Below are 49,476 nucleotides of genomic sequence, written 5' to 3'. Positions count from 1 at the left end.
CGACGAGCGGCTCTACGCGGCAGCCATCGCGGCGGCGGATGCGAACTTGCGCCTCCACGACACCCAGGCCGCGAAGCGCTGGCTCGCGGAGGCGCCGGCGGCGCTGCGCGGCTTCGAATGGCGTTACCTCGACGGTCGCGCCGACGAGAGCCTCGCCTCTACCGACACCGGAGAGCCGGTGAGCGATCTGGCGGTGAGCCCGGACGGCACACTCATCGCGACCACCGGGCGCAACGGTTCGGTGAAGTTGTGGGACGGCGAGACCCTGAAAGCCCTCCGCTCGACGGCCGGCCACGCCGCAGCGGCCTGGGGCGTCGCGTTTTCGCCCGACGGCGGGGTCGTGGCTTCCGGGTCGAGCGACGGCACGGTCCGGATCTGGGACGCCGGCACCGGCGCCGCAGTGCGCACCCTCGCGCCCACCGGCCGCGGCATCACCGCCGTCGCCTTTCATCCGGACGGCAGCCGGCTGGCGACGACCTCCTGGGACCGGACCTCCGAGCGCGGCGTGTGGGGCGTCGTCAAGATCTGGGATCCCCGGGACGGCCGCCTCGTCGCCTCGTGGGAGCACGGCGTCAAGCCGATCGTGACGGTGGCCTGGTCGCCCGACGGCGCGCTGCTCGCCACCGGAACGTGGGACGACGACGCCACACTCTGGTGGTCGAAGGACTGGACGATGGCGAAGCGCCTCCAACCGGCGGAGAAAGAGCCCTACAAGGCCGTACAGGGCGTCGCCTTCTCGACCGACGGCGGTCGGCTCGCCGTCATGGCGAAAGACGGGACGATCCGCGTCTGGGCTGTCGCCACGGGCGCCCTCGAGCGCACGCTCGTCGGCCAGGCAGAAGGTCAGTCGCAGTGGATCAACGATGCTGTCTTCCTCGACGAGGCCCGCCTGGCCTCGGTTTCGCAGGACGGGACGCTGCGCGTCTGGGACGCGCGCACCGGCGAGCAGCGGGCCCTCCGCCACGGCCACACCAGCGGCGTCACGGCCGTCGCCCGCCATCGCGACGGGCGCCTGATCACGGGCGGGCTCGAAGGCAGTCTCAGGACATGGGATCCGACCCTGTCGACGGCGACGTCGACGACCGAAGCCATGTACGGCCTGGCCTTCTCGCCGGATGGGTCCCGCCTGGCCATGACCGGGTGGACCGGACTCATCCGCACCATCGACACGCGCACGAACCGCGAGATCACCAGCTTCGTCGGGCACGGGCAATCGGGAGTGCGTGTGGGCTGGAGTCGCGACGGGAAGTACCTCGCGACGACCGGGAACGACGGCAGGACGGTGCTGTGGGACGCGCCAACCGGAGAGAGGCGGGCCGAGCTCCTCGCACTCGAGGAGGGCCGCGTCGAACCGATCGCCTTCCACCCCGACTCGAGCTTCGTGGCCGGCGCCGCACCCGGAGGAGTGGCCAGGGTCTGGCGGTTGCCGGACGGCGCCCCCGAGGCGGCGCTCGCCGACGGCGCCGATGCCGACGCCACCATCACCGACCTCGCCTGGAGCCCGGACGGGACGCTCCTCGCGGTAGGCACCGCCGATGGCGTCCTCCGACTCTGGGACTTCGAGGCGCGCACGATCCGCGGGCGGATGGCGCACGGCAAGGGAGCCCTGATGCTCGCCTTCGACCCCACGGGCCGGACGCTCGCCGCAGGCTCCTCGGACCGGTCGATCACGCTGTGGAACGTCGAGACCGGGCAACGCCTGCAGACCCTCGAGGGGCACGGCGAGATCGTGCACAACGTCGCCTTCTCGCCGGACGGCCGACGGCTGGCGAGCGTCTCGTCGGATCACACCGCGCGGATCTGGGAGCCGGCGACCGGTCGCCTGCTGCTCACGATCCCCTTCCCCGAGACACCGTACAACCTCGCCTGGAGTCCCGACGGCGAGCGCCTCGCCGTCGTCGTTCTCGACCGCACGCTGGTCTGGCTCGACGGCAGCGCGGCCCCCGGCTCGCCGGGATCCGCCGGGCCCAGCCCGGATTAGCCGGGATCAGCCGGGCTTCGCCAGGGCGAGAACGAGGGCGGCGAGGGCGGCGTCCGGATCGCCGGAGTCGCCTTTCAGACGGCGCTCGGTCTCGAGCACCCTCGCCGGCAGACTATCGAGCGTCGCGGCGGGAATCCGGCCGGCGGCGAGGTAGGCCTTGAAGATCGGAAAGGGTTTCATTCCGGCAAGCGGGTTCTTGGCGAGGCCGGGGATCTCACTCTGCAGCTTCGGTGCCCACTGGGTGCTGAAGCGACCGTAGTTGCGCTCGTTGGTCGGGATGCGCAGGGTCGTGGCGACACCGCGCACGGCGACGATGCGGCGGCAAAAGCCGGCCAGACTGCCGAAGAACATGAGGCGGGCGGCGAGCGGGTCCTCGGCGCTGCCCAGATAACGGTCGAGTTTGGCGAGTGCCTCCGCAGCGCGGCCTTCGCCGATCGCGTCGAGGATCTGGAAGGTGTCTTCCTGGCCGCGGTCCTCGACGTTCTTCTCGACCTGGGCGATCTGGATCTTCGCCCCGCCAGAGAGCGCGGCGAGCTTGCGATATTCGCCGGCGAAGCGCGCCATCGAGTCCGCGTCGACATCCCGACCCTCGCCGAAGCCCTCCTCGAAGCGCAAGGTCCGTTTCGCCAGCGCCGCGAGCGCCGCGCGATCGATCTCCACCCCGGTCTCGCGTTGGAGCTCGCTCGCCAGCGCCGGAAGGCCGTCGAAGCCCTGCTTGCCGGCGGTGATCTCGCCAGCGAAGGCGACCGCTTCACGGCGGGTGAGCGCTTCGACGACCGGGTGGCCGTCGGCGACGGCGCTCTCGATCAACACCAGGGCGTGGCGGTCCGGCAGGCCGTCGCGCACCAGATCGGCCACCAGCGACGCGGCGCTCTCACCGAGGCCGCGCAGGCCCGACCCGACCGCCGCCGCAAGCATCGGCAGGAGCGCGGCGCGGGTCTCCTCCACGCTGCCCTTCCCCTTGCCACTGCCGCGAGCCGCCTTGCCGGCAAGAAGTGCTTCCGGCAGCCCGGCGATCGCGCGCTCGAAGCCGAGCGCACCCGGGTCGAGATCGAACAGCCGCAAGACCTGGAGCAGCCGCGTTGCTGCGTCCCGCGCTTTGCCGGAGAGGTCGTCGGGGCCACCGCTCCAGGGCAGCTGCTGGCGGACTTCGTCGAACAGCGCCGCCGCGGTCGCGCGATCGGCGAACACACCGCTCTCGACCACCGCGACGACCTTGCCATCGGCGAAGAGCGAGAAGGTCCGGAGGTCGGCCGCGACGTCGGCGATCTCGTCCGGCCGGCGCACGACTTGCGGGGCGCAGCCGAGGGCCCCGCCGAGCGCCTCCGCCAGGCGGAGGCCGGAGGGTTCGGCGAGCGCGCGGCTGCCGTGGACGAGATAGACCGGTTGCAGGCGCCCCGCCGCGATGGCCTTGAGGATCGCTTGCAGGAGCTACTTCTCCGGCTCGAGGTCCGCGGGGACCGAGATGGCCGCGAGCGAGTACTCGCCGGAGTCCTCCGCTGGCCCCCAAACCGGGACCGCGAGGACTCCGAGCTCCTCCGCCGACAGCCGCTCCTCTTCGAAGTTGAGGTCGACCGAATTCCACGAGCCGCAGCGCGAGCAGGAGTCGCGCCAGTCGGCGTAGCGCTGGTGGCAGACGCGGCAGAGATACTCGGCGCTGCCGACGTCGAGCTGCCGCAGGCAGGCGCCGAACGACTCGACGGCCTTCTGCAGATCGCCGCGGCGATGGTGAATCCGGCCGAGCAGGAAGTGGTAGGTGGGAGACGACTTGATGCGCTCCTCGATCGCTCCGAGCTGCTTCGTCGCCTCTTCGAGCATTTCGAGCCGAAAGTAGAGACGGCCGAGGTAGAAGCGCGGCAGCAGATCGTTGCCGGCCGTCGCGATGAGCGCGCGCAGGGTCTCGATGGCGCGCATCGGCTCTTCCTGCTCGATGAAATAGTCCTCGATCCGCTGCAGGAAGACCGGGCTGCCGGTCTCCTGGTAGCCGGCCCGCCAGGCTGCGATCGCCTCCGCCTCGCGGTCCTCGAGGAGCTCCGCTTCGCCGAGCATGATGCGCGCCGGGATGAACCTCGGCTCGTGCGCCAGGAGTCCACGGAAGAGGGTCGCCGCTTCGGTCGCCCTGTCCTCCTCCAGCATGCGCACGCCCTGCTGGTAGGTGAGACCCTGGGCGAGGCTCGACTCTCGCGCCAGCGCCGCCGAATCGCCGCTCTCGTTCAGGAGCTCGGTGATGCGCTCGTGCAACTCCCGGGCGGTGCCGAACTCGCGGGCCGTGAGGGCCGTCGCACGCCGGTCGCGCAGCACCTCGAGGCCGAAGCCTGGGAAGTCGCGCACGATCCGCGACTCGGTCTCGCGGGCGATCTCGACGTCGCCGCGCTCGCGATAGTCGGCAGCGAGATAGTAGAGGAGGCTGACCGAGCGCGGGTAGGTCACCGCGGCGCGGCGATGCACCTCGATCGCCTCGGCGGAGCGCCCGAGCTGGCGCAGGACTTCGCCGTAGCGCAACTGCCCGGCGAAGTGGTCGGGCTTCGCGGCGAGGTAGGTCTCGAGCTCTGCCGCGGCCTTCCCCCACTGGCCGTCGGCCTGGAAGTCGACGGCGCGGCGCAGGGTGGCCTCGAGGCTGTCGTCTTCGCGTTGGCGCCGGCGGTCACGCCGCTGGCTGAGATCGAGGCGCAGGGTGTCGATGACGAGCGTCACCCCGGTCGGCAGGAAGCCCAGAAGGAAGATCGCCAGCAGCGCTCCCCAGAGCGGGATCGACGTTTCCGGCCCGAGGTGGAAGCGCTGCTGGAATAGCTCGCGGTTGTTGGTATGCAGTACGACCGCGTAGACGACGACCGCGACCGCAGCCAGGAGCCCGATGAAGGAGCGGACGCGCATGGGGGGCAACGGCCGCCCGTGGGCCGGGAGGGCCCCCGGTCAAGCCTCCGAAAGCAGGCCTTTCTCGAGCAGCTCCTGGGCCTCGACGCTGTACTTGGCCCATGGAATCGCCTCGAGGCGTGCCTGTCCGATCTGCTGGCCGGTGTGCAGGCAGAATCCGTAGGCGCCGCTGTTCAAACGCTCGATCGCCAGATCGATCTGGTGCATGAGCTCGCGCTCGCTGTCCGAGATCGAGAAGGCCAACTCGCGCGTGTAGGCGTTGTTGGCGCGATCGACCAGGTCCTCGGTCGGGCTGTCGTTGGACTCCTGCCCGCTCTTCAGATCCTTCTGGTACATCGCGAGGATCTCCTGCTTCTTGACCAGGAGACGTTCGCGCTGATGCTGGAGGAACTCCGCCGGGAAGACCGGCCGGGCGCCCGTGGGATGCGCAGCCTTCGACTCGCCGACCCGCACGGACTCGCGGGAGAACGGACGCTTGAGCGCCGGTACGGGCCGCATCGCAGAGACCGGACGGGCGACGGGAAGAACGGCCGGCGCGACCTCTGCGGCCGCGGGCTTCGCCCGGACGCCCCCCTCGGCAGCGGGCGCGGGCGGCGCCGGCGTGCGCTGCGGATGCCGGGGGCCGGGCGCCTTCGCTGGCGTCGTGCTCGCCGCGACCGCCTTCGGCTTCATCGCCGTAGCCTTCGCCGCTGTGGGCTTCCTGGCCGCGGGCTTCGCGGGGATCGCAGGCTTCGCGGCCTTCTTGCCGGCGGGCTTGACCGCGACCTTGGCGACGGGCTTCTTCGCGGCGGGCTTCGCCGCCCGCGGCGCGGCCTTGGCTGGCGCCGCGGCCACCTTCTTCGCCGGCGCCTTCGTGGCCGGCCGGGCAGCAGGTTTGGCGGCCTTCTTGCCGTGCGCCGGAGCCGTCGGCGTCTTCACCGCCTTGGCGGCAGACTTGCGCACCGGCTGAGCCCCCCCTCGGGTCTTCGTCCCCTGCTTGACGCTCTTACCGGAAGTTCTCACCGTTTTGGGTGCCACCTACTGCCTCCTCGCAACTGCCCTTCCACCGGGCTACTGGTCCTGCTTCAACGTCGCGCGATGATAGTTGATTCCAGCGACGATCGAAAGCGCCCTGTAGAGCTGTTCGAGAAGCACCAGCCGCGCCAGATGGTGGGGCAGCGTCATGCGCCCGAAAGCGAGGCGCAACCGGCACGATTCGAGGAGCGCCGGGTCGAGTCCGACATCGCTGCCGAGAAAGAAGACGACCGGGTGCGGCCACTCCGCGCGCCAGCGCTCGACCTGCTGCGCCAGCTCCTCCGAAGTCCACAGCGCACCGCGTTCGTCGAGCGCCACGAGATACGCCGGCTTCGCTGCCGCGGCCGAGAGAGCCTCCCCTTCGAGCCGTCGCCGCGCCCGGTCCTCGCCAGAGGCGGCGACCCGGATCGCCTGTTCGCGGATCGGAACGAAGCCCTCGATCCGGCGACGGTAGTCCGCCGACAGCGACTCCCATGGCTCCGGCGAGTGCCGGCCGGCCCAAAGCAGATGGAACCTGAGGCTCAACTTGTGGCTTGCGCGGCGCCCGTCGGCGTCCGGGAAACGGCGGGCTCGGCCTCCGGTCCGACCGCGCCCACGAACTCCTGCCACTCGTCGAGGAAAGCGAGCGAGGCGAGGTCGCGCATCCGGTCGAGGAAGAGGACGCCGTGCAGGTGGTCGAACTCGTGCTGCACGATGCGCGCTTCGAAACCTGCGACGACGCGATCCACGGGACTGCCTTCGCGGTCCAGGCCGCGCAGGCGCACCGCCGGGTGGCGCGGCACGAGCCCGCGCAGATCCGGTATCGAAAGGCAGCCCTCCCAGTCGACGACCCGTTCGCCCGGCAGAGCCTCGAGCTCCGGGTTGACCACGACGCAGAGCGGGATTCCGCCCTGCGGGTCGTCGTCGTCCTCCGCCTGGTAGACGAACAGCTGCCAATCGACGCCGACCTGCGGCGCGGCGAGTCCGACCCCGTCGGCCTCGAGCATCGTCTCGACCATGTCGTCGATCCACTGCTGTGTCGCAGGCTCAGCGAGCGCCTCCGGCGGCACCGGCGCCGCCGGTGTGCGCAGCACCGGATTCCCCATTCGAACGATCGGCAGAACAGCCATAGGACCCCCTGGCGACGCATCCTAACGCCTCGGGGAGGCGGCAGGCGCCATGGTATTCTGGCCCTGCGATGACGGCCTGGACCAGCGAAGAAGAACAGCGGCGAAAGCGGCGCCAGCGGATCCTCCGGGGCCTGCTCCTGGGTGGCGCGGCGATCGGCCTGCCGGCGGTCATCAACGCGTCCATCGCACGCCGCGCGCGGAAGCTCGAGCCGACCGTCTGGGGCCGCCGGCACCGCTACGCCTGGGACCTCGCGGACGTCGTGTTTCAGCGCCTCGGATCGGGAGAGCCGATCGTCCTGCTGCATTCGTTCGGTCCAGGGCACGATTCGCTCGAGTGGCGCCGGGCGGCGGAGAGGCTGTCCGAAGACTTCCAGGTCTTCGCCCCCGACTTTCCCGGCTGGGGCCGGTCGGAGCGCCCGCCGACGGCGCTCGACGGCGAGCTCTACATCGAGTTTCTGCTCGACTTCCTGGACGACGTCGTGCGGCGCCGGGCGGTGCTCGTCGCCTCCGGCCTCACCGCCGCCTACGCCGTGCAGGTGGCGGTCGACCACCCCGAGCTGGTGCGCGGCCTGGTGCTCTCCTGCCCGGTCGGGATCGACCTCGCGAGCGAGGAACCCGACCTCAAGGACGCCGTCATCCACCGCCTTCTGAAGCTGCCGATCTTCGGTACCTCGGCCCTGAACCTCTACACGACGAGGAAGGGCATCCAGCGCTACCTCTGCGAAGAGGTCTATTCCGATCCGGCGCTGGTAACCGACTCGCTCGTCGACCATCACTACCGGGGTGCCCACGAGCCCGCCAATCGGGCGGCGCTCGCCGCCTATCTTTCGGGCTATCTCAACCACCGCATCGGTCCGGCGCTCTCGCGCCTCGCCACCCCGACACTGCTCGTCTGGGGCCGGGAAGCGGCGAATCCGCCGGTCGAATCGGCCGACCTATGGCTCCAGGCGGTCGGCAACGCCGAGCTCGAGGTGCTGGAGGGCGCCGGCACCCTGCCGCACAACGAAGCGGCGGCGGCCTTCGCGGAACGTCTCGCGCTGTTCGCCGATCAGCTGCCGGCCGGATGACGACCCCCAGATTCCCGCGGGTGCCAGCGGGCTATCCGTTCCCGCAGCTCGAAGAGGCCGTGCTCGACCTCTGGCGCCGTGAGGCCGTCTTTTCGCGATCGGTCGGGAAGAACGCCGGCGGCCCCGAGTTCACCTTCTTCGAAGGCCCGCCGACCGCCAACAACACGCCGCACGTCGGGCACGTGCTGACCCGGGTGGTCAAGGACCTCTTCCCGCGCTTCCAGACCATGCGCGGCAAACGGGTCGCCAGGAAGGCCGGCTGGGACACCCACGGCCTGGCGGTCGAGATCGAGGTCGAGAAGCGGCTCGGTCTCGCCGGCAAGCGCGACATCGAGCAACTCGTCCCCGGCGACCCCCGCGCCTCGATCGAACAGTTCAACCGCGCCTGCTACGACTCAGTGATGACCTATGAGCGCCAGTGGCGAGCGATGACCGAGCGCGTCGGCTACTGGGTGGATCTCGACGACGCCTACTTCACCTACTCGAACCGCTACGTCGAGTCGGTCTGGTGGGCGTTGGGCGAGCTCTACGACAAGAAGCTCCTCTTCGAGGGGCACAAAGTTCAGCCCTATTGCGCCCGCTGCGGCACGACGCTCTCCTCTCACGAGGTCGCACAGAACTACAAGGAGATCGAGGACCCGTCGATTTGGGTGCTCTTCCCGGCCCGACCCGGACGGCGTCTTTCGACCGTCGAGGGCAGGGAGTTCGTCGTTCCCACCGACTTCTATCTCGTCGCCTGGACAACAACCCCATGGACGATGCCGGGCCACTCGGGCCTGGCGGTTCATCCCGGACTCGTCTATCGCGTCGTCGAGCATCCGACTCGACCCGGAGCCCGCCTCCTCTTCGCCGACCAGATCGAGATCCCGATTCCGTACGAGGTCGAGATCGACGGCAAGCGCCAGAAACGGGATCTCCGCGATCAGCCGGCGCTCGCGCGTTTCAGCGGCGATACGCTCCAGGGCCTCCGATACGACCGGCCGTATCGCACCGGACCTTTCGACGAGCGACAGCGTCCCGATCTCGCCCCGCAGCCGCCGCCCTCCGACGAGGACGGCTGGCTGGTGGTCACTGCCGACTACGTCACCGCGAGCGACGGCACGGGCCTCGTGCACACGGCGCCGGCCTTCGGCGCCGACGACTACGCGACGGGGCAGAAGTACGGCCTGCCCCTGTTCAAGACGGTCGAGGCCGACGGCAAGATCGCGGCGAAGGCGGGGCTCGAGCGCTTCGCCGGAACATGGTTCAAGGATGCGGACAAGGAGATCCTCCGCGACCTCAAGGAGCGTCAGCTCCTGTTGCACTCCGAGCGCTACAAGCACAGTTACCCGTTCTGCTGGCGCTGCGATACGCCACTCCTCCAGTTCGCCTCCAAGAGCTGGTTCGTCAAGACGACCGCGATCCGCGACCGTTTGGTGGCCAAGAATCTGACGATCGACTGGCATCCGGAGGCGATCGGCAAGGGCCGCTTCGGCAACTGGCTCGAAGGCGTGGTCGACTGGGCCCTTTCCCGCAAGCGCTATTGGGGCACACCGCTGCCGATCTGGAAGTGCGACCTCTGCCCCGCCGAGCGCGTCTTTTCCTCCTTTACCGAGCTTTTCCACGAGGCCGGCAAGAGAGTGCCGGATGACCTCTACGATCGCGCCCAGTTCGATCCGCATCGCCCGATGATCGACGACCTGACCTGGGAGTGCTACGGCTGCCGGGACGAGGGCAGGAACGGCGTCTTCCGCAGGGTCGAGGATGTCATCGACGCCTGGTTCGATTCCGGCGCGATGCCGTTCGCTCAGCATCACTACCCGTTCGAGAACGCCGAGCTGGTCGCGCCAGGGGGCAAGTTCGCCCCCGCCGACTTCATCTCGGAGGCCGTGGACCAGACCCGCGGCTGGTTCTACACCCTGCACGTCCTCGCCTGCGCCCTCTTCGACTCGGTCGCCTTCGAGCACTGCATCGTCATGGGGCACGTCAACGACGACCAGGGCCGCAAGATGTCGAAACGCCTCGGCAACGTCGTCGATCCGCTGGGCGTCATCGCCGAGACCGGCGCCGACGCGATGCGCTGGTACTTCTACGTCAACGACCCCGAGCAGACCTCGCGCTTCTCGGCGAAGCTGGTGCGCGAAGCGGCGCAGGGGTTGCAGCTGCCGATCTGGAACGCTCTCTCTTTCTTCACGATCTACGCCAATCTCGACGGCTGGCAGCCGCGCCCCGACCGCGCCATACCGGTCGAGAATCGGGCGGATCTGGACCGATGGATCCTCGGACGCCTCGATACCGAGATCGAGCAGATCGCGCTGCTGCTCGAGGGCTATCGGATCGCCGAACCGGCCCGCCGGCTCGAGGCCTTCGTCGACGACCTGAACAACTGGTATATCCGCCGCAGCCGGGATCGCTTCTGGAGTGCGGCTACGGCCGACGGGGTCGCGGAGCCGGACGCGAAAAGCTCGAACAAGGAAGCTGCCTATCAGACGCTGTACACGGTCCTGACCACCCTTGCCCGGCTGATCGCTCCCTTCACTCCTTTCCTCGCCGAGACGCTTCACGAGCACCTCGTGCGGTCCGTGAATCCCGACGCTCCCGTGAGCGTTCATCTCGAGGACTGGCCCGAGGCGACAGGTATCCTGGAGCGGGATCGCAGCCTTCTCGCGCTCGTCGGCGCAATGGGCCTCGCGAAGCGCATCGTCGGCCTCGGGCGCGTGGCGCGGGCGGAGCACGACCTGAAGAACCGCCAGCCGCTCGCCTCGGCGACGCTCGTCCTCGCCCCGGAGATCTTCGGCGTCGACGTGCGGCCACAGCTCGAGCGTGTGCGCGGGCTCGTCCTCGACGAGCTGAACGTGAAGGACATCTTCTTCGCCGAACGTCGTGGCGATTTCGTCACCCACGAGGTGCGGCCCAACTTCCGCGTCCTCGGCAAGAAGCTCGGCGGGAGGATGAAGTCCGCACAGGCGGCGCTCCTCGCAGCCGACGGCGATGTCCTCGCCGAAACCCTCGCGCGCGACGGCCGGATCGAGATCCTGGCCGACGGCGGGGCGTTGGTGTTGCTGCCCGAGGATCTCGAGGTCCGGCTGATCGAGAAGGAGGGGATGGCGACGGCGAACGACGGCGAGCTCCTCGTCGCTCTCGACCCGCAGCTCACCCCGGCGCTCATCTGCGAGGGCCGCGCGCGCGAGGTGGTCAATCGCCTGCAGACAGCGCGCAAGGAGGCCGGGCTCGACTATGCCGACCGGATCCGCGTGCGTTACAGCGCCGCGCCCGAGCTCGAGGCGGCGATCGCCACGCATCGCGACTGGATCTCGGGCGAGACGCTCGCCGTCGACTGGCAGAGCGGCGATGCCGAAAGCGGCAACGGCGACGGCCTGGCCCCGGCGCCGATCGATGACCTCGGCTTCGCCTTCGCCATCGTTCGCGCCTCCTGAGGCGGTCGTGCCCGGCGTCACGCTCTCCGCAGAGCCACTGCAGGCGCTCGACCACGAGGTCAAGTTCGTCTTCCCGGGCGCCACGCTCGCCGTGGCGCGGGCGATCCTCTCGGGCGCCTGCCGGCGGGAGGAGCCGCACGCCGCGAGCCTCGTCGAGACGATCTACTTCGACGGTCCGGGGCTCGAGTCGCTGGCGGAGAAGCTCGGCAGCGACTATCTGAAGACCAAGATCCGCCTGCGCTGGTACGACCACTCGCCGGCGGTCTGGCTGGAGGTCAAGCGCCGGGTCGGCAGCCGGCGCGAGAAGCTGCGGCTCCCGGTGGCAGCGAAGGCGATCGACGGCCGCGAGCTCTCGCGCCGGAGTCTCGATTCGCCCGCCCTCACCCGGATTCCGGCGCTCCTCGCGGACGCCCGCGAGGCCGTACCGGCAGGGCTGCGGCCGGCGGTGCACCTCACCTATCGCCGGGAGCGCTTCGTCGAGCCCGCTTCGGGTCTGCGGATCGCCCTCGACAGCGAGATCACCGCCCTGCGGATCGCGGACTGGGCCTCAGCAGCGCCCGGGATCCGGCAACTCCCCGGGAACCTGCGCTCGCCGTTCCTGGTCGAGCTCAAGGGCGGGAACCGCGACCTGCCGCCGGGGCTCGCAGGGCTCGCGGCGCTCGGCGGCCGTCGCGAGTCGTTTTCCAAGTACAGTTTCTGTCTGCTCGACTGAGTCGCTCGCTACGATCGCTGCGAGCGCTACGACCGCTTCGCACGGGGAGGGTTTCGCATGGGGGAGATGTTCGGCAAGCTGACCGCCGCCTGGGAGGGCAAGGGACCGCCGCTCGGTGTCGGCTCGTTCCTCCTCCTGCTCGCCATCTCGGCCATCGCGGCGATCGTCGTCGCCCAGCTCTACGTTCAGTTCTACGGCCGTCGCGCCACCGGCAGCGAGATCCACCGCGCCTTTCCGCTCATCGCCATCGCGGTGACGGCGATCTTCATCTGCATCCAGTTCTCGTTGCCGCTCTCGCTCGGCCTCCTGGGCGCGCTCTCGATCGTGCGCTTCCGGACGCCGATCAAGGAGCCCGAAGAGATCGGCTTCCTGATGGTCGTCATCGCCACCTCGCTCGCCGCGGCGACCGGGCTGCTGGGCTTCCTCGGCGCCCTGCTCGCCGCCGCGGTGCTCGTCCTCCTGGTGCAGGAGCTGGTGCGTCCGGTCTTCCGCCGGGGCAGCTCGACCGGTCTGGTGATCGCGACCTTCGACGAGGTCGGCTATGCGGCTCACAGTGAGGCGTTCTTCGCGGCGCTCGCGGCCTCCGGCCGGTCGGGGGTCCTCGAGAGCCTGACGCGCCTCGACGGGCGGGTCTCGGTCACCTGGCGTTTCGCGGGCTTGAAGAGCTCGGAGGCGCCCGCCGTCGAGCGGCTGCTGCAGGAGCGCGCCGCACCGCAGAGCCTCGCCATCGTCTACCCCCAGAGCGCCAGCAGCCGGTGACCGCCGGCCGCGGAAGCCGCGGAGACCGCAGGCAGCGCTGGGATCGCCGGCATCGCTGGCTGCCGGCGGCCGGCGCCGCCCTCCTGGTTGCCCTGATCCTCGTCGGCCTCGCGGCGACGGAACCCGGGAAACAGTTGCGCTCCCGGCTCGCGCGCACCCACGCCACGCGCTCCGAGCTCGACTCGGCGCGGATGACGACGCTCCTCGCGCGCTCGGGCGAGCTGGTGGTGCAACCGCCCGGCGCCCAGGTCCTGGCAGCACCGGTCACGCCAAAGCAGCTCGCGCCCGAGGGCAAGTGCCCGGAGCTCGAGCTCGCCGGCCGCCAGCTCCCCCTGGCCGAGCTTCCGAGCAGCCGGCTCGCCCCGGCCCCGTGGCGCGACGCCGGCCCGCCTCTGGTCTCGCTCTGGCTCGATCCCTGCCGCACCGCCCGGGTGCACAGCCGGCCGTGGATGCCGGGGCGTGAGACCGAGGAGACCGGCTGGATCTCGTTCTTCGAGCACGGCAAGCTCCAGTTCGCCGCGCCGGTCGGCGTCCGGATCCACGGCGGCGTGAGCCGGCGCTACCCGCCCTACGGGTACCGCTTCTCCTTCCGCAGCGAGCACGGCGCGGCGGGACTCCCGGGACGCCTCGTTTCGCCCGAGTTGGCGACACCCCTCCTGCCGCTCGCCCGTTTCGTCATCTCGGAGCTCGACGACGAAGACACCGACGGCTCGGTCTGGGCCTTTCCGGGCGAGGTGGCGTACGAGATCGGCCGCCGTCTCGGCGCCTTCACGCCGCGCACACGCCCGGTCGGCTTCAGTCTCAACGGCGCACCGGCGAGCGTCTACTCGATCAGCGAGCACATCGACGCCGACTTCGTGCGCCGCCATTTCGGCCACGAAGACTTCGAGCTCCACCGCGGCAAGCGCCACGCCGGCGACCCGCGCCGCGAGAGCGCGGCGAGCGACCGCTTCTGGGCGAGCGAAATGGCCTGGATCGCCGCCGCGCCGGCGCCGTTCACGCGCGCCGGCGCGGCCGAGCACTACGACCTCGACAGGCTCACCACCTGGCTGGTCACGGTGCTCTTCAACGGCACCGGCGACCTCTACCAGGAGGCGATGCTCCGCGACCGCCGCGGCGAGCTCGCCTCCGGCCGCTGGACCTGGGTTCACTGGGACCACGACATGAGCTTCCGCACGCCGCCGCGAAACTCGCGCTTCGGCAACAAGCGCGACGTGCTGCCCTACGTGCTCGACAACCAGCGAGAGCTGCGCTCGCCGCAGCAAGCTCTCCTGCACCGACTCGTCGAGGAGGACCCGGAGTACAGCACAGAGATCGTCCGCCGCACGACGCAGGCGCTCAACCATCAGCTCACCCCCGATTACCTCGAGAGCCTGGTCGTGCGCTACGAGCAGACTGCTAAGACCCTCGGCGTCACCGACCTCGACTGGGCCGGGAAACTCCGCGACTACTTCGCCTGGCGCCCACAGGCGATCCGGAACCAGCTCCAGAAGATGCTCGGTGCCGGCGAGCCGATGCCGGTCGAGCTCAGTGCCCCGGAGGGAACGGTGAAGGTGGACGGTTTCGACATCGGCGCCAGCTACACCGGCACCTACCCCGCCGGCCTCGCCCTCGAAGCCGAAGTCGAGCCGTCAGCCCGCGACCGCTTCCTCGGCTGGCAGATCGAGACCACCCCACCGCTCGCCCAGCCCGCCACGAGCCCGACGCTCCACTTCACCGTATGGGGCCCCACGAAGATCGAAGCCCGCTTCCGCGACCCCTAGCAGCCCCCCCGGCGTCGCCACGAGGATCTGTTACCGTCCCGTGATGCGAGCCCATCTGCGAACCCTGGCCTGGATCGCCGCCGCCACACTCGCCCCGTCGACAGCCGCCAGCGCTGCAACCGCCTCTCCTCTACCAGCAGCTTCTTCTCGTATCGCTGTCCGCGCCGCCCGTTTGATCGACGGGCGCAGCGACCAGGTGAAGCAAGACGCCGTGGTCGTCGTCGAAGGCGAGCGGATCGTGGCGGTCGGCGGAAGAGAGCTCCTCACGCCGGGGCTCGAGACGCTCGACCTCGGCGACGCGACGCTCCTCCCGGGGCTCGTCGACGCGCATTCGCATCCGCTGATCACGGTCGACGACTACCAGATCGACCATCTCAAGCACTCTTCGGCGTTCAAGGCGTTGCGCGGCATGAAGGCGGTGCAGGACAACCTGCGCGCCGGCTGGACGACGCTGCGTATCGCGGGGGACGCCGACGTTGCCTACGCTGTGACCGACCTGCGCAAGGCGATCGACGCCGGGCTCTTCCTCGGGCCCCGGCTCACCGGCGCGGCCCACTACCTCTCGACCACCGGCGGCGGCGGCGACATCAACTTCCTCGCGCCCGAGGTCCGCGTCGCGGCCGACGGCCGCATCGCCGACGGCGTCGAAGAGGTGAGGAAGGCCGTGCGCGAGGAGATCAAGTACGGCAGCGACTGGGTGAAGCTCCTGGTGACCGGCGCCTTCATGTCGGCCGGCGACCGACCGCAGGATGTGCACTTTTCCCCGGAGGAGCTCCGCGTCGCCGTCGACGAGGCGAAGCGCCACGGCGTCCCCGTGATGGCCCACGCCCACGCCACCGATGGGATCAAGGCCGCGATCCGCGCCGGCGTGCGCTCGATCGAGCACGGTACCTTTCTCGACGACGAGGCGATCGGCATGCTGGTCGAGAGCGGTGTCTGGCTGGTCCCGACGCTCTACATCGGCGACTACTACATCGAGCACGGCGACCCGACCGGCGCGCAGGCAAAGATGATCGAGCTTTCGAAGCGTTACAAGGACGAACAGTACGCCTGGGTCGGCAAGGCGATCCGCGCCGGCGTGAAGATCGCCGCCGGCAGCGACTTCGGCGGCTATACGCAGGAGATCAATGTGGGCGAGATCGCGGCGCTCCACCGCGCCGGCATGACGCCGATGCAGGCGATCCAGGCGGCGACCCGCGTCGGCGCCGAGCTCCTCGGCTGGGAGGATCGGATCGGCACGCTCGAACCCGGCAAGCTCGCCGACCTCGTCGCCGTCCCCGGCGACCCACTGGGCGACCTGGGCCTCCTCACCCATCCGAGCTTCGTCATGGTCGGCGGAAAGCGGGTTCCGCTCTAGGTTCGGCGCAAGATTCCCTCAGGCCGCTGGCGGGATCCACCGACCGAATCCGTGGGAGGTTGCAGGAGGCTTCCCATGAACCGATGCATCGCGCTCTCTCTCGGACTGTCGCTTGCGCTGTCCACCATTTCTCCCGCCCAGCCGCTCCCGATCGGCGGCGAAGTGACGGTGAACGCCACCGTCGCGGGCGAACAGACGTCGCCCGACATTGCGGCCGACGGCGCCGACAACTTCCGCATCGTCTGGAGCACACAGGTGGGCGATCCGGCCCATTGGGATGTCCGGATCCGCCGCCTGCAGGTCAACGGGTCGCTCGGCAGCGACTCTCTGCTCTCCGAGACGACGACCCTCGACCAGAAGTCCCCGAGCGTCGATTCGACCGCTGGCGGCGACTGGGTCGCCAGCTGGTCGACCGATCAGGCAGCCGTCGGAGTCGACTTGCCGTTCGGGCGTTGGACCACCGCTGGCGGCACGATCCTCGGCGCCGAATCCCAGTTCGCAGTCGACTTGCCGGCAGACATCTCCTTCCCGGCGGTGGCCGCGGTGGGCGACGACTCCTTCGTCGGCGTCTGGCGCAACGAAAGCGACGGCAATTCCATCGAAGGCAGATTCCGCGACCGTTCCGGGGTTCAGTTCGCCGGCTCGGCCATAGCCGCGAGTGCGCCAGGCTCGGCTCCGGATGCTGCCGGCCTCTACGGGGATCAATGGGTGGCCGTCTGGCACGCGAGCGACGGACAAGGGAGCGGCGCCTACTTTCGTTGCCACGAGCTCGCCCTCGCGCTCGAACCCGGGACGATTGCGCACGCCGTCGTGACCGGTGACCAGACCTTTCCCGCAGTAGCGTCGGACGGCCAGTTCCGCTTCGTCATCGTCTGGCAGCACGAGCTCGAGATCCGGGCGCGGCTCTTCACCATCGACGGAGGGGGGACCGATTGTGCGCCGATCGGGAACGAGTTCACCGTCAGCACCCCGGGTGAGCCTGCGGCCTTTCCCCGTGTGGATATGGCGGCCGACGGCGCCTTCGTGGTGGTCTGGTACTCGCAGGAGTTCGACGCCGACAACGGCATCGCCGCCCGGGAGTACACCAAGGTGGGATTACCGGCCGGAGCGCCTTTTGCCGTCAACGCGACAACCCTCGGTGTGCAGGCGAACCCCGCGGTCGCCATCTCCGCCGGAACCTTCGGGGCGGTCTGGACGACTCCCGACAGCGGCGCCGCCGGGCCGCGTAACATCGTCGTCCGCCGCTTCGCACGCCGGGTTGTCTTCACCGACGGCTTCGAGTCCCTCGACTTCACGGCCTGGAGCGCGGTCACGCCATGACCGCTCGTTCAGGGCTCTCCTGGCACCTCCGTCCTGGCGGGATCGCCCGCCCGAATCCGTGGAGCGAGGCAGGAGGGTCTTCCATGAACCCCATTGCTTCCATGAATCCCATTGTTTCCTTGAGTCCAATTGCTGCGCTCCTGTCCGGTCTGTTCCTCGCATCCGCCGCCCTGGCGCCGGCCGCCGCTCAGCCTCTTCCGCTGGGCAGTGCCACGATCGTCAACACGGAGCTCGACTTCGAGGCTCGCTGGGCGCGCGTCGGTGCGGCCGACAACGGCGCCTTTCGGATTGCCTGGTATCAGTCCTTCGTCACCAACGCGCAGGACATCCGGAGCCGCCGCCTTCAGGCCAACGGTACCTTTGGGAGCGAGTCGACGCTCAATGCGGTCGTCGCCGGCAACCAGAATCGGCCGGACCTCGCCATGAATGGAAGCGCCGATTGGGCGGCCATCTGGTTGAGTCTCGAGCCGCTCGGTCCCGGCAACGGAAATCACCTCTATGCGCGGCGAACGTCCGCCGACGGGACCCTTCTGTCCGGAGAGCTGGCGATCGATGATCCTCTCGAGACGGCATCCGTTGCCTTTCATGCCGTGGACATCGATGCCAACGATGAGATGGTCGTGGCCTGGTCGGCCTGGAGCGACACGGTCTGGTTCGAGCGCTCGACACCGGCCGGGGTGGGGATGGGCGAGTTTCCGGTGGGCATCAGCAACTCGGGCGATCGGGATGTCGCCGTCGCGGCCCTGGGCGACGACCGGGCGGTCGTCGCCTGGACCGACTTCGACGGCGAAGGCAAGGGAGTCGCATTGCGCTGTGTGACCGATACGCAGGTCTTCGGACCTGCAATCCCGGTCAACCAGACGACTCAGGGCAACCAGTACGGCCCCCAGATCGCCGCCGCCGCGGACGGGCACTTTGCCGTCGTCTGGTACACATCCATCGGCGACTTCCACCTTCGAGCCCGCTTCTTCGATCGCGACTGCGACGCCCTCGGCCCGGAGTGGGTCGTGGACGATGCGCCGACCATTCCGAGTTCGGGCTTCCGGATCGGCATGGCCGCCGACGGTGCCTTCGTCGTGGTGTGGGACATTCTGCAGTCTGCGAACGACATCCTGGCGCGGGAGTTCACGAAGTCGGGCCAGCCCGTGGGAAGCTCGTTCTCCGTCCTCGGCGCGGCGTTTGGCTCCCCCGAGCGCCCCGACGTGGCTGTGGGGCCGGCGACTTTCGCGGTGGTCTGGAACGCTCCCGATTTCGGGCTCGACGACAGCGACGACGTCCTGGTCCGCCGGTTCGCCCGGCGCGTCCTCTTCACCGACGACTTCGAGTCCGGCGGCGATGCCGCCTGGAGCGACGTCGTCCCGTGACGCGTTCCCGGACCGGCTCCCGCCCGGTACGGCGCTTTGATAGCGTCTGCCGAAATCGCCGGGGGAAGCCAGAAATTGATGACCGGGGGCACTGTCGAGCTCGACAGACTCTTCTCCGCCTATGGCTCTGGGGACAGTAGCGCCTTTCCGGCGCTGGTCGAGCTGCTCTACGCTGAGCTCAAACGCATCGCCCGCTCGCAGCTGCGGGCCGGGCGCCCGGCAGGACTCGAGACCACCGCGCTCGTGCACGAGGCCTATATGAAGCTCGCCGCGAGCGCAGCGACTCCGGCGCGCGATCGCGAGCACTTCTTCGCCGTCTGCGCGCGCGCCATGCGGCAACTGGTGATCGATCAACATCGCGCGGCGAACGCCGGCAAGCGCGGCGAGGGGATCGTCCACCTGCCGCTCGATACAGGGGTCCACATCCTGGACGTCGGCGCCACGGACCTCGAGCGGGTGCACGACGCGCTCGAACGCCTCGAGGAGATCAATCCCCAACTCGTCCGACTGGTCGAGCTGCGCGTCTTCGCCGGTCTCACCGAAGCCGAAACCGCCGCCACGCTCGGCCTGCCGCTGCGCACGGCCCAGCGCGAGTGGCAACGCGCCCGCGCCTGGCTGCGGCTCGACCTGGAAGCGTCGAGGTGATCGGCGACCTCGACCTCGAGCGCGCCCGCCGGGCCGACCGGCTGTTCGCCGAGTTGCTCGATCTCGACGAAGTCCGGCGCGGCGAACAGCTGGAGCTCCTGCGCGGGGAGGACGCAGCCGTCGCCGCCCTGCTCGACCGGCTGCTCGACGCCGCCCGTTGCGGCACCGAAGCCAGTCTCGACCAGGCTCTCCGCCAGGGTGCCATCCTCGCGGCGCGCGCCCGTCCCGAAGCCGCGGACGCGTTTGCCGCCGGCTCGCGCGTCGGCGCCTGGAGGATCGTCGAGCCCCTCGCCCGTGGCGGCATGTCGCGCGTCTTCGTCGCCGAGCGTGTCGCGGGAGGATTCCGGCAGCGGGCAGCCCTCAAGCTCTTCGAACGCTCCCCCGATCGCGACTCCGAGCTCGTACAGCGCTTCGAGCAGGAGCGCCAGATCCTCGCGACGCTGGCCCATCCGAACATCGCTCGCGTGCTCGATGGCGGCGTCGCCGACGACGGGCGGCCGTACCTCGTCCTCGAGCTCATCGATGGCGAAGCGATCGATCGCTGGTGCGCCTCCCGGAACCCGTCGCTCACCGAACGGCTCCAGCTCTTCGCCACCGCGGCCCGGGCCGTGCAGCATGCGCATTCCCACCTCATCGTGCATCGCGACCTCAAGCCGTCGAATCTCCTCGTCGACCGGTCCGGCGTCGTCAAGCTCCTCGATTTCGGCATCGCCAAAGTACTCGCGGGCTCCCGGGCACTCGACGGTCTGGAGCTCTCGGCGCCCGAGACGCGCACGACGACCCGGCCGCTGACTCCGGCCTATGCCTCGCCCGAGCAGATCCGCGGAGAGCCTGTCCAGACCGCGTCGGACGTCTACCAGCTCGGCCTCCTGCTCTATGAAATGCTCGCCGGCCGGCCGGCGCACCTCTTCCGGGAGGACAGCTGGCGCGAGCTCGAACGTGTCGTCTGCGAGGCCGATCCGCCGCCACTCGCGCCGTCGAATCGCCGGAGCCAGCCCGGCGCAGGCGGCACATCGACCGGGCTCGCCCGGATCCCCGCCGACCTCGAGACCATCGTGCGCAAGGCGCTGCAGAAGGACCCCGAACGCCGGTACGGCTCGGCCGATCGCCTGGCCGACGACGTCGAACGCTTCCTGGCCGATCAGCCGGTCCTGGCGCGACCCGACACCATCCGCTATCGCGCCCGGAAGTTCGTTCGGCGGCACCGGTTGGCGGTCGGCTCCGCCAGTCTGGTCGCGCTGCTCGTGCTCGCGGCAACGATCGTCGTCCTGCTGCAGTCGCGACAAGTCGCCGCCGAACGCGATCGCGCGCGGAGCGAAGCGCGGCGCTCCGAAGAGGTCTCGCGCTTCCTCGTCAGCATCTTCCGCGCCTCGAGCCCGCTCGAGAACAGCGGCGAGGACCCGACCGCCGGCGAGCTCCTGCGCCGGGGCGAGGAGCGCCTGGAAGGCGAGCTCGCCGACGAGCCCGCGCTGTTCGTTCCGATGATCCTGCAGATCGCCGAGATGAACTACGGGCTCGGTCACTGGTCGACCGCCGAGAAGCTCGCCCGGCGCGGTCTCGAAGTGACCGCGCGCCTGCCGAACAGTGAGCTCTTCGAGGCGCAGGCCCTTTACGTTCTGGCCGTGGTCGCCGACGTGCGCGGGGAGACTGCCGCTGCGGAACCGCTCGCCCGGCGCAGTGTCGATTTGCGCCGACGTCACCTGGATCCGGGCCATCCGGACCTCCCGCGCGCCCTGACCGTGCTCGCCGAGATCGTGGGCGCGCTCGACCGTCCGGCGGAAGCGGAGGAGGCGATCGCCGAAGCGCTGGCGATCCTCGAAGCGCAGCCGGAGGTCGAGCCGCGTGCACTCGCCGGACCGCTTCAGGTCCTCGGGCTCGCGCATCTCGCGCAGGACGAGTTCGAGCCCGCCGAAGCGGCCACCCGGCGAGCCTTCGATCTCGCCGTCCGCGCCTATGGCGCCACCGACCCGCGCACGAACTGGGTGCGCAGCAATCTGGCGCGCGTGCTCGAGGTCCGCGGCAGGACCGAGGAGGCCTACGAGCTCTTCTCGACGGCCCTTGCGATGCGCAAGAAGCTCCTCGGCGAGGACCATCCGCGCTACTCGGTCGCGCCGCTGAACATGGCCCGGATCTGTCTCGTCGTCGGCGAGGTCGACACAGCCGAGACGCTGGCGCGCGAGACGCTTGCCGCGCGCGAGAAGCAGCTCGGAGAAGAGCACCCGGATACCGCCGCCGCGCGCACCCTGCTCGCCACGGTCGAGCGCGAGCAGCTGCGGCCCGACGCGGCGCTGCGCAATCTCGTCCTCGCCGGAGACGGGCTGCGACGCGCTTTTGGAGAGAGTCACCGCCGCTATCGCCTCAACGAGCTGCACCGGGGCCACGTTCTCGTCGACCTCGGGCGACTGGCGGAAGCGGAGACCCTGCGCCCGCTCGCGGAAGCGGTGGCGGCCCGGGGCCTCGCGAGCGATCAGGTTCTCGCGGCGCTCCTGCTCGGCCGCATGGAGCTCGCGGCGGGTCGCGACCGCGCCGCCCTCGGCGAATTCGGACGCGTCGTGGAAGCCCAGCGCCGGCTCGGCGACGCCCGCCTCCGCCCGGCCCTCGAGGCCCGATTCCTCGCCGCCTTCGCCCGCGCCCGCCTGGCCGGGGCCGGCGAGGCCGACCCGCCCGGACAGGAGGGGCCTCTCCCGGGGCCCGCAGCGGCCGCGGCGGAGCTCCGGCCGGCGACACCGCGCCTCGAGCAGATGATCTCCCGGCATCTCGCGGCGCTCTCGCTGTCGCCGAGTCCCTGATCCCCCGCTGATAGGCTTGGAGCTCCACGACTGAACCCGAGCGAGGACTTATGGCAGGCATCTTCAAGGCATACGACGTCCGCGGCATCTATCCGACGGAGCTCGACGAGAGCACGGCCCGCAAGATCGGGCAAGCGTTCCGCACTGTCCTCGACGAGGACGATCTCGCGAATTCCAACAGCGTCGTGGTGTCGCGCGACATGCGGCCGTCGTCGGTGCCGCTCGCGCGGGCGCTCATCGAGGGGCTGACTGCGGCCGGCCTCGATGTCATCGACATCGGTCTCGCCACCACGCCGATGAACTACTTCGCCATCGGCCATCTGAAGACGGCGGGCGGCGCGCAGGTCACAGCGTCGCACAACCCGGCGCAATACAACGGGCTCAAGTTCAGCAAGCACGAGGCGCGGCCGGTCTCCGGCGATCACGGCATCGCGCTGCTCGAGAAGTTGGTCAAGAACAACGAGCTCCCGGCTTCGACCCGGCCCGGAACGGTCTCGACCGCCGACGTCTCGGCCGCATATGCGCAGCACGTGCTGTCGTTTCTGCGACCAGCCGCGGGCTCCGCGACCGCTCGCCGTCTGAAGGTGGTCGTCGACGCCTCGAACGGCATGGCGGTCGTCGACCGCGCGATCTGGGATGCCCTCGGGATCGAGCTCGTGCCGCTCTACTTCGAGCTCGACGGATCGTTCCCGAATCACGAGGCGAATCCGCTCAAGCTCGAGAACCTCCGCGACCTGCAGGCCAAGGTGCGCGAAGTCGGCGCCGATCTCGGGATCTCGTGCGACGGCGATTTCGATCGCGCGGCGTTCATCGACGAGAAGGGCGAACCGGTCGGCAGCGATCTGACGACGGCGCTCATCGCCGGCGAGCTCCTCGAGCGCGAGCCGGGCAAACATGTGACCTACGACCTGCGCTCGTCGCGCGCCGTCGCCGAGTGGATCCGCGAGCACGGCGGCGTGCCGGTGCGCGAGCGCGTCGGCCACTCGTTCATCAAGGCAACCATGCGCGGCAATCACGGGATCTTCGGCGGCGAGCTCGCCGGTCACTACTACTTCCGCGACAACTTCTATGCCGACTGCGCGATCCTCGCGGTCGTCGAGGTCCTCAATCTCCTCTGGCATTCCGGGAAGAAGATGTCCGAGCTCGTGGCGCCGCTCCTGCGCTACGCCAAGAGCCCCGAGACCAATTTCGAGGTCGAGGACAAGGCCGGCAAGATGCGCCAGCTCGCGGCAGCGTACCCCGAAGGCGAGGTCGACTGGTTGGACGGCATCACCGTGCAGTTTCCCGACTGGTGGTTCAACGTCCGGCCGTCGAACACCGAGCCGCTCCTCCGCCTGGTGGTCGAAGCCCGCACCCAGGCCGACCTCGATCGCTACTTCGCCGACCTGGTCGCAAAGATCGGGCACCCCGTCGACCACTGACGTCACGGCGGTGGTCGCGTGCTCCGGCACTCGCGTCGCGGTGAAGCGGAGGTAGGAGCTTCTCTCGCTGCTGTACCGACGAGGGGTGGCTGGCGAAAGTTGGGGACATATTGCGGCCGCTCGGGAGCTCAGGCGGCCCACGGGCGCTGAAGCCGCTATGTGTCCCCGGAACCGCTAGGAAGCGGGCCAGACAGGACCCCGAGCAATCCCCTGTCCCGGGCTCGAGCCGTTTCGAAACTCGCCGCCCCCAACTGCCGTAGGGATCCTCAGGAGCATTTCTCGGAGGATTCGACCATGCGCACCCGCCCCCTGCTCGTCGCCGCCCTGCTGACCCTGCCTTTCGCCCTCGCGCCCGTTCCGGCGCTGGCCGACAGCCCGACGCTCCGGATCGATATCGACAGCGAAGAGGGCGAGGACCTCCACATGACCTTCGGCGGCGGCCTCCTCAACGGCATCGTCCGCGCGATGACGCCGATCGACATCGAGTGCGACGACCACGACGACGATCCCAAGATGCGCTCCCTCTACCTCACCCTCGATCGCGGCGGCGACGGCACGCGCGGCAGCATCTGGGACGACGAAAAGCGGATCGACGCCCGGCGCGCCGGCAAGCTCCTCGAGATGAAGATCCGCGAAGAAGACGGCGACACAGTCGATCTCACTCTCCCCTGGTCACTCGCCCGCTGCGTCCTCGGCGGCGAGGACCTGTCGCGTAGGGAGATCGATCGCGCCCTCGAGGCCGGGACCTTCTCCATCCGCGTCCAGGACGAAGACAGCAACGTCCACATCTCGCTGCGCTGACCGCCGCCCGCGAATCGCGGGCTGCGAATCGTAGGATGCGTTGAGCCCAGCGAAACGCATCGATCGCCGCCTGAACAGCCACCCCCGGAACGACCCGGAGAACGAACGGCCTTGGCCGCTCCCCTCCAACCCTCCGCCCGCCCGGCCCACCCCGCCGGTCGGGTGGAGTCCCTCGTTTCCCAGCTAGACTTCGTCGCATCTTAACCACGGCGCCGGCAACACCGGCTGTACGAACGATGCGATGAGCCAGAACCCACGCACGGAGAGCGTCGGACCGGGCGGCGAGAGGCCGCCCGGACGCATCGAGCTCCTCGCCGGCGGCACCGAGCTCGCCAACCGCTTCGAGGTGCGCGAGGTCCTCGGCACCGGCGGGTATGCGGTGGTCTACCGCGCCTTCGACCGCTTCCTGAAGCGCGAAGTCGCGCTCAAAGTCCTGCGCCGCGACCGGCTCTCGCCTGGGGCGCTCCTGCGCCTGCGGCGCGAGGCTGCGATCGCCCGCGACGTCGTCCATCCGCGCATCGTCCGGGTCTTCGACATCGAGGAGGCCGGCGAAACCGTCTTCCTCACCATGGAGATCGTCGAAGGGGGCTCGCTCGGCGATCGCCTGACGCGCCATTCCTCGGCGAATCCGGTGGCCATTGACGACGCCGTGAAGTGGGCGTCGCAGGCGCTCGAAGGGCTCGCCACCCTGCACACGATGGGCATCCTCCATCGCGACATCAAGCCGGGCAACCTTCTCTTGACCGCGGACGACGAGGTGAAGCTCTCCGACTTCGGCTTGGCACTCCATCTCGAGCGCGACGAGACCCGCGCCACGACCCACGAATCGGTCCTCGGCACGCTCGAGTACCTCTCGCCCGAGCAGGCTCTCGGCCAGCCGGTCGACGCGCGCTCGGACCTCTACTCGCTGGGCGTCGTGCTGTTCGAGATGGTCGCCGGGCGGCTGCCGTTCGTCACCCAGTCGTCGCTGGGGTCGCTCCTCGAACGGCTGCGCCAGGACGCGACACCGGACCTCGCCGACCTCCGCGCCGACACCCCCGCCTGGCTCGCCGCCGTCGTCCGGCGCCTGCTCGAGCGGGATCCGTTGCAGCGCTACTCTTCCGCCGCCGCCGTGCTCGCCGACCTCGAATCCCGCAGGGTCCGCTCGCGCTTTCGCCCGCGCCGAGGCCTCTGGCTGGCAGCGACGCTCGCCGCGCTCGGCCTGGCGGCGACGAGCTTCTGGGTTCGCCAGTACAACGCCGCGCGCTTCTCCCACATGGTGGTGGATGGCAATACCGGAGTGCGGGCCGTCGACCGCAGCGGGCGGACCCTCTGGCAGCGGGACGATATTCGTCCGCAGGGGAACTTCGTGCCCTTCCGCGCGGCCGGCGGCGATCTGCGGCTGGCAGCCTTCCTCGGCGGGGCGTTCGAGCCGCTCAACCGCTCCACCAGCATTCTTCACTTCCTCGATCCGCAATCGGGGGCGAAGATCGAGGAGGTCCTGGTCCCTTCGTCGGCCCTCCAGTTCGTCGAGTTCTCGGATACCTATGGCTTCACGATCAATCGCTGTGACCTGGACCGCGACGGCATCGACGAGCTGGTCCTCAGCTTCACTCACGATCCCTACTACCCTGGCTATGTCGTGCTCTACGAGCCCCGCCTGCGCCGCTCACGCACTCTCCTCGTGAGCGCAGGTCACCATCGCTTCGCCGGCGCCACCGATCTCGACGGTGACGGACGCGACGAGGTCCTCCTGCTGGGGATCAACAACCGGATGGGGTGGAGTGCCGGCATCGCCGCGGTGCGGATCGATCCGCCGCTCGACGATCCAACCCTGGACCGGCGCTCCGGGAGCGCGGTCTACGCTCCGGACCTCGCGGACATCGGCGGTTCCCTCCAGCCTCTCTACTGGTACTCGTTGCTGCCCTCGAACCAGCGTTTCGTCGATCAGTTCGCGATCAGCATCGATCCGATCCGGCGCCAGCTTTCGCTGCAGAAGCAGGACGGCTCCGGCCCGCTCGTGCTCGACTTCGACGGCTTCCTGGTCGACCTCCCTTCCGGGCTCGCACCGGCTCGCCGTCGGCAGCTGCGCGACGCGGCCTGGAAGGGCATGCGCGAAGGCGCGCGCCTGCTCGCCGCCGGCGACGCCGGACTCGCCGTCGTCGAGCTCGAACAGGCTGCCGGCGCGGCGCGCGCCGCCGGAGTACCGGCGCTCGAGGAGTGGCTCGAGCGCCTGCGTGCCCAGGCCCTCCTCGAGGGGGGTGAGACGGCCAAGGCCCTGGCGCGCTACGACGCGCTCTGGTCCTCCTCGCACAACGCGCCGGAGATCGCCTTCGATGCGGCGCGCTACCTGCACTCCCAGGGTCAGCTCGACCTCGCGGCCGCCTGGTACCGGCGCGGGCTGGGGGCCGGAGCTTCGCTGACTCTCGGGCGTTCGCGGATCTTCACGCTGCGCGGCCTCATTCTCGTTCTCGGCGAGCGCGGGCAATGGCAACAGGCACTCACCGAGCTCGACCGGTTCGCGCAGGCCTATCCCAATCAGGAGGCCGCTCCCGAACGCGCCTTCGTCGAATGGCGTGCCGGCCGGCCACCTCGTCCGGATGTGGTATTCGCTGCCAGCGGCTTCCAGGACCTGCACCGCTACTGGTGGTACGAGCTCCGCCTGGCGAGCGGAGAGGACCCCGCGATGCTTCTCGCCGAGCTCCGCGCGGGGCGTTCGGCGGTTTCGGAGTACGGGCCGCTCTTCGACGGCCTCGCAGGCCACCTCCTCGCCCAGAACGGGAGTTCCCGCGAGGCCTTGCCACGGTTGCGAGCCGCCGCCGAGGACGCCCGTCGCCTGCAGCGCACCGACCCCACCTACCGCGTCCACCTGGCGATCCTCGAAGACCGCCTCGCCGCTCTGACCCCCTGACCCCTCACCCCAAATATCCAAATGTAGGATGCGTCGAGCGAAGCGAAACGCATCGATCGCGTCCCGGACCTGATCGAGTTCCCTCTCGCGGCCTCCAGATTGCTGGCGAATAGCCCACATGGCAAAATGCCAGCATGATCAAGACCCAGATTCAGATCCCGGATCATCTCTACCGGGAGGCGAAACGGATTGCAGCCGAGTACGAGATGAGTTTCGCCGATGTCGTTCGGCGAGGGCTCGAGGGGGTCGTCCCGTCCTTCCCGCCGCGCGCTGAGCCGCCGGCCCATTGGAAGCTGCCGCAGCTCGACCTCGGCCTGCAGACCGATCCGTTTACGGATCCGGATTGGCGAGCTTCGCTCTACGACAGTCCGTCTTACGTCCACGAACCGGCCGCATCGAAGGAGGCCGCTCGGCCCAGGAAGCCGCGATGATCGCGTTCGACACCAATCTCCTCTTCCCGGCGCTCGAACCGTCGCATCGCGATCACACGGCAGCCAAGCTCTGGATCACGGCGCTCGACGGAGACGTCGCGATCTCGGAGCTGGTGCTGATGGAGCTCTACGTTCTGGTCAGGAATCCGGCGATCGCGGCCCGCCCGCTCGCAGCTGCCCAGGCGGTCGCCCTGATCGAGACCCTGCGGACGAATCCGCGCTGGCGCCTGCTCGATGCACCCGAGGGAGTCATGGCGACGATCTGGAAGAAGGCCGCTGAACCCGGCTTCGGTCGCCGCAGGATCTTCGACGCCAGGATCGGCGTGTCGCTCGTCCGCCAGGGAGTCACCGAGCTCGCGACGCGCAACGTCGGCGCTTTTCAGGGCTTGGGTTTCGATCGCGTGTTCGATCCGCTCGCTGAACCCTGACGGACAGAGGGCCGTCGCCGCGCCCGAGCCCCCGCACCACGGCATACCCAACCACCACGTCCACCCCTGCGAAGATTCTCTTCCCTTTTTCCAACGATCCTGTTCGCTTTTCCCTTCTCGTTCGTTCCCTCGCTCGCCACCTTTTCGGGTGATTGCCACCCTCCGCCGACTGCTGCCAAAATCCTGCGTGAGGAACATCCACATGCTGCGCATCGCCGTTCGCTACGCGAACCAGGCGCTCTTCTTCTCACCGCCGTCCGAAGTGGCCACTCTCGGCGCCGCGAAGGAGAACGACTTCGTCGTCCCCTTCCCGGGCATCTCGCGTCGCCATGCGCAGTTCGTCTCCCGCCCGGGCGGCCTCTGGATCTCGGACCTCGGCTCGAAGAACGGCCTGCTGCGCGGCGACCAGCGCCACGCCGAGCTCCTCCTCCTCCCCGGTGAGACGCTGCAGATCGGCAAGGCCTCTGTCGGGCTCGAGGAGGTCTCCTCCTCGGACGCCGACATCACGCTCATCCTGCCGCCGCCGAAGGGCCGAACCCGCCCCGGCGCCCCGCGGTCGAGCGACACCGATCCACTCTTCGAAACCGGCGGCTACGGCACCCCCGGAAGCGCCCTCGCGCTGGTGCGCCGCATCGAGACGTCATCGCGCCTCGAGCTCGGCAGCGCCACGACCTCCGACCTCATGGAGCGCGCCCGCCAGACGCTGGGCGCGGAGCTGCTGCTGGTGTACTCACCGCAAGGCGACCACGCCGAGCCGGCGATCGAGGCGATCGCGGGCCCGGTCCACGCCGGCGCCCCGCTCTGTCCGGTCCTCCTCGAATCGATCTCCGCGCCCGGCGACGGCCTGCCCCTCGTCGCGCTCGTCGAGAACCGTCTCGCCCTCGCCCGGCGTCTCCCCAGGAAGCCGCACGACGTCGTCCTGGCAGCGGTCTTGCCTCCCCACTCCGGCAAGCCCGCCGGGTGGAAGCTCGATTTCTTCGACTACCTGGCGGAAAAGCTCGTGCCCGCCCACCGCAAACCCGCCGCCCCACCCACCCCCGCGCGCCGCGGCGCGGCGGTCGCGATCGGCGCGAATGGCGGGATGGGCTCCGATCCGCTGCGCTTCCCGCCCGAGCTGGTCCACGGCGGCTCGGTCGCGATGGAGAAGCTGTTCCACCACCTGCGCGCGACGGTGCAGAGCACAATGGATGTCCTCCTCCTCGGCGAAACCGGCACCGGCAAAGAGCTGATCGCGAAGCTCGTCCACGCCTCGGGGCACTCGGCGAAAGGCCCGTTCCTCGCCATCAACTGCGCCGCGATCCCCGCCGAGCTCCTCGAAGCCGAGCTCTTCGGCGTCGAGGCGAGAGTCGCGACCGGCGTCGATCCCCGCCCCGGCCTCTTCGCCAAAGCCGAAGGCGGCACCGTCTTCCTCGACGAGATCGGCGACATGGCCGAGCGCCTGCAGGCGAAGCTCCTCCGCGTCCTCCAGGAGCGCGAAGTCCTCCCCGTCGGCGCCCACCACCCGAAGAAGATCCACGTCCGCGTCATCTCCGCCAGCAACCAGAACCTCGCCCAACGCGTCGAAGCCGGCACCTTCCGCGCCGATCTCTACTACCGCCTGAAAGGCCTCCAGTTCCATCTCCCGCCCCTGCGCGAGCGCAAGGAGGACCTCCCGGCCTTAGTCCTGGCCTTCGCCCACGAAGCCGCCCAGCGCTACCAGAAAGAGATCCACGGCGTCAGCCGCAAAGCCCTCGACCTCCTCACTGCCTACGAGTGGCCGGGGAATGTGCGGGAATTGAAGAACGAAGTCGATCGCGCGGTGCTACTGGCGACGGATGGCGGGCATCTGCAGGAAGATCACTTCGGGCCGGTGAAGTACTCGGTCGAGCACACAAAGTCACCCGTACAGCACATCGAGCCCGCCGCTGCGCCTGCCCCCCAAGCGCCGCACCTCGACAACGCCCAGGCCCACGGCGCCCTTCACGGCCGAGTCGACGCCGTCGAGCGAGAAGCGATCGCCGAAGCCCTCCGATCCGCGCAAGGCAACAAGTCGAAGGCGGCCCAGATTCTCGGAATAACCCGCAACGGGCTGGCGCTCAAGATGAAGCGCTTGAAGCTCTGACGCTCGAGCTGCGCCTCACTTCCGTCTACGGAACCTGCCTCCGCGAAGCGACAGCATAGGCCTGGCCGGGCGCTCGACGAGGTCACACTCCGACACCTCTGCCCCCGCGTCCCGGACTTGAGACCCGACGCCCAAGGTCTTCCACACTGACCAGCGCAGGACGTTCGAAAACACCCGGCATGTCGAAGCCGTCACCGCCCCTCGACTCGAATGAGATCTCCGACCTGAGGGTCCCGCCCTGCGAAGCTCTCGGTGATCTCGAGATCTGCCTCCCCGGTTCGTCGATCGATGACAATCGCCTTCCCCACCCGGGTTCCACCTCGGATCACGACGACCGTCATGCCAGATTTCAGGTCGAAGCCCGGGTCGACGTTGCAGGTGGCGAAACTCCCGTCCACGCTTCGCAGCCGCGCGCGGGGGAGCAGAACGGGGGGAGGAGCTGCAACTTGCGTAGGTGCGGGGTCAACGTGGGCTGCAGGCCGGGGCACTTCGTCGACGGCTGGAGGAGGCCCAGGCGTCGGTGCCGGAGGCGCAGCAGGAGTCGGAGCCTGGCGCGGCGCTGGGGGGGCCTCCTCGCTGTGGCTGGTAGGTGCTTCGGCCTTGGCCACCTCCATCGCGGGCGGAGGCGTCGTTTCCCCTTCGAGCACTTCTATCGAGTCGATACGGCAGTTGTCGAGCGGCAAAACCCAGTCGCTGCCGTCCAGGGCGCGCCCGAGAAGGGCCGAAATGTCGGAGCGCACCCGCGAGAGGTTCTTCTCGGCGTAGTCGTTCGCCGCTCCTGCGAGAACTCCAGCCACGAAGCTGCCCGAGACAGGCTGGATCGAGCGCAAGGCGAAGGAGACATCGTAGGTCTGGCCGCCGAGATAGCGAAAGTCCGCCCGGGTCGCCATGGCGAGCGGACTGGTCAAGTCTCTGCTCGCAGCGAAGTTCAGGGCGCGCAGCTGAAACCTCCTCCCGTCCGAAGTGCGAACCAGGAGCGAGGGTCGCAGGGTGTAGTCGAACGAAGCGACCTGAGCGCTCGTCGCCGCCTCGGTGCGCACGGCCTCGACCTGACGCTGCAGCTCCTGTTTGGCGGAGTTCTCAAGGCCCTTGAGCAGATCCTTGAAGACATCACTTCGGAGTGGCTGTGCCGCGAGGGTCGACAGCACCGCTCCGAGTGCTAGCTTCGCAACGAACGACCGCGCCATACTGCCTCCTTTTGTTTTGCCTGAGCCGCGCGCGAGCTACCCGCACCAACAGGTTCCGACTCTCCATGGCAAACCCGAGACCAAAGACGGGCGTCCATTCCTGCGCCATGACCTGAGCGCGCCGGGGGTCGACCGCGAGGTCTCAGGCTCAGCGGCTGGCCAGCTCGCGATAGAAACGCTCGGCATAGGCCGCCACCACTGCTTTCGAGCAGGCCGCGTTGGCCCTGGCGTTGCGATAGACGAGAGCTACGTCCACGGCGCCCTGGCGCACAATTTCGTAGATCGTCTTGGGCAGGAGCAGTTTGCCTGCGACCGCTGCCGTTGAACGATCCGCCCACTCCAGGAGCATGCCGTTACCCTGCTCCGTGACGGCGCCGGCCACAGTGTCGACCAACTCTCGCGGCGAGGTCGTGAGCTTCAACATGCGAACCTCGTAATCGAACTCGCGCAAAGCCATCTCCGACTGCCGGCCGTACTCCTCAGCCAGGAGGCGATAGCGCTCCCGTTTGTCAGGAGCAGCGTTCACTCGGTTCCAGTCGATGGTCATCGCGGCTTCGCGGATCTCGGGATACTCCCAGTAGATCTGCCAGCTGCAAGTAGCCTCCGCGGACTCGGTCGATCCGCTCCATCGCGATTGCACTGTGAACCGGTAGGCGCCTTCGACGACGAAGTTCCTGTAGCTGACCGACTGCGTCGACTCCCAATCGGACCACTTGTTCATCGCATAGGCGAGGCCGCCCATCCAGTCGCCTGGGACATCCAGCTTGTAGCGAAACTCGATCGGACCACTCGCCGGAACGCCCCATTGAACTTCGACCAAGGTCGCGAGAAGCGTCCGCGCGGCGGGGCAGCCCTTGATGGTCACTGGGGGAGGAGGCGACGATGCGCGCAACACCGTGCAGCTCGCCAGAAAGATCCCTCCAACCGTCGATAGGATTCGGCTCAATTCTCGACTCACTGCGATCCCCCTCTCAGCTCTGTTCGACGCGATCGATGGCTAGCTCTGGCGATCTCGACCTTCGGCTTTCCAGCCTGGAGATTCGAAGCCATGCCTGACCCCTCCCGATCTCCGGGCTGCAAGACGGCGACCATCCATGAGTGGTGCGCAACAACTGGAAACTGCCGATGGGGCGCCGCTCACTACCTTCACTCCGCGCGCATCTACTTGGCAGTCGGCGCGCACTCGCTAAGCGCTCCCGAGCAGCGAGTCCCCCGCGGCTCGATGCCCTGGTGCCCGAAACCCGAAAACCCGAACCGCGAGACCTTGCGAGTACTCGATTCCCTGGGGCAAGCACGGCCACCGCCTCGATCTCCGGAAGGTGGAAAGAGGCAGCCCAACTCTCCTGGCGCGGTGCTTGCTTTTGTCCGCTTCATGCCGCGATTCTCAAGAACCGACTTGACCAGCGCTGCTCTCGTTGTGCCTTTCCTGACGCTTTCCGTCGGGGCGCTCCAGGCTCGAGCAGATGCGCCGCTCGACTGCGGCGAGGCCGCCATCGCAGCCGCAGCCTGGGACCTACGAGCTCTAGCTCCGACCGACCATGAGGCTCGCGCGCGCAGTCTGGTCCTGAACTGCGCTCGCAGCCCCGCCGCCCATCTTGCTCTCGGGGAAGCCCAGGAGCGGCTCGGCCAGCTCGAGCCCGCCTCGTTGTCCTATCGGACAGCTTTGGCGCTGCGCGCTGGCGATCCGCAGCCGCTGATCGGCCTGGCAAGAGTCGCGCGTGCGGAGGGCGACGCCGAGGGCGCCGAGATCTACCTTCAGTCGGCTCTGGTCCTCGCGGAGAGCCCAGAAGACCAGAAGGTGATCGAGGCGCAGTTCGCTCCCCAGACCGTCCGGGAAACCGACGGCGCGACGCAGTTCGCCTTCAAATCGGACGAAGAGATCACCTCGCAGCTCCAGATTGGCAGCAAGTCCGTTCGACCCAAGGCCCTCGCCGGCAAGCCGACCGATGAGAACTTCGTGGGCGCGAAAGGCTTCGGAATCAACCTGACCGTCCTGTTCGATGTCGACTCCGACAAGCTATTGCCCCTGTCGACCAGCCAGCTCGATCAGCTCGCGAAAGCGCTTCGCCGGGCTTCGAGCGGTGAGCGCTACATCATCGAGGGGCACTCGAGCAGCGAGGGTTCTCAGCCTCACAACGTAGCTCTTTCTCGCGCCCGAGCCGCCGCGGTACTCGCCTTCCTTCAGAAGGCAAAGGTCAGCGTCGCTCTCGAGCCGACCGGCCGAGGCTCTGAGGTACCGGTACTCAACAGGGGTGTAGAGAACCGGGAAAAGAGCCGGCGGGTCACGATCCTCCGTCCCTACGACTAACTCGCATCATTTATTGCTGCTTCTGGGAGCCTTCCATGAACGCTCATCGGCAACTCCTGGCCGGACCCGCTACTCGTGATTGGCTCGGTTCATGGCGGAAGAGCTCGTTCGGACCGTTCACCCGCCTGGGTGCTCATCTCGCTCTCGTGGCTATGGCACTAACGCTTCCTCCTGGCCTGGCTGCCCAGGATCCGCCAAGCGCACCCTCCCCGGAGGTGCCCTCCGAAGCGGCAGCCACAGACCCTGCGGCCAAGAGCCTGCCGGATCCTTCCGCGGCGGGCGCCGAGAGCGTTCTCGGCACGCCGATCGACATTCCGCCCGCCACTCTCGAGGCCACCGAGGTCGAGCTTCCCGTAGTTCCGCCCGCGATCGAAGCCGGGCAACAGGTGTGGGAACAGGACTTCGGCGAAGAGGTCCGTTGGTTCCACAGCACGAGCCTCGGCGTTGTCGTGGTCGGCCTCTCGTCGCGAGTCGTCGGCATGGAAGGCGGATCTGGCGAGCGGATCTGGGAACTTCCCATCGTCGCGGAGCTAGACTCCCTCCTGGAGGTCGTCCAGACCAGCATCATTGTCTTCCTTGGCGTCCAGAACCCCGGCGCTCCGCCTGCCAAAGGGGAAGAGAAGAAGGTCGGCCTGACCATGGCGATCGATCAGTTTACCGGTGAAGTTATTTGGAGGAATGCCGGCGCCATCATCGAGGACCCCCTGCTGGTTCTCCCGATCTACGACAAGCACTCTCTCTTTCTCAAGACGATCGACCCGATCTCCGTCAGCAAGACGATCGGCAAGTCCATTGGCGCATCCCTGCTCAAGTCCTTCGTCCCCTTCGGAGGTTACGCCGCAGACGAGCTCTCGAAGCCCAGCGGCGGTGCCTACCTCCTCGATCTGCTGACCGGTGAGACACGATGGCGCCGCGAGATCAACGACCCTCAGAACATCAAGTACTACCTTCACGAAGGGCGAATCATCGAACAAGAGGTTGAAGACGTGCACGCTCTCGACCTGTTCAGCGGCGCAGACCTCTGGGAGTACAGCGTCGAAGACAAGCACATCGGCATTGAGGAGCACGTCCTGGTTCTCGCCGAAGACGACGATCTGAAGGCTTTCGACCTGCGCGCCGCCACGAAGAAAGATCTCAAAAAGAACCCACTCTGGAAGGGCAAGACGCCCGGCAAGCTGGACGACGTCAACAACCTCGCCGTTTCGGATAACAAGGTCTATCTCGCCGCAGACGATGGATTTGGCTGCCTCGACCTGGTGAGCGGCCAGCCGCTCTGGGCGCACAAGATCGACGAGCGGGGAATGCCGGGCTACATCATCGGCTCCCCCGCCGGCACCCGCGCGATCGGCACTCTCTATCAATGGGGAAATCCGGCGTTCGTGCGAATGGTGGTGATCGATACGTCCACCGGGCTGGAGATCGCGCGCTACCCCCAGGAGCGAACAGACAAGGGCAAACCCACTTTCGCTTCCGTCGACCGGAACCACCGGGTTCGCTGGTTGGACGAGGACCGCGTGCTCATCGAATCCGATGACGAGGACGTGGCCTACTCGCTGACCGGCAGTGGTCTCGAACGTGTCTGGAGCCGCGCCAAGCCGCGCCCCCCGGTCTACCCGGAGGACCTCGAGCTTGCGGCGGAGCTCAAAAAGAAGCAGCGCAAGATCGCAATCGCAATGGCAATCGGAGGACTCGTTCTCGCTGTCGGTGCGGGCGAAGTCGGATCCAAGATTGCCCAGGACATTCTGCTGGTGGGCGGCAGTGTCGCCATCGTGGCTGGACTTGCACTCCTGGCCGATTCGGCACGCACTCCGGAAGCGATCGCCTCGGGCCTCCCACAGAACTACGGCAAACGGGCGCTCGACCGCTATCAGGCCCGGCAGCGCCTGATAGACCCGTTCGTTCGGGTCGACATCGTCCAGACGGGAGATGGCAAGGGCCACGCGATTCAGCGCGTCGACCTTCGTACCGGCGAACTGCTCGATGAGATGCGGTTGCCGAGTCAAGGACGGATCGAGGCCGACGTCGCGTTCAGCCTCGTCTATCAACGACCCTCGGAGAAGAGGACCTCGCTTCGGGCCCATGCGGTAGCCGGGTTCTCGTCCCAGACGCTCGCCGACTTCGCCGTCCTGACAACCGGGGGCTGAGGTTTCGAATGCTCTCCTGCCGGAACCCGAGCCTCACGCTCGGTGCGCTTCTGCTCCTCGCCCTTGCCAGCGCAACCACTGCACCTGCTGCGGAGGAGCCAGCGAAGCGGTGGGCACTGCTCGTTGGAGTCTCCGACTATCGGGATTCGAGCATCCTGCCGCTCCGCTTTGCGGCCAGCGACGCTGGCGCTCTGGCCGAGGCACTGCTATCCAGTCCACACGGGGGATACGCCCCCGAGCGCATCCGGCTCCTGGCAGGAAACGCCGGTGTCCAAGCCACCGCGGCCCGCGTGAAGGAGGAGATTGAGCTTCTGCGAACTCAGGTCGGCCTCTCGGACACCCTCTTCGTCTTCGTCTCTTCTCACGGAGTCGAAACTGCCGCAGGTCCGGTACTCGTATTGAACGAGACGACCGTCGAGCAGGTCGAGACTACCGGTCTCCCGGTCCCCGAGCTCTTCCGTCTTCTGCGGAGCCTGCCGGTGAAGACGCGGATGCTCGTGCTGGACGCCTGCCACAGCGGTATGTCCAAAGGCGGGCCCAGCGGGGCAATGAGTTACACACTTGCCGACGCTCTGGAGTCGGGAGCTACCGGAACGGCGGTTCTGTCCTCCTCCCGCCTCGGGCAGGAGAGCTTCGAGTCGGACGAGTTCCGCCGCGGGGTGTTCACCCACTACCTGATCGAAGCGCTCGGTGGCGCCGCCGGAGTCGACCGTGACCACGACGGCCGGATCTCTCTCGACGAGGCGGCGCTCTACACCGAGCGCCGGCTTTTCGAATGGGGCCGGACCGCCGGGAGAGTGCAGCAGCCCTGGCTCATCCGCACCGGTTCGGCGAGCGCTCCTATCGCCCTCTCGCTGGTCCCCGAAGTCGACATCTTCGGTGCGCGGGCAAAGTCCGTCGAAGCCATGGGTACGCTCCACGTCACCTTCAAGGTGGAGCCCGAAGGCAATCAGTTCCTCGTCCGCGCCGCCATCCGCCCGGAAGGACTGCCGCCAGGGAAGGGCTACGTCTCCTTTACCGCCACCCTCGAAAGCGGCACCCGCACCTCCTGGCGCGCCCTGATCCTCCAGGGAAGCCCCCTGAACCTCCTCCCCCTCCAACGCCTCCCCTCCCGCCCCACCCAACTCACCCTAGAAGAGCGCCTCTACACCCCCGACATGACCAGCTTCGTTCCTGTCAGAGTCGTCGAAGAGTCAGCAGCCGCGCACTGATTCAGCCCAGCACAAGCGACCGAGAATGGTGCCGTCACGCAACGAGCAGAACGGGAAGGAGGTGGTCTCGAAGCGGCCATGGGGGACTCGGTTCCGGCCGCCAGATCCGAATCGATCCGGATTGCTCGTGCGTGCACAACCTAGCCCGTCCTTGTCGTCGCGGTTGCGTGGCGAATAGTTTTTGCGCTTCGAGACGCGCGACCTCTTCGGGTCGTTGCCCCAGGCAGGAGCCGCCCCATAATGCGCGGTTGGAATCGTCCGGCCTTCCGCGCATTGCTGCACACTAGGACCTCGGACCTCCGGGCCGATCGTCTAGAGCGCCGTCGGCGGGCGCCCCCAGTGCAGATTCCCGCAGGCGAAGCGAGGCACCGTCCAGGGCGTGCGCGATGCATGGGTCGACAGGCCGCTTCACCACCTGACGCTTGTCGCCCTCGATGCGAACTCGGTCAACTCGGCCGCGGAGCGCCCGCGCATCGCGCGATCGTTCTCTCGCGCACTCGCCTCACAAAAGGGGCCGCAATGAACACAAAGAAATGGCAGCCCCGAGCCGACGGCGCAACGAGAGTCTTCGCGAGAGAGAGGCTCGGGCGCGGACACTCCAGGAAGGTAGAGACGTCCGCGCGCATTCCATAGGTGCTTTCCCCCTTGTCGCCTAGCTCGAGAGAGGCACCCGGACCTCTTGGCACGCCATCATCATTTACGGACGTCCGCTCAATCTCCTGCTCCCCAGCGCCGCCCCTCCGCCCCATCCAGGTCCCCCTCGAGGAGCGCAAGACCCCCACCGAAGCGCTCTAATCCGGTGCCGGTCGTAGCCGAAGTACGGCACTTGCCACAATTCGCCGCGTCATTGGCTGGAAGTGGCAATTCCTCTGAGAACATCGCCAGGAAGGCCCTCCACGCCACGAAGAAATTCCTTGAAATCGCGCTCTTCAACCATCCATGCCCGCATCTTGAGTTTGAAGTCAGCCCAGACTCCGAAATCTACAACTACCGAGCCCCCGTTGGTTACGATTGCGTGCAGGTTCGACTCCGGCTTGCCGAAGAAGTTCTTGTCCTCACAGCGCAACACCACGTCATGCTGCCCGGGCTTCACCTTTGACCAGTGACACTGTTTCGACGTCACATGAGTTCCGTAATTATTGCCCCCAAAATTAGCTATCCTCTCGCCATCTACGTACGCCTCGCAGCTGGTGGTCACCCCTAGCGGAGGTTGACAAACAACCACATATCCAAACTCGAACTGCTTCAGTTCACGTTGAACAGCCACTGCAACTTCATTCTTGGGATCCAGGTCGAGCGCGCGTCTCGCCTCGCTTCCCGCTTCGTCCAGCTGGCCGGCTCCGAGGAGGAGGCGCGACCTATTTGCGATCTCGTCCGCGCCGGCGCTGGCGGTGGCGGCGCGGACGGCTCTCTCTGTTTCGGCGTGGGCGGCGGCAGCACGCTGTTCGCAGGTCGCGGCGAGTTTCGCAGCATAGCCGGCCTCGGAATGCTGCGGGAAGCGATTCTCGAGCTCGCGGAACTTCGCCGCGGCTCCCGCGCAGTCCTGCGCGTCGTAGAGGCGATTGCCGGCTGCAAGGAGTTCTTCTGCGGTCGCGGCGCGCGCCTGCGCGGGCGGGGCGGGCTTCGCAGCCGGAGCGGCCGTCGTCGCCGCCGGCGGCTGGAGCGGCTGGTCGAACCGCGCCCGATGCCCAACGGAGACCGCGCCCGCGTCGCCAGCCGTGATCCGCGCCGCGGTGCTCCCGTCCGCGACGGCCGTCACTTCGAAACGCGCTGCCTTGACCTCCATCTTCTGACCGGCCACGTCGTCGACGACGTAGAGAACCCCGGTCATCCCCTTTGCGACACCCTGCTTCGCGCCGGCGGAGAGCGTCACCGTCGAACCCGAGATGGCGGTCACGCTCTGCGCTGACACCAGTGTAGGCGCGAAATGGACGGCGAGGCCGGCCAGCAGAGCGCAGAGCTGGCGGCGCATCGGTCGGGGCGATTCGTCGATCGAAAGCTTCACAATCTGTCTCCTTTGCCAGCCTTCATGGGTTAAGCGTCAAACCTTCGGGTTCTCTCCCGGGTTCAGTTCGGCGGCGCCCCCGGCGCTTCTCCCAGTCGCTGGAACCTGACGAGTGCCTCCGGCCCCTCACCGTCGAGGAAGTAGAAGAGCTCCGCAGCCTTGCCCTTGATCTCAAATCGAGGTGAGTCCATCGCGTTCCATCCCTCCGCGTCTGCGAGCTGTACGTAGTTCAGAACGACTTGACCGGAGGGAGTGGCATGAGCTTCGTGCGTCGAGATCCAGCGACCTACCTCCCACGAAAGCGAGGATGCACCTGCCCCAACTTCTCGCGAAAACGAGCCGTCCGCATAGAGGCGCAAACGCTTCCGTTGTCGCTGCACAGACCGGCATGCTCTTGCCGGATACCACCCCGTCCACGCACAACTTCCCGGTCATCCCCTACGCCACACTCTGCTTCGCTCCCGCGGAGGTTGTCATTGTCGAGCCCGAAATCGAAATTACAGTATGCGCCACGGCGGGCCGTGATCGAAGTGTCCGCCCACTATCGCGAGTGCAAGCGAGAGCACGGTCTGACTCCGGCGACTTGGGATCCACCGTGACTCCTCCAACAAACGCCCCCGCTGGTTTCATACTCCGGCTCAATGTCGGTCAGGCGCGACTCGTGCGTTATCGCAAGCGCCTAGTCCATCAATTCCCCGCACAACACCGTTTGACCCTGTCCCTCTCAAGCCCGGCCGCCACTACTCGATGGCCACCGATTCAATGACCGGGCTACCCATGAACTTCGCGGTCCTGAACTTCACGTTGACCTCTACTCGAGGGAATCGGTTACCTTCGAGAACCAATGGAAAACTCCTCGATGCCGCTACCTGCCCGTAGCCAGGTTGAAACTGCACACATAGGAGATGTGAATCGATACGCCTTGCAGCAATCGGACAGGTACCACTGGCGTGGACGCGGTCCTCGCCGCTCAGGTAGAGGTCATCGGTCTCGCAGAGGTTGTTTCCGGCGCCGTCGAAGACTGCACACTTCCAGTGAGAATCCGGGTTCGGCATGCCAGCCTTCCTCATTTCTGCGGAAATCACCAGTTGCACCGCCACCTCCGGCGCAGTGCGCTCTGGAACAGAGAGCTGCCGCTCGGCGAGTGCCATCAACGAGCGGGCCCTTTCTTGGGAAGGGTCAAGAGCAATTGCTTCCTCCGCGAGCGCTTTGGTTTCCGCCCATTTTTCCGCAACCAGCAGCCGTTCCGCGCGAGCGATGAGGTCGGCCGCCTTTGCGGCATCCGCTGCTTTCCGTTTGGCTTCGGCGACCTCGCCGGCAGTGGCCAATTCGCGCTCCGCGCAAGCTGAAAGGAGCTTGCGAGCATAGTCGACGTCGACGTGGCCCGGAAATTGCGCAACGAAGTCGCCGAAAGCGATTGCCGCGCCTTTCCAATCCTTCACGTCGAAGAGCCGATTGCCACGGGCGAGGAGTTCCTCCGCGGCGGGACTCTTTGGAGGTGCTAACGGCAAGTCAGCGGCTAGCTTCGCGACCGGCGCTCTCGCCGATTCCACCGGCTTCAACGGCTGAGCGAATCTGGCGAGGTGACCCACCGTAACCGCCCGCGCCTCACCGCCAGTGATTTTCGCCGTCGCGCTCACATCGGCAACCGAAACCACCTCGAAGGTCGCTGCGCACACTTCCAAACTCTGGCCCGAAACCACTTCGTCTACGCAGAGCTTGCCGGTCATACCTTTAGCAACGCCCTGCCTGGACCCTGCCGAGATCCTCGCCGTGGAATCCGAAATCGATGTCACCGTCTGCGCAGAGGCAGACTGGGGGCCGAAGCTGCTACTTCCGACGAGGACTCCAAGCAAGATCGCGCCGAGGCTCTTGCCAGTCAGCATCCAACTCGGCTGGACCACTCTACTTCTCCTTCCTCTGGGGGATCGCCGCCTGATCACTGGACAGTTACCTTCTCTATCACCGGAGCACAGCAGGACTTCGCGGTTCTGACCTCGATCTGCAGGTCGAGTCGCGCCGTGGAGCTCCCCTCCGCCACAGAGACCACTTCAAACGTCGCCGCACAGACCGGCATCATCTGGCCGGAGACCGTCTCGTCTACGCACGAATTGCCGCTCATCCCCTTCGCGACACCCGCCTTCGCGCCGGCGGAGATCGTCACCGTCGAACCCGAGATCGAAGTCACGCTTTGCGCCGCGCCCGCCCGTGGGATCAGCAACCAGGCTAGCCCAATCACTATCCAGAGAACCCGAGTCCAATCCAAATGTGTTTCGCCTCCACAGCCTTACGCTTCATTCAATTCCTCCAAGTCGTTCAAGAGTCCATAGGTTCAAGGAATTTCAGTCTTCGCACATCGAAACCCGATGTTGTCGTTTCGATCGCCCGACAAGTAGCTGTGGCGGTTCGAGACGCGCAACCACCTCGATTGATGGCTCCAGGAGCCGCCCCGCAAGACACGCTTGGAGGAGGAAGAAGGCCCTGTCGGATCCGTTGCTGCGCCGCTCCAGTAGCTGCCGTACCCGTCCTGCACCCACTCCCAGGCATTCCCCGCCATATCGTGGAGCCCGTAGCCGTTCGGAGCGAAGCCTTGCACCGGTGAGGTGTATGCCCAGGAGTCTCGCCCTTCGGTGCCAGCGTAGTTGGCACTCTCGTGCGATATCTGATTCCCCCACGGGTAGCGTCCGTCCGAACGGCCGGCGCGCGCCGCGTATTCCCACTCCGCCTCCGTCGGTAGGCGGCCCCCTGCCCAGCCGCAGAATGCCTCGGCGTCGCCCCACGTCACTTTCACCACAGGGTGATCCTCGCCTTGAGAAAACCCAGGCGGGGTGGGTGTGACCCCACTCACCGAGTTCGCGAAACGGCGGTACTGGCCAACCGTCGTTTCACTTGCCGCCAGGTAATAGGGCCGAGAGATTGTCACTGCGTGCGCAGGGATCTCGTCCGGGTAGCAGTCCGGGTCTCCCGCTGTACAGCCAATCGTGAACGCTCCCGCTGGAATCAGCTTCCAGCGAATGCCAGTCCTCCTATCCTGAATCTCTTTCGGCGGGCCGAGGTGACTTTCCGCCTCGGCTCGCAGTACCGTCGCCTCGCGGCTCGCAGGATCGAGGGCGAGGGCCCGTTCAGCTTCGGACTTCGCCTCCGCCCAGAGGCCGGCGTCGAGGAGACGGCGCGCTTTGGCGACGATCTCCGCCGCGCCCGCGCTGGCGATCGCGGAGCGCGCTGCCTGTTCCGTTTCCGCGCGCACTACCGCGGCGCGTTCCTCGCAGGTCGCTGCGAGCTTCGCAGCGTAGCCGGCCTCCGCATGTTGCGGAAAGCGACGCTCGAGCTCGCGAAACCTCGTCGCGGCGCCAGACCAGTCCTTCCCGTCGTAGAGGCGATTGCCCGCAGCGAGAAGCTCCTCCGCAGTTGCGGCTTTCGAAGGCACCGGCGCGGCGGCAAACCTCGCGGCCGGCGCCGCGGTCGCGGCTGCCGGATCTAGGGGCTGCTCTAAGGTCACTCGATGGCCAACCGTCACCGCCGCAGTTTCTCCCCCGGTGATCCGCGCCGTGGCGCTCCCCTCGGCTACCGAGACCACCTCGAATGTCGCCGCGCACACCGGCATCTTCTGGCCAGAGACCATCTCGTCCACGCACAACTTGCCGGTCATCCCCTTCGCGACCCCCTGCTTCGTGCCAGCGGAGATCGTCACCGTCGAGCCGGCGATCGACGTCACCGTCTGAGCGCCTGCAGGACAAGGCGCGAACGCCAGGACGATGCCGATCGCCATCCAACCTTGCCTCGCGCCAAGAGTCATCACGGGGCCTCTCCCCGAGCGCAGCGAAAGCCGTTGTTGAGATATCGACTGCCTGGTTCATTCCAGTTTCGCTGAGTGAGCCGCAGGCCCACAGGCGTATCGGTCCAGGAGCCACCTCGCAGGACTCGCACCGTACCCGCAGCGGGGCCCTTCGGGTCCGCTTCCGCTACCCGACTGTAGTCCCCGTACCAATCGGCGACCCATTCGCCGACGTTTCCGGCCATGTCGTGGAGCCCGAATCCGTTCGCGCCAAAGCTCCCGACCGGGGATGTATTGGTCCAGCGATCTTCCTCAGCCGCAACCCCGGAACAACAAACGTCGGCCCCATAGTTGGCGTCTTTCCGTCGAATCGAATCCCCCCATGCATAGCGCCCCGTCTTCAATCCGCCTCGCGCGGCGTACTCCCACTCCGCCTCCGTCGGAAGGCGCCCGCCGAGCCAGGCGCAATACTCACGGGCCTCGAACCAGCTGATGTTCACCACCGGGTGATCGTCGGTCTGGCCAAACTTGGGCTTGGGCGGCATCGGCTTTCGCTTTGCCACGCTGAAAGTTCTGTACTGACCCACCGTTGTCTCGGTCGCTGACAGGTAGAAGCCGTTGGAGATCGTAACCGGGTGGGCGGGCTGCTCGTCGGGCCGGCATTCACTCTCCGTACCGACGCAACCATGACAAGCACTCTTCACGCTGGCGCAACCCATGATGTACGCCCCAGCCGGCACATGTACCCAGGGCAAGACTGTCCGTCCCCCAAGTGTCTCCGAGAAACCTCTCTCCAACTCTGCCAGGAGCTTGTTGAATTGCGGGTCTCCGGGCCACTCCTTCTCGTAGACGTTCCTCGCGCGATCGAAAGCCGCGACGTCACCGGCCTCGGCACTCGACTTGGCTGAAACCGCTGCAGCCTGGCGATCACCGGAGCGAACTCCGTCGGCATCCGGATTGAGGGGATCCAAAGCTAGAATCTGCCGCGCATAGTCACGGATGCTCTCGAGGCTCCCGGATGCCTTGGCGCGCTTCAGCGCCCCAGTCAGGTAGGCAAGTTCCTCAGCGTCCCGCTGTCGCGTGAGCTCCCTTTCAGCCGCCCGCCTGGCCTCCTCTTCGCGATCACGCGCGGCGGCCGACTCGCGCTCGATCTCGGCCTGGGCTTCGGAACGGCGCTGGGCCGCGTAGCGGTCGGTCGGGCGAACGACGAGCAAGCGATCGTAGAACCCGATCGCGTCGCGGAAACGGCCGGCGTCGAAAGCTCTGTCGGCGGCTTCCAGCAAGGCGAGCGGACTCATGGGTCCCGGTGCCGGGGCCGCGGCACTCGCAGCTGCCTGCGTCTTCTGTGAAGGAGGTTTGGCCGGCTGAACAGGTGGGGGGGCAAGCGGTACGTTGAAGACGGCCCGATGGCCGCTCCCGACCATCGCCGCGTTCCCGCCGGATATCTGCGCCGTCGCGGTCGCATCGCGGACAGCGGTAACCTCGAACCGCGCAGCGCAGACCTCGTACTGTTTGCCCGAGACCTCTTCAGCGGCGCAGAGCTTGCCGGTCTGCCCGATGACGACACCCTGCTTGGAGCCCATGGACAGCGTGACCGTGGAACCGGCGACCGCGACCACCGTTTGGGCGTTGAGAGGCTGGCCTTGAGAGACCAACGCGAAGACGATGCCGACGAGGGCGACGAGTATCCGACTGATCAATTGCGAGACCAGTATTCCCAGGCGAGGTCGAGGGTGACCTCATCGTCGACAGGGACCGGCTTGATGTGCGCGGAGTCGCCCAGGCCAACGTCGCTAGCCGGAATGAACGCGAGATCCTTTGCAGTGCCTTCCAAGCGCTTCCGCAACTCGGGCTTCAGGCTCGGGGACTGCACTATCCTCGCGTCCTGGACTTCGCCGCTGGCGCTCACGTTGAACTTGATTCTGACTGTGCCACCGAGCGGATCGCCGGGGCTCCTCGGCGGGAGGATCTTGAGCGTGCCCTTCGTCTTTCGCGTCGCGTGGACTCGCATTGCTGCCGCGCCTGGCTCGACGCTGGCCCCAGCCGCGTTCCCGGGGCTCTCCATAGCCGTTACGCGCGGCGCCACGGCCAGGCTGGGGATCTTTCGCTTCGGAAGCGCAGCGATCCTCGCCGCCTCCGCCTTTCGATCCTCAGCCGCCTTCGCCGCCGCCGCTTCTCGAGCGAAGCGCTCCTGGTTGCGCCTCGCCTCCTCCGCGGTCTCGGCATCGATCTTCTTTCGCTTCTCGTTGAATTCGCGCTCCGACTGTTCGCGTTCCAGCGCTAGCTGCCCCATACCGGAGGGTCGGTCGGTCCCAATCGCAGTAGTCGCTTCCGGCGCAGAAGTTGCCTGAGCCTGAAGCGATGTCCGATCTCCGCCCAAGGGCGCTGCCGATAGCCCGGCCGGGACCCGCCGCAGGACAAAAATGGCCGCCGCCAAGGCCACCGCCAGAACGACAGCTCCGAGGACCGCAGCCGCTCTCACAGCGAGAGCGCCTCGGCGACGCGGGAATCGCCCGAACTCGAGGGCAGCGGCTGTTGCATTGTCGTCACTGCCGTTCTCGATCGCGCGGAGGACCATCGCCCTCACGCCGGCGTCGAGGTCGGCGCCACCCATCAAGAGCTCGATGACCTCCGGCTGCCCAACATGGTTCATCACGCCGTCCGACGCGAGTAGCAACACCGCCCCTGGGGGCATACCCCATAGGCTCTCGTCGACGCGCTCGATATCGGGCTCGACGGGTTCCTTGCCGAGAGCCCGGACCACTGCATGCCGAAACGGGCTCGCCAGCGCCTGGGTCTCGGAAATCTCCCCCCGCGCGAGCTGCTCTTCGACGTGGGTGTGAGGGCGTGTCAGAACATGCACCTCGTCGCCACAGACGAGCACCGCCTGCGAGTCGCCGGCATGCGCCACCCAGACCTCGCCGCCATCGAAGAGCGCAGCGACGAGCGTAGTTCCCATGTCACCACTACCGCTGTCGCGCGCCGCGGCGGCGGCCACCCCGACTGCCGCGGCGCGAAACGACCGCCGGAGCCGAGCCTCGGGAGTCTCCCCTTTGGGGCTCGACTTCACGGCGCGCGAGAACGCCTCCGTCGCCTCCCGGCTGGCGACATCACCGGCGCGGTGCCCCCCCATGCCGTCGGCCACCGCAAGCGCCGACCCTCTTCGCGGGAGCGGACTCACGAAGACCGCGTCCTCGTTCCGAGTACGCCTTCCCTGCGCCGAGAAGGCGGCAATACGTGTTCGCACGAAGGCGGGCCCTAGTTCGCGTGATACAGGAACTTGACTTCGCCCATTTCGATTCGATCGCCCTCGGTTAGCGGCGCGCTTTCGTTCAATCCCAGCTCGCGTCCGTTGAGGCGCGTAGCGTTGCTGTCCGAAGAGGCGAGGTTCATGAGTTGCGGCGCTCCGCCGTCGAATGAGATCGAGGCCTGCCTAGACGAGACGGTCATCGGCTTCAGCTGAATATGAGCGTAGGGTCGGCCGGTAGCGCGACCAAACGTCATCTCCGGCCGGACGTCGCCCTTCAAGCGATAGAAACGGATTTCTCGCACCGCCTCGTCGCCCGAGGTGACCTCCAGCCAGCCGGGAAGCAGCTTGAGGGTTCCCGGCGGCGGGGCATGCATCTTGATCGTGCGCCCTTCGATGACCTGCTGTGGCACCGGGAGCGCTTCGGAATGAACGGCGGCGGCAAGGTTGAAGTCGCCCGTACGCGGTCGAGCCTGCTTCTTGCGGCCCAGCGTGAGGGCGAGTGCGAAGAGCAGCCCCGCAAGGAGAAGTCCGAGAACGACGATGGCAATCAGCATCGGGGTGCTTTCGTACCAGGGAGCCGGTGCGGGCTCCTCGTCCACGACAGCCGATTCTCCGGGGATGACCGCGCTCGGACTGGTGCTGATGGCGGAGTCAGCACTACCTGCTGCACCGTGAGGGGCCAGCCCACCGAGTGCGGAGCTCTCGTCGAGCGAAATTCGGCTCTCTTCGGCGAGGAAGATGTCCCTGAGCCGGGTATCTTCGCCAATTGCCCCAGTGACTTTGTAGCGCTGACCGACGACTGGATACTCTCGACTGGTGCGCACCCGGATGATGCCGCCCCAGTCGTCCTTGAGCAGGAAGAACCGGGTCGACGTCGCTTCGTTCTCGCTCAGCTGGGTAACGTAGCCATCGAGTTCGACGACCTCGTTGACATAGGCGCGAGAGGCTTCGCGGATCTCGCGAATCTTGGGCCGGAGCTGGGCCAGGCCCTCAGAAGCGAGGCAAGCGGCGAGAAGGACTGCGGCGAAGACGGCTACGATTGGGCGTTTCATTTCATCCTCCCTGGAAGGCACGCTTGGGCTTCATGAAGGCACGGGGACGCGCCAGAGTTCTTCGAACCGGCTCTCGAGCCGGGCGGCCACCAGATCCGCTGCTCCTGGCCGCTCCGTTGGGTCTTTCTCGAGCAGGTGGGCAACGAGGTTTCGGAGCTCGACGGAGTAGTTCCCAGACAAGGCTGGGACCGGGCTGTGCTGGTGCGCCCGCATCACCTCGAATGGGTTCTTGCCGTCGAACGGCGGGCGACCGGTGGCCATCGCGTACAAGAGGATCCCGAGCGCGTAGAGATCGCTCCGAAAGTCGATCCGGGCGCCACTGCACTGCTCTGGCGACATATACGGCGGCTTGCCGGCGATCGAGCCGTCCATGGTGACCCGCGAGAGAAACTCCTGTCGCGCGACGCCGAAGTCGATGACCACCACCCGGGGTGCGCCTCGCACCACCCGACTGCCGATCCGGACCTCCCCGGGAACGAGAAAGATATTGTCGGGCGTCAAGTCACGGTGCACGATGCCAGCCCGGTGGACGAGAGACAGAGCCCGCGCCACCTGGGCTCCTATGCCGGCCGACTCGAGCTCCGAGAACGGCCCTGCGCGGCGCAGGCGCTGCTCGATTGTCTCGCCCTCCAGGAGTTCGAGGGCAATGAAGGGGCAGCCGTTGATGCGGTCGCCTTCCCGCCCACTCCGATGCATTCGCACGATCGGGGCGCTCTGATCGAGCCTGTGGAGGGCTTCGAGGGCCGAAGCCTCTGCGAGGAACTTCTGCACCATCTCTGGATCTGCCATCCACTTTGGATCGAGGACCTTGAGCGCGACGGCGCTCCCATCCGTCGCGTCGATCGCGCGATAGATCGTCGCGACGCCCCCCTGTCCGAGTACTCCCTGCACGCGATAGCGATCGAAGGAGACTGGTGTGCCCGACGAGGTCGCCTCCGAAGCCGGGTCGGACTCCACTTCGGTTCTCTTCGTCCACATCGTGTAGATGAGGGCGCCAGCGGCTGCGAGGACAGCTACCGCGACCAGCGCTATGAAGATCGCCGGGAGCTGGTTCCTCCCCTTCTTCGAGAGCTCCTGGCCGGAAGCCGGTGTTGCCGGTCCGCTCGTCCGAAGACGAAACTGCGCGAAGTTGGGCACCTCGGCCACCTGCACGCGCCGGGTCTCCGCCACGAAGCCGTCGCGCTGAATCGAAATGTCAAGGCTCGCGCCGTCGACCAGCCTCAGGACGAGATTCCCGTCCTGGGCACTGGTCGTTCCCACGTGCCTGCCGTCCACCAGGACGCGCGCCTGGGGCACATTGGTGTCGATCTTGAAGTCGATCTCCCTTCGCGCTCGGGGAACCTCTTTCGGAGTCGAGCCAAGGCGGCCGACGCCCTGGACCGGCACCAGCACCAGGTTCACGTCATCCGCGAAGTCGAAGTCCCCCTCGCCGACGCTGCCGCTCGCGTCCTCGGCGCGGACGCGGTGGGTGCCGATGCCGACCCCAGACACCGCCAACTGGCCGTCTTCATCCGTCCGGCCGGCGAACGATCCGTCGATGAAGATCGCCATCCCTTCAACTGGAGGCGAGGTCTGGACAACGAAAATCGACTGAGCCAGGGCTGCGCCAGCCCAGAGCAGACTCTGAACAACGAAACAGGCAAGAGTGGCGAAGGATCTCAACGAGCTGGACAGACCTGTCCCCCGCTTCCATTCCCGACCCAGAACCGAGAGAGCATCGATTCCGGAGAGAGCAAGGGGTGTTCCAGCTTCAGGGCCTTGGGTGAAGTGGAGTTGCCGATGTGCCAATTCTCAGCCCCCGCTGACTGGAGGCGGTTCTCGAGATGAACTGGCCCCAGAAGTCGAACAAAGCGGCAGCGGATAGATGCCACGCTGGTGCGCAGGGCGACAACCAACTTGGCATCAGATGCCAAATGCAGTGGCGCAACTCTTTACTTCGACTATCGAGGGTACTGCCGGATGCCCTCCGTTCAGAGCCGCTCCGCCCGGGTACTCCAGCCCGATTCCCAACCCCGCAGACTGTCCCTTTCCCCCCTCCCGATACAATAGCCCCTGCAAAGGAGGCACCTATGGCCAAGAAGGCACCCAAGAAGCTCGATCTCGCCCCGAAGCGGTTGGGCAGTGACCAGTTGTTGAAGGCGCTGAACGCCCAGGTGGGCAACGAGATGCATGCTTCGATGCAGTACATCGCGATCGCGGCGCATTTCGATGCGGAGAATCTGCCGCGGTTGGCGGCGTTTTTCTATCGGCAGGCGGACGAGGAGCGGGCGCACTCGATGAAGTTCGTGCGTCATGTGGTGGA

General features: G+C 67.5%; 36 protein-coding genes. 21 read left to right on the top strand and 15 right to left on the bottom strand.

The annotated features are described in order from the left end of the window. Nucleotides 1-1,981 (top strand): WD40 repeat domain-containing protein (locus KBI44_11490; GenBank protein MBP9145100.1); only part of this gene is annotated, 1,981 nt, incomplete at its 5' end. Nucleotides 1,982-1,987: 6 nt separating this feature from the next. Here KBI44_11490 and KBI44_11485 read toward each other — a convergent pair. From KBI44_11485 to def, 5 genes are all read right to left on the bottom strand, one after another. Further along, nucleotides 1,988-3,268 (bottom strand): hypothetical protein, encoded by a 1,281-nt coding sequence (locus KBI44_11485; GenBank protein ID MBP9145099.1) that lies wholly within the window; start codon nt 3,266-3,268, stop codon nt 1,988-1,990. A gap of 144 nt (nt 3,269-3,412) precedes the next feature. After that, a complete protein-coding gene (locus KBI44_11480; protein MBP9145098.1) occupies nt 3,413-4,855 on the bottom strand; it encodes a tetratricopeptide repeat protein in 1,443 nt (480 codons plus the stop codon). Between the two features lie 39 nt (nt 4,856-4,894). Then, nucleotides 4,895-5,872, bottom strand: a complete 978-nt coding sequence (locus KBI44_11475) for a TraR/DksA C4-type zinc finger protein (GenBank protein ID MBP9145097.1) — start codon at nt 5,870-5,872, stop codon at nt 4,895-4,897. 33 nt (nt 5,873-5,905) lie between these two features. Beyond that, entirely contained in the window at nt 5,906-6,394 is a 489-nt protein-coding gene (locus tag KBI44_11470) for a 23S rRNA (pseudouridine(1915)-N(3))-methyltransferase RlmH (protein MBP9145096.1), read from the bottom strand. Next, nucleotides 6,391-6,978 (bottom strand): peptide deformylase, encoded by a 588-nt coding sequence (def, locus tag KBI44_11465; GenBank protein MBP9145095.1) that lies wholly within the window; start codon nt 6,976-6,978, stop codon nt 6,391-6,393. Before def ends, KBI44_11470 begins: the two co-directional genes overlap by 4 nt. 68 nt (nt 6,979-7,046) lie before the next feature. Here def and KBI44_11460 point away from each other — a divergent pair, with 68 nt between their 5' ends. From KBI44_11460 to KBI44_11385, 16 genes are all read left to right on the top strand, one after another. Then, nucleotides 7,047-8,045: an alpha/beta fold hydrolase gene (locus KBI44_11460; GenBank protein MBP9145094.1), complete on the top strand. Its 999-nt coding sequence runs from the start codon at nt 7,047-7,049 to the stop codon at nt 8,043-8,045. Next, nucleotides 8,042-11,461, top strand: coding sequence for an isoleucine--tRNA ligase (locus KBI44_11455; protein ID MBP9145093.1), 3,420 nt, complete (start codon nt 8,042-8,044; stop codon nt 11,459-11,461). Before KBI44_11460 ends, KBI44_11455 begins: the two co-directional genes overlap by 4 nt. Continuing rightward, a complete protein-coding gene (locus KBI44_11450) occupies nt 11,421-12,173 on the top strand; it encodes a VTC domain-containing protein (GenBank protein ID MBP9145092.1) in 753 nt (250 codons plus the stop codon). The genes KBI44_11455 and KBI44_11450 overlap by 41 nt, the downstream gene beginning before the upstream one ends. A gap of 57 nt (nt 12,174-12,230) precedes the next feature. Continuing rightward, nucleotides 12,231-12,932 carry a DUF4956 domain-containing protein gene (locus KBI44_11445; GenBank protein ID MBP9145091.1) on the top strand — a complete coding sequence of 234 codons (702 nt, stop codon included), beginning with the start codon at nt 12,231-12,233 and terminating at the stop codon, nt 12,930-12,932. Further along, entirely contained in the window at nt 12,929-14,695 is a 1,767-nt protein-coding gene (locus tag KBI44_11440) for a CotH kinase family protein (GenBank protein MBP9145090.1), read from the top strand. The genes KBI44_11445 and KBI44_11440 overlap by 4 nt, the downstream gene beginning before the upstream one ends. A gap of 43 nt (nt 14,696-14,738) precedes the next feature. Beyond that, nucleotides 14,739-16,052, top strand: a complete 1,314-nt coding sequence (locus KBI44_11435; GenBank protein ID MBP9145089.1) for an amidohydrolase family protein — start codon at nt 14,739-14,741, stop codon at nt 16,050-16,052. Between the two features lie 75 nt (nt 16,053-16,127). Next, nucleotides 16,128-17,372 (top strand): hypothetical protein, encoded by a 1,245-nt coding sequence (locus KBI44_11430; GenBank protein MBP9145088.1) that lies wholly within the window; start codon nt 16,128-16,130, stop codon nt 17,370-17,372. Nucleotides 17,373-17,455: 83 nt separating this feature from the next. Beyond that, nucleotides 17,456-18,736: a hypothetical protein gene (locus tag KBI44_11425; protein ID MBP9145087.1), complete on the top strand. Its 1,281-nt coding sequence runs from the start codon at nt 17,456-17,458 to the stop codon at nt 18,734-18,736. Between the two features lie 78 nt (nt 18,737-18,814). Further along, the gene (locus KBI44_11420) at nt 18,815-19,381 is read left to right on the top strand and encodes an RNA polymerase subunit sigma-70 (protein MBP9145086.1); all 567 of its coding nucleotides are present in this window, start codon (nt 18,815-18,817) and stop codon (nt 19,379-19,381) included. After that, nucleotides 19,378-22,170, top strand: a complete 2,793-nt coding sequence (locus KBI44_11415) for a serine/threonine protein kinase (protein ID MBP9145085.1) — start codon at nt 19,378-19,380, stop codon at nt 22,168-22,170. The genes KBI44_11420 and KBI44_11415 overlap by 4 nt, the downstream gene beginning before the upstream one ends. Before the next feature lie 50 nt (nt 22,171-22,220). After that, complete coding sequence (locus tag KBI44_11410; protein ID MBP9145084.1) at nt 22,221-23,591, top strand: phosphomannomutase/phosphoglucomutase; 1,371 nt, start codon at nt 22,221-22,223, stop codon at nt 23,589-23,591. 294 nt (nt 23,592-23,885) lie between these two features. After that, nucleotides 23,886-24,392, top strand: coding sequence for a hypothetical protein (locus tag KBI44_11405; protein ID MBP9145083.1), 507 nt, complete (start codon nt 23,886-23,888; stop codon nt 24,390-24,392). A gap of 241 nt (nt 24,393-24,633) precedes the next feature. Then, nucleotides 24,634-27,282 (top strand): serine/threonine protein kinase, encoded by a 2,649-nt coding sequence (locus KBI44_11400; protein ID MBP9145082.1) that lies wholly within the window; start codon nt 24,634-24,636, stop codon nt 27,280-27,282. 134 nt (nt 27,283-27,416) lie between these two features. Next, the gene (locus KBI44_11395) at nt 27,417-27,713 is read left to right on the top strand and encodes an antitoxin (GenBank protein ID MBP9145081.1); all 297 of its coding nucleotides are present in this window, start codon (nt 27,417-27,419) and stop codon (nt 27,711-27,713) included. Next, nucleotides 27,710-28,141 (top strand): PIN domain-containing protein, encoded by a 432-nt coding sequence (locus tag KBI44_11390; GenBank protein ID MBP9145080.1) that lies wholly within the window; start codon nt 27,710-27,712, stop codon nt 28,139-28,141. Before KBI44_11395 ends, KBI44_11390 begins: the two co-directional genes overlap by 4 nt. 187 nt (nt 28,142-28,328) lie before the next feature. Beyond that, a complete protein-coding gene (locus tag KBI44_11385) occupies nt 28,329-30,242 on the top strand; it encodes a sigma 54-interacting transcriptional regulator (protein ID MBP9145079.1) in 1,914 nt (637 codons plus the stop codon). 191 nt (nt 30,243-30,433) lie between these two features. Here the strand turns inward: KBI44_11385 and KBI44_11380 are convergent, their stop codons facing one another. Together KBI44_11380 and KBI44_11375 are read right to left on the bottom strand one after the other, a co-directional pair. Next, a complete protein-coding gene (locus tag KBI44_11380) occupies nt 30,434-31,429 on the bottom strand; it encodes a hypothetical protein (GenBank protein MBP9145078.1) in 996 nt (331 codons plus the stop codon). Between the two features lie 148 nt (nt 31,430-31,577). After that, complete coding sequence (locus KBI44_11375; protein MBP9145077.1) at nt 31,578-32,375, bottom strand: hypothetical protein; 798 nt, start codon at nt 32,373-32,375, stop codon at nt 31,578-31,580. Nucleotides 32,376-33,074: 699 nt separating this feature from the next. On the opposite strand from KBI44_11375, the gene KBI44_11370 reads away from it, so the two are divergent. From KBI44_11370 to KBI44_11360, 3 genes are all read left to right on the top strand, one after another. After that, on the top strand, nt 33,075-33,737 hold the full coding sequence (locus tag KBI44_11370; GenBank protein ID MBP9145076.1) for an OmpA family protein: 663 nt from the start codon (nt 33,075-33,077) through the stop codon (nt 33,735-33,737). Between the two features lie 215 nt (nt 33,738-33,952). Beyond that, on the top strand, nt 33,953-35,881 hold the full coding sequence (locus KBI44_11365; protein ID MBP9145075.1) for a PQQ-binding-like beta-propeller repeat protein: 1,929 nt from the start codon (nt 33,953-33,955) through the stop codon (nt 35,879-35,881). Between the two features lie 8 nt (nt 35,882-35,889). After that, nucleotides 35,890-37,092 carry a caspase family protein gene (locus tag KBI44_11360; protein ID MBP9145074.1) on the top strand — a complete coding sequence of 401 codons (1,203 nt, stop codon included), beginning with the start codon at nt 35,890-35,892 and terminating at the stop codon, nt 37,090-37,092. An 844-nt stretch (nt 37,093-37,936) separates the two neighbouring features. On the opposite strand, the gene KBI44_11355 is transcribed toward KBI44_11360, so the two are convergent. From KBI44_11355 to KBI44_11320, 8 genes are all read right to left on the bottom strand, one after another. After that, nucleotides 37,937-39,097, bottom strand: coding sequence for a hypothetical protein (locus tag KBI44_11355; GenBank protein ID MBP9145073.1), 1,161 nt, complete (start codon nt 39,095-39,097; stop codon nt 37,937-37,939). Nucleotides 39,098-39,837: 740 nt separating this feature from the next. Further along, nucleotides 39,838-41,001, bottom strand: a complete 1,164-nt coding sequence (locus KBI44_11350) for a hypothetical protein (GenBank protein MBP9145072.1) — start codon at nt 40,999-41,001, stop codon at nt 39,838-39,840. Between the two features lie 35 nt (nt 41,002-41,036). Next, nucleotides 41,037-41,261, bottom strand: coding sequence for a hypothetical protein (locus tag KBI44_11345; GenBank protein ID MBP9145071.1), 225 nt, complete (start codon nt 41,259-41,261; stop codon nt 41,037-41,039). 168 nt (nt 41,262-41,429) lie between these two features. Continuing rightward, entirely contained in the window at nt 41,430-42,866 is a 1,437-nt protein-coding gene (locus tag KBI44_11340) for an SUMF1/EgtB/PvdO family nonheme iron enzyme (protein ID MBP9145070.1), read from the bottom strand. A gap of 26 nt (nt 42,867-42,892) precedes the next feature. Further along, on the bottom strand, nt 42,893-44,572 hold the full coding sequence (locus tag KBI44_11335) for a formylglycine-generating enzyme family protein (GenBank protein ID MBP9145069.1): 1,680 nt from the start codon (nt 44,570-44,572) through the stop codon (nt 42,893-42,895). Further along, nucleotides 44,569-46,053, bottom strand: coding sequence for a protein phosphatase 2C domain-containing protein (locus tag KBI44_11330; protein ID MBP9145068.1), 1,485 nt, complete (start codon nt 46,051-46,053; stop codon nt 44,569-44,571). The genes KBI44_11335 and KBI44_11330 overlap by 4 nt, the downstream gene beginning before the upstream one ends. 77 nt (nt 46,054-46,130) lie before the next feature. Beyond that, the gene (locus tag KBI44_11325) at nt 46,131-47,195 is read right to left on the bottom strand and encodes an FHA domain-containing protein (protein ID MBP9145067.1); all 1,065 of its coding nucleotides are present in this window, start codon (nt 47,193-47,195) and stop codon (nt 46,131-46,133) included. A gap of 9 nt (nt 47,196-47,204) precedes the next feature. Continuing rightward, nucleotides 47,205-48,725: a serine/threonine protein kinase gene (locus tag KBI44_11320; protein ID MBP9145066.1), complete on the bottom strand. Its 1,521-nt coding sequence runs from the start codon at nt 48,723-48,725 to the stop codon at nt 47,205-47,207. Between the two features lie 518 nt (nt 48,726-49,243). Between KBI44_11320 and KBI44_11315 the strand changes: the two genes are divergently transcribed. Next, nucleotides 49,244-49,476: hypothetical protein (locus tag KBI44_11315; protein ID MBP9145065.1), on the top strand; the 233-nt coding region annotated here is incomplete at its 3' end.

The organism is Thermoanaerobaculia bacterium (assembly GCA_018057705.1).
GTDB lineage: Bacteria > Acidobacteriota > Thermoanaerobaculia > Multivoradales > JAGPDF01 > JAGPDF01.
Note: the sequence above shows the minus strand (reverse complement) of the source record. Positions and strands in the feature narration are given on the sequence as shown.

Excerpts from the sequence above, each read along its gene's own strand:
- KBI44_11480 (MBP9145098.1), bottom strand. The coding sequence starts at position 4,855 with ATGCGCGTCCGCTCCTTCATCGGGCTCCTGGCTGCGGTCGCGGTCGTC.
- def (MBP9145095.1), bottom strand. The coding sequence starts at position 6,978 with ATGGCTGTTCTGCCGATCGTTCGAATGGGGAATCCGGTGCTGCGCACA.
- KBI44_11460 (MBP9145094.1), top strand. The coding sequence starts at position 7,047 with ATGACGGCCTGGACCAGCGAAGAAGAACAGCGGCGAAAGCGGCGCCAG.
- KBI44_11455 (MBP9145093.1), top strand. The coding sequence starts at position 8,042 with ATGACGACCCCCAGATTCCCGCGGGTGCCAGCGGGCTATCCGTTCCCG.
- KBI44_11450 (MBP9145092.1), top strand. The coding sequence starts at position 11,421 with ATGACCTCGGCTTCGCCTTCGCCATCGTTCGCGCCTCCTGAGGCGGTC.
- KBI44_11445 (MBP9145091.1), top strand. The coding sequence starts at position 12,231 with ATGGGGGAGATGTTCGGCAAGCTGACCGCCGCCTGGGAGGGCAAGGGA.
- KBI44_11435 (MBP9145089.1), top strand. The coding sequence starts at position 14,739 with ATGCGAGCCCATCTGCGAACCCTGGCCTGGATCGCCGCCGCCACACTC.
- KBI44_11430 (MBP9145088.1), top strand. The coding sequence starts at position 16,128 with ATGAACCGATGCATCGCGCTCTCTCTCGGACTGTCGCTTGCGCTGTCC.
- KBI44_11425 (MBP9145087.1), top strand. The coding sequence starts at position 17,456 with ATGAACCCCATTGCTTCCATGAATCCCATTGTTTCCTTGAGTCCAATT.
- KBI44_11420 (MBP9145086.1), top strand. The coding sequence starts at position 18,815 with ATGACCGGGGGCACTGTCGAGCTCGACAGACTCTTCTCCGCCTATGGC.
- KBI44_11410 (MBP9145084.1), top strand. The coding sequence starts at position 22,221 with ATGGCAGGCATCTTCAAGGCATACGACGTCCGCGGCATCTATCCGACG.
- KBI44_11405 (MBP9145083.1), top strand. The coding sequence starts at position 23,886 with ATGCGCACCCGCCCCCTGCTCGTCGCCGCCCTGCTGACCCTGCCTTTC.
- KBI44_11400 (MBP9145082.1), top strand. The coding sequence starts at position 24,634 with ATGAGCCAGAACCCACGCACGGAGAGCGTCGGACCGGGCGGCGAGAGG.
- KBI44_11395 (MBP9145081.1), top strand. The coding sequence starts at position 27,417 with ATGATCAAGACCCAGATTCAGATCCCGGATCATCTCTACCGGGAGGCG.
- KBI44_11390 (MBP9145080.1), top strand. The coding sequence starts at position 27,710 with ATGATCGCGTTCGACACCAATCTCCTCTTCCCGGCGCTCGAACCGTCG.
- KBI44_11380 (MBP9145078.1), bottom strand. The coding sequence starts at position 31,429 with ATGGCGCGGTCGTTCGTTGCGAAGCTAGCACTCGGAGCGGTGCTGTCG.
- KBI44_11360 (MBP9145074.1), top strand. The coding sequence starts at position 35,890 with ATGCTCTCCTGCCGGAACCCGAGCCTCACGCTCGGTGCGCTTCTGCTC.
- KBI44_11340 (MBP9145070.1), bottom strand. The coding sequence starts at position 42,866 with ATGGCGATCGGCATCGTCCTGGCGTTCGCGCCTTGTCCTGCAGGCGCT.
- KBI44_11320 (MBP9145066.1), bottom strand. The coding sequence starts at position 48,725 with ATGGCGATCTTCATCGACGGATCGTTCGCCGGCCGGACGGATGAAGAC.